At 59.7% G+C, this 57200-nt stretch carries 52 protein-coding genes (2 of these 52 cut by a window edge); 28 read left to right on the top strand and 24 right to left on the bottom strand.

Annotated elements, in window-relative coordinates:
• The 7 genes from algG to yaaA form a co-directional block, all read right to left on the bottom strand.
• Positions 1–776 carry the 5' portion of a mannuronan 5-epimerase AlgG gene (algG, locus tag AC3WN7_RS04685; RefSeq protein ID WP_095965605.1) on the bottom strand. Its footprint begins 802 nt before the window's first position, so only the first 776 of its 1578 coding nucleotides appear in the window; the start codon lies at positions 774–776; the stop codon falls past the left edge of the window.
• A gap of 26 nt (positions 777–802) precedes the next feature.
• Positions 803–2287: an alginate export family protein gene (locus AC3WN7_RS04680; RefSeq protein WP_095965511.1), complete on the bottom strand. Its 1485-nt coding sequence runs from the start codon at positions 2285–2287 to the stop codon at positions 803–805.
• Positions 2284–3795 carry an alginate biosynthesis TPR repeat lipoprotein AlgK gene (algK, locus tag AC3WN7_RS04675; protein ID WP_102673384.1) on the bottom strand — a complete coding sequence of 504 codons (1512 nt, stop codon included), beginning with the start codon at positions 3793–3795 and terminating at the stop codon, positions 2284–2286. The genes AC3WN7_RS04680 and algK overlap by 4 nt, the downstream gene beginning before the upstream one ends.
• 9 nt (positions 3796–3804) lie before the next feature.
• Positions 3805–4974, bottom strand: coding sequence for an alginate biosynthesis protein Alg44 (locus AC3WN7_RS04670; RefSeq protein ID WP_102673383.1), 1170 nt, complete (start codon positions 4972–4974; stop codon positions 3805–3807).
• Between the two features lie 36 nt (positions 4975–5010).
• Complete coding sequence (alg8, locus tag AC3WN7_RS04665) at positions 5011–6492, bottom strand: mannuronan synthase (RefSeq protein WP_102673382.1); 1482 nt, start codon at positions 6490–6492, stop codon at positions 5011–5013.
• Positions 6493–6587: 95 nt separating this feature from the next.
• Positions 6588–7904, bottom strand: a complete 1317-nt coding sequence (locus tag AC3WN7_RS04660; RefSeq protein WP_095965507.1) for a nucleotide sugar dehydrogenase — start codon at positions 7902–7904, stop codon at positions 6588–6590.
• An 809-nt stretch (positions 7905–8713) separates the two neighbouring features.
• Positions 8714–9493, bottom strand: a complete 780-nt coding sequence (gene yaaA / locus AC3WN7_RS04655) for a peroxide stress protein YaaA (RefSeq protein ID WP_095965506.1) — start codon at positions 9491–9493, stop codon at positions 8714–8716.
• A gap of 279 nt (positions 9494–9772) precedes the next feature.
• Here yaaA and AC3WN7_RS04650 point away from each other — a divergent pair, with 279 nt between their 5' ends.
• The 6 genes from AC3WN7_RS04650 (at position 9773) to AC3WN7_RS04625 (ending at position 15115) form a co-directional block, all read left to right on the top strand.
• Complete coding sequence (locus tag AC3WN7_RS04650; RefSeq protein WP_095965505.1) at positions 9773–10897, top strand: polysaccharide deacetylase family protein; 1125 nt, start codon at positions 9773–9775, stop codon at positions 10895–10897.
• A gap of 336 nt (positions 10898–11233) precedes the next feature.
• Entirely contained in the window at positions 11234–12628 is a 1395-nt protein-coding gene (locus AC3WN7_RS04645) for a PhoH family protein (RefSeq protein ID WP_007972659.1), read from the top strand.
• Between the two features lie 233 nt (positions 12629–12861).
• Positions 12862–13335, top strand: coding sequence for a cyclic pyranopterin monophosphate synthase MoaC (moaC, locus tag AC3WN7_RS04640; protein ID WP_007972660.1), 474 nt, complete (start codon positions 12862–12864; stop codon positions 13333–13335).
• Entirely contained in the window at positions 13332–13574 is a 243-nt protein-coding gene (gene moaD, locus AC3WN7_RS04635) for a molybdopterin converting factor subunit 1 (protein WP_075945584.1), read from the top strand. Before moaC ends, moaD begins: the two co-directional genes overlap by 4 nt.
• Positions 13575–13577: 3 nt before the next feature.
• Positions 13578–14030, top strand: coding sequence for a molybdopterin synthase catalytic subunit MoaE (gene moaE / locus AC3WN7_RS04630; protein WP_015096731.1), 453 nt, complete (start codon positions 13578–13580; stop codon positions 14028–14030).
• Between the two features lie 308 nt (positions 14031–14338).
• A complete protein-coding gene (locus AC3WN7_RS04625; RefSeq protein ID WP_095965502.1) occupies positions 14339–15115 on the top strand; it encodes an ABC transporter substrate-binding protein in 777 nt (258 codons plus the stop codon).
• 134 nt (positions 15116–15249) lie between these two features.
• On the opposite strand, the gene AC3WN7_RS04620 is transcribed toward AC3WN7_RS04625, so the two are convergent.
• The 5 genes from AC3WN7_RS04620 to AC3WN7_RS04600 all read right to left on the bottom strand — a co-directional run bounded on the left by AC3WN7_RS04620 (position 15250) and on the right by AC3WN7_RS04600 (position 20581).
• On the bottom strand, positions 15250–15891 hold the full coding sequence (locus AC3WN7_RS04620; RefSeq protein WP_007972668.1) for a helix-turn-helix transcriptional regulator: 642 nt from the start codon (positions 15889–15891) through the stop codon (positions 15250–15252).
• Positions 15892–15982: 91 nt separating this feature from the next.
• Complete coding sequence (locus AC3WN7_RS04615) at positions 15983–17110, bottom strand: NAD(P)/FAD-dependent oxidoreductase (RefSeq protein ID WP_102673381.1); 1128 nt, start codon at positions 17108–17110, stop codon at positions 15983–15985.
• Positions 17111–17256: 146 nt separating this feature from the next.
• Positions 17257–18201 carry an ornithine cyclodeaminase family protein gene (locus AC3WN7_RS04610; RefSeq protein ID WP_102673380.1) on the bottom strand — a complete coding sequence of 315 codons (945 nt, stop codon included), beginning with the start codon at positions 18199–18201 and terminating at the stop codon, positions 17257–17259.
• Positions 18202–18324: 123 nt separating this feature from the next.
• The gene (gene rhlB / locus AC3WN7_RS04605; RefSeq protein ID WP_095965499.1) at positions 18325–19815 is read right to left on the bottom strand and encodes an ATP-dependent RNA helicase RhlB; all 1491 of its coding nucleotides are present in this window, start codon (positions 19813–19815) and stop codon (positions 18325–18327) included.
• Positions 19816–19924: 109 nt separating this feature from the next.
• The gene (locus AC3WN7_RS04600) at positions 19925–20581 is read right to left on the bottom strand and encodes an alpha/beta hydrolase (RefSeq protein WP_102673379.1); all 657 of its coding nucleotides are present in this window, start codon (positions 20579–20581) and stop codon (positions 19925–19927) included.
• Between the two features lie 468 nt (positions 20582–21049).
• Here AC3WN7_RS04600 and AC3WN7_RS04595 point away from each other — a divergent pair, with 468 nt between their 5' ends.
• The 6 genes from AC3WN7_RS04595 (at position 21050) to AC3WN7_RS04570 (ending at position 27460) form a co-directional block, all read left to right on the top strand.
• On the top strand, positions 21050–22081 hold the full coding sequence (locus AC3WN7_RS04595) for an amino acid ABC transporter substrate-binding protein (RefSeq protein WP_007972676.1): 1032 nt from the start codon (positions 21050–21052) through the stop codon (positions 22079–22081).
• A gap of 65 nt (positions 22082–22146) precedes the next feature.
• Positions 22147–23328, top strand: a complete 1182-nt coding sequence (locus tag AC3WN7_RS04590) for an amino acid ABC transporter permease (RefSeq protein ID WP_102673378.1) — start codon at positions 22147–22149, stop codon at positions 23326–23328.
• A gap of 10 nt (positions 23329–23338) precedes the next feature.
• Positions 23339–24436: an amino acid ABC transporter permease gene (locus AC3WN7_RS04585; protein WP_095965496.1), complete on the top strand. Its 1098-nt coding sequence runs from the start codon at positions 23339–23341 to the stop codon at positions 24434–24436.
• Positions 24437–24446: 10 nt separating this feature from the next.
• Positions 24447–25211, top strand: coding sequence for an amino acid ABC transporter ATP-binding protein (locus AC3WN7_RS04580; protein ID WP_007972685.1), 765 nt, complete (start codon positions 24447–24449; stop codon positions 25209–25211).
• Between the two features lie 289 nt (positions 25212–25500).
• Positions 25501–26160, top strand: coding sequence for a FadR/GntR family transcriptional regulator (locus AC3WN7_RS04575; protein ID WP_095965495.1), 660 nt, complete (start codon positions 25501–25503; stop codon positions 26158–26160).
• A complete protein-coding gene (locus AC3WN7_RS04570; protein WP_102673377.1) occupies positions 26150–27460 on the top strand; it encodes a CynX/NimT family MFS transporter in 1311 nt (436 codons plus the stop codon). Before AC3WN7_RS04575 ends, AC3WN7_RS04570 begins: the two co-directional genes overlap by 11 nt.
• A gap of 7 nt (positions 27461–27467) precedes the next feature.
• On the opposite strand, the gene AC3WN7_RS04565 is transcribed toward AC3WN7_RS04570, so the two are convergent.
• From AC3WN7_RS04565 to AC3WN7_RS04545, 5 genes are all read right to left on the bottom strand, one after another.
• Positions 27468–28118 carry a DUF1120 domain-containing protein gene (locus AC3WN7_RS04565; protein WP_102673376.1) on the bottom strand — a complete coding sequence of 217 codons (651 nt, stop codon included), beginning with the start codon at positions 28116–28118 and terminating at the stop codon, positions 27468–27470.
• A gap of 78 nt (positions 28119–28196) precedes the next feature.
• Positions 28197–28805 carry a DUF1120 domain-containing protein gene (locus tag AC3WN7_RS04560; RefSeq protein ID WP_102673375.1) on the bottom strand — a complete coding sequence of 203 codons (609 nt, stop codon included), beginning with the start codon at positions 28803–28805 and terminating at the stop codon, positions 28197–28199.
• Positions 28806–28891: 86 nt separating this feature from the next.
• Entirely contained in the window at positions 28892–30034 is a 1143-nt protein-coding gene (locus tag AC3WN7_RS04555) for a DUF1120 domain-containing protein (protein ID WP_102673374.1), read from the bottom strand.
• A gap of 11 nt (positions 30035–30045) precedes the next feature.
• Positions 30046–32529, bottom strand: coding sequence for a fimbria/pilus outer membrane usher protein (locus AC3WN7_RS04550; RefSeq protein WP_102673373.1), 2484 nt, complete (start codon positions 32527–32529; stop codon positions 30046–30048).
• 92 nt (positions 32530–32621) lie between these two features.
• Positions 32622–33368, bottom strand: a complete 747-nt coding sequence (locus tag AC3WN7_RS04545) for a fimbria/pilus chaperone family protein (RefSeq protein WP_102673372.1) — start codon at positions 33366–33368, stop codon at positions 32622–32624.
• A gap of 474 nt (positions 33369–33842) precedes the next feature.
• On the opposite strand from AC3WN7_RS04545, the gene AC3WN7_RS04540 reads away from it, so the two are divergent.
• The 4 genes from AC3WN7_RS04540 (at position 33843) to AC3WN7_RS04525 (ending at position 36392) form a co-directional block, all read left to right on the top strand.
• Complete coding sequence (locus AC3WN7_RS04540; RefSeq protein WP_095965488.1) at positions 33843–34466, top strand: response regulator; 624 nt, start codon at positions 33843–33845, stop codon at positions 34464–34466.
• A 110-nt stretch (positions 34467–34576) separates the two neighbouring features.
• The gene (locus AC3WN7_RS04535) at positions 34577–35047 is read left to right on the top strand and encodes a nuclear transport factor 2 family protein (RefSeq protein WP_015096714.1); all 471 of its coding nucleotides are present in this window, start codon (positions 34577–34579) and stop codon (positions 35045–35047) included.
• A gap of 40 nt (positions 35048–35087) precedes the next feature.
• Complete coding sequence (locus AC3WN7_RS04530; RefSeq protein WP_015096713.1) at positions 35088–35372, top strand: GIY-YIG nuclease family protein; 285 nt, start codon at positions 35088–35090, stop codon at positions 35370–35372.
• Positions 35373–35456: 84 nt separating this feature from the next.
• A complete protein-coding gene (locus AC3WN7_RS04525; protein WP_102673371.1) occupies positions 35457–36392 on the top strand; it encodes a glutathione S-transferase family protein in 936 nt (311 codons plus the stop codon).
• A gap of 107 nt (positions 36393–36499) precedes the next feature.
• Here the strand turns inward: AC3WN7_RS04525 and AC3WN7_RS04520 are convergent, their stop codons facing one another.
• Together AC3WN7_RS04520 and yejK are read right to left on the bottom strand one after the other, a co-directional pair.
• A complete protein-coding gene (locus AC3WN7_RS04520) occupies positions 36500–36850 on the bottom strand; it encodes a glutaredoxin family protein (RefSeq protein WP_015096711.1) in 351 nt (116 codons plus the stop codon).
• Positions 36850–37854: a nucleoid-associated protein YejK gene (gene yejK, locus AC3WN7_RS04515; protein ID WP_095965486.1), complete on the bottom strand. Its 1005-nt coding sequence runs from the start codon at positions 37852–37854 to the stop codon at positions 36850–36852. The genes AC3WN7_RS04520 and yejK overlap by 1 nt, the downstream gene beginning before the upstream one ends.
• Before the next feature lie 396 nt (positions 37855–38250).
• Here yejK and AC3WN7_RS04510 point away from each other — a divergent pair, with 396 nt between their 5' ends.
• Positions 38251–38532, top strand: a complete 282-nt coding sequence (locus AC3WN7_RS04510) for an HU family DNA-binding protein (RefSeq protein ID WP_007905514.1) — start codon at positions 38251–38253, stop codon at positions 38530–38532.
• Positions 38533–38603: 71 nt separating this feature from the next.
• Here AC3WN7_RS04510 and rlmF read toward each other — a convergent pair whose 3' ends face one another.
• The 5 genes from rlmF to AC3WN7_RS04485 form a co-directional block, all read right to left on the bottom strand.
• Positions 38604–39632, bottom strand: a complete 1029-nt coding sequence (gene rlmF / locus AC3WN7_RS04505; RefSeq protein WP_102673370.1) for a 23S rRNA (adenine(1618)-N(6))-methyltransferase RlmF — start codon at positions 39630–39632, stop codon at positions 38604–38606.
• Between the two features lie 244 nt (positions 39633–39876).
• Positions 39877–42723, bottom strand: coding sequence for a valine--tRNA ligase (locus AC3WN7_RS04500; protein WP_095965484.1), 2847 nt, complete (start codon positions 42721–42723; stop codon positions 39877–39879).
• Positions 42724–42967: 244 nt separating this feature from the next.
• Positions 42968–44284, bottom strand: a complete 1317-nt coding sequence (locus AC3WN7_RS04495) for an MFS transporter (protein ID WP_102673369.1) — start codon at positions 44282–44284, stop codon at positions 42968–42970.
• A 261-nt stretch (positions 44285–44545) separates the two neighbouring features.
• Positions 44546–45778: a transporter associated domain-containing protein gene (locus AC3WN7_RS04490; protein WP_095965482.1), complete on the bottom strand. Its 1233-nt coding sequence runs from the start codon at positions 45776–45778 to the stop codon at positions 44546–44548.
• A gap of 12 nt (positions 45779–45790) precedes the next feature.
• Positions 45791–46603, bottom strand: a complete 813-nt coding sequence (locus tag AC3WN7_RS04485) for a cytochrome C assembly family protein (protein WP_007972717.1) — start codon at positions 46601–46603, stop codon at positions 45791–45793.
• 210 nt (positions 46604–46813) lie between these two features.
• On the opposite strand from AC3WN7_RS04485, the gene ffh reads away from it, so the two are divergent.
• The 11 genes from ffh to AC3WN7_RS04430 form a co-directional block, all read left to right on the top strand.
• On the top strand, positions 46814–48190 hold the full coding sequence (gene ffh / locus AC3WN7_RS04480; RefSeq protein WP_015096705.1) for a signal recognition particle protein: 1377 nt from the start codon (positions 46814–46816) through the stop codon (positions 48188–48190).
• A 408-nt stretch (positions 48191–48598) separates the two neighbouring features.
• Positions 48599–48850: a 30S ribosomal protein S16 gene (gene rpsP, locus AC3WN7_RS04475; RefSeq protein ID WP_007972721.1), complete on the top strand. Its 252-nt coding sequence runs from the start codon at positions 48599–48601 to the stop codon at positions 48848–48850.
• Positions 48851–48855: 5 nt separating this feature from the next.
• Positions 48856–49392, top strand: a complete 537-nt coding sequence (gene rimM / locus AC3WN7_RS04470) for a ribosome maturation factor RimM (protein ID WP_008053499.1) — start codon at positions 48856–48858, stop codon at positions 49390–49392.
• 2 nt (positions 49393–49394) lie between these two features.
• Positions 49395–50147 carry a tRNA (guanosine(37)-N1)-methyltransferase TrmD gene (gene trmD / locus AC3WN7_RS04465; protein WP_007897583.1) on the top strand — a complete coding sequence of 251 codons (753 nt, stop codon included), beginning with the start codon at positions 49395–49397 and terminating at the stop codon, positions 50145–50147.
• Between the two features lie 45 nt (positions 50148–50192).
• On the top strand, positions 50193–50543 hold the full coding sequence (gene rplS / locus AC3WN7_RS04460) for a 50S ribosomal protein L19 (protein ID WP_003175895.1): 351 nt from the start codon (positions 50193–50195) through the stop codon (positions 50541–50543).
• 99 nt (positions 50544–50642) lie between these two features.
• A complete protein-coding gene (xerD, locus tag AC3WN7_RS04455) occupies positions 50643–51539 on the top strand; it encodes a site-specific tyrosine recombinase XerD (RefSeq protein ID WP_102673368.1) in 897 nt (298 codons plus the stop codon).
• A 175-nt stretch (positions 51540–51714) separates the two neighbouring features.
• Positions 51715–52446 carry a bifunctional protein-disulfide isomerase/oxidoreductase DsbC gene (gene dsbC / locus AC3WN7_RS04450; RefSeq protein WP_015096703.1) on the top strand — a complete coding sequence of 244 codons (732 nt, stop codon included), beginning with the start codon at positions 51715–51717 and terminating at the stop codon, positions 52444–52446.
• Between the two features lie 133 nt (positions 52447–52579).
• Complete coding sequence (locus AC3WN7_RS04445; RefSeq protein ID WP_008053502.1) at positions 52580–53884, top strand: homoserine dehydrogenase; 1305 nt, start codon at positions 52580–52582, stop codon at positions 53882–53884.
• A gap of 105 nt (positions 53885–53989) precedes the next feature.
• Positions 53990–55399, top strand: coding sequence for a threonine synthase (thrC, locus tag AC3WN7_RS04440; RefSeq protein ID WP_102673367.1), 1410 nt, complete (start codon positions 53990–53992; stop codon positions 55397–55399).
• A 119-nt stretch (positions 55400–55518) separates the two neighbouring features.
• Entirely contained in the window at positions 55519–56874 is a 1356-nt protein-coding gene (locus tag AC3WN7_RS04435) for a transporter substrate-binding domain-containing protein (protein WP_102673366.1), read from the top strand.
• Positions 56875–57035: 161 nt separating this feature from the next.
• Positions 57036–57200: the 5' portion of a DUF3509 domain-containing protein gene (locus AC3WN7_RS04430; RefSeq protein ID WP_095965478.1), read on the top strand. 123 nt of this gene lie beyond the right edge of the window; 165 of the gene's 288 nt are visible here — the first part of the coding sequence; the start codon lies at positions 57036–57038; its stop codon lies beyond the right edge, outside the window.

Here is a 57200-nt window from a genome sequence, read left to right as displayed (position 1 = left end):
TTGGCCATGTTCGGCGTGTACTGGGAAATACTCACGCCGTAGGACTTACTGTTGGCATAACCGAAACTGGCGATCTTGCTGTTGGCGATGTAGGTCTCGGTGCCGCCCCAGGACAGCAGGAACGGACGGAATTCCTTTGGCGAATTGAACGTCGCCGGGCCGTTGTCCTTTTCCCGCCAGCCAGTGATTTTGGTATCACGCACGAACAACTGACCGTCGTTGACCAGGAACGCACCGCCCTCCTGGGACAGGCGCAGTTCCTGGGTCTGCTTGTCGATTTCGAGGATGCCGTGACGACCGACCACGATTGGCAGCCTGGCGAGGTACACGCCCGGTGACGTTTCGATGACGTACTTCGGCAGTTTCTTCGCCACGTCCTTGAGGTTCATGTAGCCGTCGTCGACGAAGATCGCCTGCGGGATGCCGTGCTGACGCACCACCCATTCGGCCATCTTGTTGTCACCGCCGATGAAGTCCTTCAGTGCGTCTTCCTGCATCATCCGGCGCACGCTGACTTTGCCGACCTTGCTGCGCACGATTTTTTTCGCGATGGCCTCGGCGGTGTAGCCAGAGACGTCCGGAAGCGTCGGCTTGGCCAGTTCCAGCGGCGCGGTCGGCGCGCTGCTGACGGTGTAGGTCTTGGCCTGTTGCAGTTCCTTGGCAACAGTGGCCGGCTTGGCGGGGGCAGCCGGCTCCACAGTCGCGAAGGCTGCCGCACTTGCCAGTAGCATCGCGCCGGCCAGCAAGGTCAAGGAACCTTTCTTGGCACTGTTCATGTCGAGGACTCCCTTCGCGCTCTGCATCAGAATTTCCAGACCACGTCGATGAACGCGCGATGCATGTACGAATCGACTTCCTTGCCATAGGCGTCGCCGGGCTTGAACACACCGCCACGGAAGCGCACCAGGGCCGAAGGCTCATCGATCGCCTGGCTCATCGACGCCGGCAACAGGCCTTGCTTGAAGTACTTGGTGACCACCAGGTCCATTTCCTGACCGAGGTCTTTTTCGCCATCGTTCAGCGGCAGGGAGGTGCTGGACAACACGGCGCCGGTCACGTCGTCGGTGTTGTTCTGCACGGCGTCGATGCCGTCGCTGGTGATCGGTTTGTTGCCGTCGACGCGCCAGAATTTGTGGTAGATCAGGCTGGCGTCGTACTCGTCGTTGAGCATCCACGAACCGAACAGCGTGGCCGATTGCATGTTGTTCATTTCGCCACGGAAGGCTTCGCCGAAACGGTGCACGCGTGAACGTGTACCGGTGTAGTTCGAGCGGTTGCTTTCCAGGCCGTTCTGTTCGTAATCGGCGCTGGCCCGGGCGTAGGCCGCACCGACTTGCCATTGCGGATCGAGGCGCAGGCGCACGCCCAGGTCGGTGGCCCAGCCATCGACATCGCCGCTGCTCTTGGGTTGTGCGGGAGCGGTGCCATCAGCGTTCAGCGGGTTGACCGTGTCGCGGTCGCCACTCATGCCGGTGATGCTGCCCCAGTAGTTGAAGGTATTGGTGTTGCGCCAGTTGTAGGCATCGCTGTTGGCCTGCAAGCCCAGCCAGCTGATGTCGCCATTCTGTTTTTTGTCCAGCGAATCGGAAGGTACACCCGGTTCCGGATAGTCGAGCTTGCCGTCATCGTGAGTGTGGTGACCGCGAATGCCGGCCCAGTGACCCGGTGTCCATTGGTATTCGGCATCGGCGTAGGCGTGCAGGCGATCCTTGTCCTTGGGGGACAGTTCTTTCAGGTCAGTGCGGTACTCGCTGAAGCGCTCGGCGACACCCGCGTTGGCGCGCAACAAGGTGGTGTCGAAGGTCCAGTTCAGGGCTTCGATGTTGGTGTCGCGCCATTGACCGTCGTCGTTGTGCAGACGCTGACGACCGAGTTTCAGGATCTCGCCGGGGTAGGGCGTGAAACCGCTGTAGCCGACCCAGAATTCGCGCATCGCCAGGTAGTTTTTCTTGGTCTGGCGGTCATTGTTGCTGGTGTTCTCGGTGCCTTCGGACTCTTGCAGTGTGTCGGTCTCGATGATGTCGGTGGACGTCACCGCCTGCCCCATGGCGTAAGCGCTCCACGCGCCGCTTTCGCCATACACCCACGGGCGCAGGTCAAGGCCGAGGCCGTTGACGTCGCCGCCGCGCTGGGTGCCGAGGTCACGGTCGTCTTCGGACTGGCCGGTGATTTTCACGTCCAGGCCGAAGTTCTTGGTTTCTTCAGTCATCGCAGCAAGCGTCGGGCAAGACCAGATCAGCGCGAATGTCAGGCCGATGCCGGCCTTCATGAATGGATTCAACTTCATTGGGTTTCCTCGCTGACTTCTTCTTGCAGGGTGTGCAGTTCCGGCGTGTTCGGGCTCAGGGCACCGCGCACGGCCTGTTCTTGTTTCAACAGGCGTTGGGCTTCGGCCAACCGGTCGGGCGGCAATTGCGTTTGGATTGTTTGCGCAAGCTCGGTGGCTTGCGGCGTGTTCTGGGCCAGGGCCAGTTGGCTGAAGACGTAGGCGTTCAGCGGATCAGGCTTGGTGCCCTTGCCTTGGGAAAACAGTTGGGCGATGGCGAAGTCGGCGCTGTTCTGGCCGTTGCGCGCAGCGGTCAACAGATGGTCGAGGGCCTTCTGCGGATAGACCTTGCCCAGGTAGCCACGGCGATAGATCTGGCCGAGGTAGTAATCGGCGGCGACTTCACGGCCGACGGCTTTCTGGAAATGCTCCTCGGCGACCTTGGCGTCGGCCGGCACCAGTTTGCCTTCGAAGTAGAGCTTGCCCAGCAACAGCTCGGCGCGGGGCTGGTCGGCGGCGCGGCCGTTGTCCAGGTACTTCATCATCTGGTCGACGTCGCCCAGTTCGGAGAAGTCGTAGATCAACTGCGCGAGGGTGACCCACGACGCCGGGTAGCCCGGTGCGATCGGTTCGAGCAGCGATTGCGCGGTCTTCTCGTCGGTCTTGCCCAGGGTCGCATCGGCGAGCACACGGGCGACGCTGTCGACGCGCTGCGCCGAAACGCTGCCGCGAGCGTGAGCCGCTTGCATCTGCTTGATCAGCTCGGCCTGTTGCTCTGGCTTGGCCTGTTTCTGGTAGACCGTGGCCAGTTCGACGTAGCAGATGTCGCTGGTGTTGAGCGCGGCCTTGCAGATCTTTTCCACGTCATCCAGATGCTGGTCGTAGGTGCCCTGGGTGCGATAGAGCAGCACTTGCGCCAAGCCGGCTTCCGGCTTGTTCTCGGCACGCCATTGGCTGATCTGCTGCTGGGCATTCACGTTGGGAAAGCTGTGCGGGTATTGCAGGTACAGCATCGCCAGCGGAATCAGCGTGTTGCCTTCGCCCGCGGCGGCCGCTTTTTTCAACAGGGTTTCGGCTTCGTGCTGCTCGGCTTCGGTGGAACCGGGCTTGGCCACCAGCAGGCGACCTAGGCGTGCCTGGGCGCGCGGCGAAACGCTGGCCGCGGCGCGGTAAGTTGCCTCGGCTTGTTTCATCTGCGCCGGGTCGCGACTGTCGACCTGGATATCGGCCAGACCGACCTGCGCTTCGCTGTAGCCCAGGTCTGCCAGTTGCCGGTAGTTTGCCGCAGCGGTGGCGGTATCGCCGCGCTTGAGCGCTTCGTTGGCCAGGCGCTGGTCGGGGAGGCCGGCGCAGCCGGCCAGGCTCACCGCCAATGCCACTGCACACAGAGACCCCATGTGGGAGCGGGCTTGCTCGCGAAAGCGGTGTGTCAGCGAGCATTGATTCTGAATGTTCAACCGCATTCGCGAGCAAGCCCGCTCCCACAGGGGCTGCGGCGTGTTTTGAGTTTTTGTGATGGTCACAGGCATATCCTCGACTTAAAGACCGACAGCCATGGCTTTGTCGATCAGCCAGTTCAGGTTCGGGCCACGGTCGCTGCTGACTTCCACCGGGCGGCCGGCGAGGGCGCTGTCCAGGGTTTCGTCGGGCTGGATCAGCACGCGGATATCCGAAGAGAGGTCGGCGCTTTTCAGGCTGGTGCTGCTGACGATCTTGCCGGTGCGGCTCTTGTCTTCGCCGGCGATCTGGAACCGCACCGAAGTACCCGGGCGTACGTCGCCGAACTGGCGATAGGAGAAGCGCGCTTCAACATTGGCTTCGCCGCCCCGCGGGACCAGTTGGAAGATCACGTCGCCCTTGCTGGCGTACTGACCGTTGGCGACCATTTGCTGGGCCACGGTGCAATCGCAAGGCGAGGTCAGGGTGCCGGTCATCTGCTTGCCGAACAGTTCTTCAACCTTGGCCGGTTGCAGTTGGTCTTCGTCCAGATGGCCCTTGAGCACGTCGAGCATGCTGGTGCTGAAGGTCGCCAGCGGTGCGCCCTTGGCGGCCACGCCGTCGGCTTTCACCAGGCTCTGTACGGTGCCGTCGCGGGGCATGGTGATGTTCACGCCCGGCACGCTGACCAGACCGGCCTGGGCGTGACTGACGAAGTACATGCCATACACCGATTTGAAAACGAAGCCGAAGGCGGCAACACCCACCACAAAGATCCCCAGGCTGAAGGTCACGGCTTTCAGGCGTCCGAACGCGGTCATGCCGTGGCCGCCGTCCTTCATCTTGCGCGCCTTGGTGAAGTTGTCGCGCTGCAGGGTCGCCAGCATTTCACCCACGCTGACGATGTCGCCAGCCAGGTGCGAAGTGATCAGGTGGCGCAGGGTCGAGATGTCCCGTGGTTCCAGGTTCTGGAACTGGCAGCCGGCGCGTCCCGTCTCGCGGTCGAAGGAGCGGACCTGCAACTCGACGTCCATGGCCAGGCCGAGGTTGTCGATGACGAACTGCAGGCGGGCCTTGTACACATCGCCAATTTTCAGCGGCAACTGACCGGCGTTGAACGCCAGGCCACCGGCGGACAGGTCGATCACCCGGGCTTCGACCGGCGTCCGGTCAGGGCCGAAGAAACGCAACTTGGCCGGGATTTTCACGCGGGCGTGTTGACGCTGGGCTTCGGATTCGTGCACTACGTTGGCGTTGACGGCGGTATTCATAAGGGCGATTTCCTGGTTAATTCAATAAGGGGGCGGTCAGACCATCAACAGCAGCACGGCGACAAAAATGCTGCCGGCAGAGAAGGTCATGGTCCGAGACGACCAGGTGTTGAACCAACGTTGAAAGCTGGCGAGATCACGGGTCAGAGAAGTGGGTTGGCGAGTCCAGGACTGTTGGTCGAGTCGGAAGAACACGTAGATCTTCACCAGCGCGCCGACGATCTGGTTGTAATAGAGAATCGCCGGGTAGGCCGGGCCGATCCGGTGTCCGGAGCACGACAGCAACAAGGTCAGGATGAACCGGGTGATGCCGATCCACAGCAGGTACACCAGGATGAACGCGGTGCCGTACTTGAAGCTGGCGATCAGCGCCACGGTCAGGCCCAGCAGCGAGGTCCACATCGACACGCGCTGGTCGAACAGCACCACCGAAGTGAACATGCCGAGGCGTTTGATCCCCAGGCCCAGGGCACGGGAGTTCTGCCGCAGGTTGTTGCCGTACCAGCGGAACATCAGTTTGCGACTGGCCTTGATGAAGCTCTTTTCCGGCGGGTGTTCAACGGTGTTGATCGCCGCGTCGGGCACGTAGAAGGTGTCGTAGCCCAGGCGCATCAGGCTGAACCAGCTCGACTTGTCATCGCCGGTAAGGAACTTGAAACGACCCAGGCGCCAGTGTTGCAGCGAGTCGCTTTCCACGTCGGCGATGAATTCCGGGTTGGTGACCACGGTGGCGCGGAACACCGACATGCGCCCGGTCATGGTCAGCACGCGCTTGGACAGGGCCATCGAGCACATGTTGATGTGGCGCTGGGCGAAACGCAGCTTGTGCCATTCGCTCATGATGTAGCCGCCGCGCACTTCGCAGAATTCGTTGGTGGTCAGGCCGCCGACGTTGCCGAACAACTGGAACCACGGCACGGTCTTGCGCACCACGCCTTCGCCGAGCACGGTGTCGCCATCGATCACTGCGACCACGGCGCGATCGTCCGGCAGGTGCCGGGAGATGGCGCGGAAGCCGTAGGCCAGGCCATCGCGCTTGCCGGTGCCGGGAATGCGCACGAAGTCGAGCTTGACCCGGGCCGGTGGGTTCATCCGGTTCCACAGGCTTTTGACCAGCAGCTCATCGGACATTTCCACGATGGAGCAGACCACGGTGGTCGGCAGGTCGCAGTCGATGGCTTCGCGGATCACCGAGCTGTAGACCTGCGCAGTGGTCAGCGCATCGATACGAAAGCTGGTGACCATCAGAAACACGTGGGACGGGTCAGCCGCTTTGCCCAGCTTGCGCACTTTGCGCCGCAGGTGCGGGTAGACGATGTACAGAAAAATCATGCCGCGCACAAAGTGCGTGGCACCCATCGAGTAGCGCCAGATACCCACGGCGCCAATCAGGAAAATGAAGTCCTTCGACTCGGAGTCGAACGTGGACACGGGCAACGCCATGGCGAGGCCCATCAGTAAACTCAGGTAGAACAGCCAACCGGCGGCCTGGAGTAGACCGTGCTTTAGCCTGTGCATAATCGGAATCCTAAAGTCAGTTGAAAGCTTCAAGCCTCAAGCTGCAAGTGAGGAGCGCTTAACTTGCCGCTTGAAGCTTGTCGCTTATGGCTGCTTTACCAGCAGATCCCTTCGGTGCGACCGTTGACGCTGGTGGCCTTGGACATGAAGCCCACCAGGTCGATCACCTGCTTGCCGTGTGGAACGTCCTGCACCAGGGCACGGAATTTCTCGTCACGGTTGCCGAGGATGATCACGTCGGAGTTGTTGATCACTGCGTCGAAGTCGGCGTTGAGCAAGGACGAGACGTGCGGAATCTTCGACTCGATGTAGTCCTTGTTGGCACCGTGAACGCGGGCGTACTCGACGTTGCTGTCGTAGATGCTCAGGTCGTAGCCCTTGCCGATCAGCATTTCCGCCAGGTCAACCAGCGGGCTTTCGCGCAGGTCGTCGGTACCGGCCTTGAAGCTCAGGCCCAGCAGGGCGACTTTGCGTTTGTCGTGGCTGGAAACGATATCGAAAGCGTTCTGCACCTGGGATTCGTTGCTGCGCATCAGCGAGTTGAGCAATGGCGCTTCCACGTCCAGGGAACCGGCGCGGTAGGTCAGTGCACGCACGTCCTTTGGCAGGCACGAGCCGCCGAAGGCGAAGCCCGGGCGCATGTAGTACTGGGACAGGTTGAGGGTCTTGTCCTGGCAGACCACGTCCATCACTTCGCGACCGTCGACGCCGACTGCCTTGGCGATGTTGCCGATTTCGTTGGCGAAGGTGACCTTGGTGGCGTGCCACACGTTGCAGGTGTACTTGATCATCTCGGCGACTGCGATGTCCTTGCGGATGATCGGTGCGTCGAGTTCTTCGTACAGCGATTGCAGAACGTCACCGGACGCTTTGTCGAACTCGCCAATGACGGTCATTGGCGGCTGGTCGTAGTCGGCGATCGCAGTGCTTTCACGCAGGAACTCAGGGTTCACGGCCACGCCGAAATCAACGCCGGCCTTCTTGCCCGAGCAGTCCTCGAGAATCGGGATGACCACGTTGGCCACTGTGCCCGGCAACACGGTGCTGCGCACGACGATGGTGTGGCGGGTGGTCTTGTCACGCAGGACAAAACCGATTTCGCGGCACACTGCCTCGATGTAGTTCAGTTCCAGGTCGCCGTTTTTCTTGCTCGGCGTGCCCACGCAGATCATCGACAGATCGGTGTCGCGAATCGCCTCGGCGAAGTTGGTGGTGCCACGCAGGCGACCGGTCTGGATGCCCTGGGCCAGAAGTTCGCCCAGGCCTGGTTCAACAATCGGCGATTTGCCGGCATTGATCATATCGATCTTGTCTTTGGCCACATCGACGCCAACGACGTCATGACCCCGTGCAGACAGGCAACCGGCACATACTGCGCCAACGTAACCCAAACCAAATATGCTGATGCGCATCGCAATTACCTCTGTATTGATCAAGCCATTAGAAGGCCGGAGTTAATGGTGTTCAGCGTGTTTTAGTGCACTCGCAAGTGCGCCTTACAGGCGCAGCAATGCCCTGTGCTGGCATATAAGTTACGAGTGTCTAAATAAATGCACTCAAGGGGTGCGCAACTAGGCCTTGTTGTTATGATTTGCCCTGTTATGCAGCCGATCCTCCTTCCGAAGGATGCAGGTGCAACGGCCTTGCACGCTTGATGTCAGGCCGAAAGCCCGTAAATCAAGCGGTTGGGTGCTCGGGTGAGCACGTTTATAGGGGCGCTGCCGTGGCCTTGTAGGGGATAGTCATACCGCGTTATCTCCTGTCCGCTCGCTGTTGTTCAAATCAGTGATTAGTCAGCGCAAGTTAGTATTTCAACTTCGCTACAAGAATCGCTTATCTGCGTAAGTTATCTCGTACAGGTTCGGCGAGAATCGTTACCGGTGGTATGAGCGGCGCGTTTGGACATAGTTCCGGTCCGCTCATCGTGAAATCTGAAATTTCTTGAAATATTGAGAAAGATGGCACTGCTCTCAAATTGATAGCACTTGCCGTTTGGCCCTTTATATATAGGCGGATAATTGGGGCGGATAGTTTTTTGCCACTACTGTTGAAAAAAGTCAGTGCCACTACGCAAAAAAATGATTGAAGTCGAGTGAAACTAAAGTTAGGAAAACGATCGATGGTTTTTTGACGCCAATAGGCTGGCGATCAGGAGGGGAATTGTCGGACGATCAATGGGCAGCGCATGAGGGGGTGTTCGCTCATGCGCCGACCGGCTGCATCACTCTGGTGCGTGATCGCGCAGAAACACCAGGTTGTCCGGTTTGGACTGTTCAGCGCTGTAGCGATAACCTTGAACGTCGAATTGCTTGAGGGTGGCCGGATCGTTGATGCGTTCTTCGATGACGAAGCGGCTCATCAAGCCACGGGCCTTTTTCGCGTAGAAGCTGATGATCTTGTACTGGCCGTTCTTCAGGTCCTTGAACTCGGTATTGATGATGCGTGCGTTCAAGGCGTTGCGTTTGACCGCCGAGAAGTACTCGTTGGACGCCAGGTTGAGCAGCACGTCATCGCCTTGATCGACCAGGGCTTCGTTCAGCCATTCGCTGATGCGTGTACCCCAGAAGGCATACAGGTCCTTGCCCCGGGCGTTGGGCAATTTGGTGCCCATTTCCAGGCGATAGGGTTGCATCAGGTCCAGTGGACGCAGCAGGCCGTACAGGCCGGACAACATGCGCAGATGCTGCTGGGCATAGTCAAAATCGGCTTCGCTGAAGGTTTGTGCATTCAGGCCGGTGTACACATCGCCCTTGAAGGCCAACAGCGCCTGCTTGGCGTTTTCCGGGGTGAACGCGGGCGTCCAGCTGCCGAAACGCGCGGCGTTGAGCCCGCCGATCTTGTCGGAAACGTGCATCAATTCGCTGATCTGTGCCGGGGACAACTCGCGCAATTGCAGGATCAGCTCCTGGGAGTGGTCGAGGTACTGCGGCTGAGTGAAGCGCTGGGTCGCCGGCGGTGTTTCATAATCGAGGGTCTTGGCGGGTGAAATCACCATCAGCATGAGTCGTCTCCTTTAATCGTGGCGGCGATTCTAGGGGGTTGTCGGCGTTGACTCCAGCTATGGCGTCCATAGGTGATGGCCGGTGGTATGCGCTGAACCTGTGGGAGCGGGCTTGCTCGCGAAAGCGGTATGACATTCACCAAAAATGTCGACTGATACACCGCTTTCGTCGGAACGCCGCCCGGAGCAAGCTCGCTCCCACAGTGGTTCAGTGTTGCTGCGGGAGTTGTGCCTGGATCAGCTATAGTGCCGCGCGGGTTTTGTTATGGAGACATCCCATTGCGTATCGCTTTTCTCATCTCGATCTGGCTACTGAGCGTCGCTGCCATCGCGGCACCGGGCGATGTGGCGACGCTTGATCGCAGCACCTGGCCAGAAAAACTCGTCAGTCCAACGCTGTTCGACGTGGCGTCGAGGGCCGAGATCCTCATGTTTTCCAGAGTGCTGTTGGCCAGCGAAGCGCTGGATGAACCCGCCCTGGCCCAGCGCCTGGGCTTGCGTACGATCAACCTGGAGTCGGTCAACCGGGTTCGCGAGCATCTGTGGCAACGGCTGCTGGCCAACTACAACTACGCCCAACAGAGTTGCGACCAGGATGCGTCCTTCTGTTTTCTGGTCGAAGACATGCCCACCCTGCGCGAACAAGCTGCCAAGTTCCAGGTCAGTGCAGACAGCTACTACATCAAGTGGGCCGAACCGAGTCGTGTGTTCCACACCCAGTACCTGGACGAACAATTGCGCAAGGCCGCCCTGTTCCCGCAAACCAGCAGCGAAGTCGATCATTTTGGCGACTATGAGCGCTCCGGTGACGGGATGCACGACCGGCTGTTTCTGCTGACCTTCGACAGTGCTGCCAACGCCGCGCCGGACAACACCGCCTGGGTCACCGAGTACCTGCGCAAGTCGAACATGAGCGGGACGTTCTTCGTCCTCGGCAAGGACATCCAGGCCCGTTTGGCCGAAGCTTCGGTGAGTCACCTGCAAGGGACCTACTCGAGCCAGTGCATCGGCGTACAAGGCTGGGAGTTCCGTTCCCACAGCCACTGGCAGGACTGGCAGGATTCGGTGCGCCGCAGCGCCGAACTGGTCAAAAGCAAGCTGCCGGAGAACTACGTGCCGCTGTTCCGTCCGCCCGATGGCCAGCGCCGATCCGATGCCGAAGGTTTCTTCAAGGCTCAGGGTTTGCAGGTAGCGCTGTGGGACATCGACGCCCAGGACGGCGCCGGCAAACTCAAGGGTAACCCGAGTGCGCAACGGGTGCTGACCCTGATGCTGCTGTGGCGGCACGGGGTGATCAATTTCAATGTGAAGCAGGATGGGGTGAAAACGGCGTTGCCGTGGCTGGTCACGCAAACGGCGCCGGTCGGGATCGGTTGGGAGGATTGCCAGGATGCGTTTCGCTGAATATGACAAAACCCCGTAAATATTGGTTTTTTGCCGATTTTGGAAGGGGATTCGTTGCAGGTGGACTTCCGACTTTAAACGGGTGATGGCAGTCCGCCAAGTGTTATTGGTCACTCTGAAAAATAAACTTCAAAAAAACGTCAAAGTACTTTTTTCTGTCACACGTTTTGGAGTATTACGAAGACAGACCGCCGAAACCTGCAACACAGGTGGCGTCTTCCAAGACCCCGCATGTATGCAGAACACTTGAGTCCCCGCAGGTGTATTCGGCAGTCACTTCGAGGCGCAGCACCGTCAAGGTATTGCGTCGAATGGCTCCCACAAAGGTGACCGAGTATGGATGATCACGGACGTAGCTCTTCTTCCAACCAGCCAATCCTTTATGTACTCGATACCAACGTATTGATTCACGATCCAAACGCGCTGCTCAACTTCGAAGAACACCACGTCGCAATCCCGATGACCGTGCTTGAAGAGCTCGACAAGCTCAAGAGCGGGCATCACAGCGTTGCCGCCGAATGCCGCCAGGCCATCCGTCTGATCGATAAGACCCTGGGCGATGCCTCACCCGAGGATGTCGAGCAGGGTGTGCCGATCCAGCGTGGCAAAAGCGGACCCAAGGGTTTGCTGTCAATTCTGATGAGCAAGCATGCCGAGCCGAACCTGATTCTGCCCGAGCACCTGAATGACAACAAAATCATCAATCAACTGATCGATCTGCACACACGCGACCCGAAAAAGCCCGTGGTGCTGGTCACCAAAGACATCAACATGCGCCTCAAGGCGCGCGCCTGCGGGATCGCGGCCGAGGACTACAGCACCGACCAACTGGTCGATGACGTGTCCTTGCTGCCCAATGGCTACCACAACATGACCGGCTCTTTCTGGGACCGTGTGAGCAAGGTCGAAACCCGTCAAGACCACGGCCGCACCTGGCATCAGGTGCAGTTGATCGACAACCTGCCGGCGGTGCACATCAATGAATTCATCATTGATGAACAGGGCTTTGTCGGCTGGATCAAGGAGATCGAAGAGGACCGCTTGCTGATCCTCGACCTGCACCAGGAACCACTGTTGCACCAAGAGGCCTGGGGCCTGAAACCGCGTGATATCTATCAGAGCCTGGCGCTGTACGCCTTGCTCGATCCGGACATCCACCTGGTCAACCTGTCGGGTGCCGCAGGCTCGGGTAAAACCATCCTGGCGCTGGCCGCTGCGATCGAGCAGACCATGGTCAGCAAACGTTATCGCCGCATCATCGCCACCCGCAGCGTGCAGGGCCTGGACCAGGAAATCGGCTTCCTGCCCGGCACCGAGGCGGAAAAAATGGAGCCGTGGCTGGGCGCCATCACCGACAACCTCGAAGCCTTGCACATGGATGACGAAAGCACCCATGGCAGCGTCGACTACATCCTCAGCAAAGTGCCGTTGCAGTTCAAATCCCTCAACTACATCCGGGGCCGCAGCTTCCAGCAGAGCCTGATCCTGATCGACGAATGCCAGAACCTCACGCCGCACCAGATGAAAACCATCATCACCCGTGCCGGCGCCGGTTCCAAAGTGGTGTGCCTGGGTAACCTGGCACAGATCGACACCCCTTACCTGTCCGCGACCAGCTCCGGGCTGACCTACCTCACTGAACGCTTCAAGGACTTCCCGAACGGGGTGCACATCACCTTGCAAGGGGTACCACGCTCGATTCTGGCCGAATACGCCGAATCGCATTTGTAATTGTCCACCGAAACCGGGCGGCCCTACAGCCGCCCGGTTTTTGTGGAAGTATGAAAAACCTGTGGGAGCGGGCTTGCTCGCGAATGCGGTGGATCAGTCACCCATGCATTGACTGACCTGCCGCTTTCGCGAGCAAGCCCGCTCCCACATTGGTTTGTGGTGGGCCGATAATCGTGCGTGCGAAAAATTGACCCACAGGTTTACAATCGATGCTCCTGATCAGGAGTAAATCCGTGCTGACTCATCTCGATTCCCAAGGTCGCGCCAACATGGTCGACGTCACCGAAAAAGCCGTGACGTTCCGTGAGGCGACGGCCCAAGCGCTGGTGCGCATGCTGCCCGAAACCCTGCAGATGATCGTCAGTGGCGGCCACCCCAAGGGTGATGTGTTTGCCGTGGCGCGCATTGCCGGCATCCAGGCGGCGAAGAAAACCAGCGATCTGATTCCCCTGTGCCATCCGCTGATGCTGACCGGCGTCAAGGTCGAGCTCAGTGCTGAAGGCGACGATTCGGTGCGCATCGTGGCGCGCTGCAAGCTGTCCGGGCAGACCGGCGTCGAGATGGAAGCCCTGACCGCCGCCAGTGTCGCCGCGCTGACCATCTACGACATGTGCAAGGCCGTGGACCGTGGCATGACCATCGAAAGTGTGCGTCTGCTGGAGAAGGTCGGCGGCAAGAGCGGACATTTCCAGGCGGAGCAGCCATGAACGTGACCGTGAAGTTTTTCGCCCGTTATCGTGAAGCGCTGGGGCTGGACTCGGTGAAGGTTGAAGGCAACTTCGCCACTGTCGACGACGTCCGAGCCCTGTTGGCCCAGCGTGACGGTGCCGAGGTATTGAGCGAGCAGAACCTGATGTGCGCGCGCAACGAAGACCTCTGCCAGCTCGACGAGCCGGTCAGCGAGGGCGATGAAGTGGCGTTCTTCCCGACCGTGACCGGAGGCTGAACCATGGCCATTCGCGTGCAGTCCACACCGTTCGATCCGGGCGCCGAGGTCAACGCCATGCACGACGCCAATGTCGGTGTGGGGGCGGTGGTGAGCTTTGTCGGCTACGTGCGCGACTTCAATGACGGCCTGGACGTCGCCGGGATGTTCCTCGAACACTATCCCGGCATGACCGAAAAAGCCTTGGGCAAGATTGCCATTGAGGCTGAACAGCGCTGGCCCTTGCTCAAGCTGGAAGTGCTGCACCGCATCGGCGCCCTGGAGCCGGGCGAGCCGATTGTCTTCGTCGGCGCGGCCAGCGCTCATCGTCAGGCGGCATTCGACGCCTGCGCCTTTGTCATGGACTACCTGAAAACCCGCGCGCCATTCTGGAAGAAGGAAAACACCAGCGACGGGCCGCGTTGGGTGGAAGGGCGTGACAGCGATCATGCGGCGGCGGATCGCTGGAAGCAGTAAGCACTGCGGCGCTCTCAAGTCAGCCTTCGCGAGCAAGCCCGCTCCCACAATGGATCTGATTGAATACAAATTTTGTATACAACACAGAACCCTGTGGGAGCGGGCTTGCCCGCGAAGGGGCCATTCGACTCACCCAATACCTTGCAGAACCACCACCCGACCATCGGCCGGCACGGGCTGCATTTGCCTGATTGACGACTAATACATAAAAGTCCAAGATGGAATTATAAGTACAAAAAAGGTTTCCACCCCCGTTTCAGCTTTTTCTTCTGTCTTGCCAAACCAACAACAACCGCGAGAAAACGAACATGAAGAAGTTCCCCCTCATCACCGGTCTGGCCCTGAGCCTGTTGGCGTGCAGTTCTGTGTTCGCCGCCGAGAAAACCCTGCGCATCGGCATCGAAGCCGCGTATCCACCGTTCGCTTCGAAAACCGACAAAGGCGAGATCGTCGGTTTCGACTATGACATCGGCAACGCCCTGTGCGCGCAGATGAAGGCCAAGTGTGTGTGGGTCGAAGGCGAGTTCGACGGTCTGATTCCTTCCCTGAAGGTGAAGAAAATCGACATGGCGCTGTCGTCCATGACCATCAATGAAGACCGTAAGAAGTCGGTGGACTTCACCCACAAGTACTATTTCACTTCGTCGCGCCTGGTGATGAAGGACGGCGCGGTGGTGGATGACCAGTACGCCAGCCTCAAGGGCAAGACCGTCGGCGTGCAGCGCGCCACCACCACGGACCGTTACGCCACCGAGGTGTTCGAGCCCAAGGGCATCAACGTCAAGCGCTACAGTAACAACGAAGAAATCTACATGGACCTGGCAGCCGGTCGCCTCGACGCGATTTTTGCCGACACCATTCCACTCAATGACTTCCTGTCGATGCCGCGTGGCAAGGGTTACGCCTTTGTCGGGCCGGAGCTGAAAGATCCGAAGTATGTGGGCGAGGGTGCCGGGATTGCCGTGCGCAAGGGCAACACTGAACTGGTCAGCGAGCTGAACACGGCCATTGATGGCATTCGTGCCAGTGGTGAGTACCAGAAGATTTCGGACAAGTACTTCAAGTCGGATATCTACGGCGACTGATAGTCCGCTATCGCGAGCAAGCCCGCTCCCACAATGGATCTCTACCAAACACAGATTTTGTGTTCGATGCAGAACCAGTGTGGGAGCGGGCTTGCTCGCGAAGAGGCCAGATCCAGCTATACAAATTTCAGGGCCTAGCCCTTCAATTCCTTCAAATGCTTGTACACCGTCGCCCGGCCCATGTTCAGCACATTGGCCACGTAGTTCGATGCGCTTTTGCCCTTGAACGCGCCTTCGGCGTGCAACGCCAGCACCAGCTCGCGTTTGTGGTCGCGGGTCAGCAGGTTCAGGCTCAACTGGCGCTCGCGCAGCCAGGCGTGGAGGAAGGTGTTGATCCGCTCCTGCCAGTCATCGCGGAACAGTGCATCCGGTTGCGGGATCAGTTTGGTCGGCGACAGGAACAGGTCCAAAGCGGCCTTGGCATTCTCGAACAGCGAAATATTCAGGTTGATGCACAGCACCGCCAGCGGATGACCTTCGCTGTCGCGCAGTACCGTGCTGAGGCTGCGAATCTTCTGGCCATCCCAATTGAGCTTTTCGTACGGCCCGATGTTTCGTTCGCTGACATCGTCGCTGAGCATGTCTTCCAGCGCCGAGTCGTCGCCGATTTCCCGCTTGGACAGGTTGTTGGCGATGTAGTCGACCTTTTGCGTGCGCAGGTCGTGCAGCACCACTTCGGCGTGGGGGAAAAACAACGTGGCGATGGCGTCGGCGATCGCGTGGAAGTTATCCAGGGACGTGTCGTCCAGGGCCGAGTCTTTTTCGGGGGCGTTCATACAGTGGAACTCCAGGCAGCGTCAGCGCCCCATCAAAGGGGCGCTGAAAGTGTGCCGTAATCGTGGGGGGCACGTCACCTGAGGATCAGGCTCAGCCGAGGCGGGCAGGGGAGAGCATGTCGGCATTCAGGCCAAACCGGCCGAACGACTCGGGCAACGCTGCACCGCGCACCAGTGCCGCGCTGGCCTGGCCCATGGCCGGCGAAGTCTGGATGCCATACCCGCCTTGCGCCGCGACCCAGAACAGCCCTGGCACCTGTGGATCGAAACCGGACAGCAAATCGCCGTCGCTGACGAAGCTGCGCAGGCCGGCCCAGGTGCGGGTCGGGCGGCGAATGGTCAGGGTCGTGGCTTCTTCGATCTGGTAGATGCCCATGGCGATGTCCAGTTCTTCAGGCTGTACGTCATGGGGTTCCACCGGATCGGCGTTGGCCGGCGAACCGAGGAACATCCCGGCGTCGGGTTTCATGTAGAAGGATTCGTCGAGGCTGACCAGCATTGGCCAATGATGGATGTCCACGCCCTCCGGGCCGGCGAAGATGAACGCGGCACGGCGTTTCGGTTGCAGGCCCAGGGGTCTGGCGCCGGCCAGTTCGCCGATCCTGTCGGCCCAGGCGCCGGCGGCGTTGATGATGACCGGGGCGCTGAACGTCTGAGTGCCGGTCTGGACGTGCCATGTACCCTGGTCATCGCGGCTCAGGCTGACGACTTCGGCGTCGGTGTGGACTTCGCCCTGATTGCGGCGGATGCCTCGCAGGTATCCCTGATGCAGGGCGTCGGTGTCGATGTCGGTGGCGGTCGGATCGTAGATCGCGCCGTGGACTTTTTCCCGGCGCAGGATGGGTACCAGCGCGCAGGCCTCGTCGGTGCTGAGCAATTGCATCTCCGGCACCGTGGCTTTCGCGCTCTGGTATTGCCTGTTCAGTTCGTCCGGGTCGCCGGTGAAATCCACGGTCATTTCGCCGCGTGGCGTCAACAGCGGGTGTTCACAGAAGCCGCTGGGCGGATTGTTGAAAAAGTCCCGGCTGGCCAGGGTCAGTGCGCGAACCTGCGGGGTGCCGTAGGCGGCGGTGTACAGGGCAGCCGAACGTCCGGTGGAATGGTAGGCCGGATGGGATTCGCGTTCGAGTACGATCACGCGGCCATGCTGCGACAGCCAGAAACCGGTGGAAGCGCCGGCGATACCGCCGCCGATGATGATGAAATCTGCCTGGCTCATGAACGTCTCCTGTGAGGCGCGATGCTGAAATTGTAGTGATCCCCTGTGGGAGCGGGCTTGCTCGCGAAAGCAGTTTGACAGTCGATATCTCAGGTGAATGTCAGACCCTATTCGCGAGCAAGCCCGCTCCCACAGGTTTCGCGTTGTTAGTGATTCAGCTGGTAGATCGCATTGGCCAGCGCAATGTCTTCCAGGCCCAGCCCGATGGAGCGGAAAAACACATGCCGATCGTAACCGGGGCGCTGGACTTTATCGCTGAGCAGGTCCGGCAGGTCGCCGACAATCGCGCTCTTGTCCCAGCCATGTTGTTCGCCGGCAATCAGCATTTCACCGGCTGCGCCGGGGGTGGTCAGGCGATAGTCGCAGAACACCTGCATGTCATTGAGGCTTTGCGGCGGCACTTCGTGGGCACGCGGCGCGTTGGTACTGATGGAGGTGATCAGCGCCGGTTTGCGCAAGCTCGACGGATCGATCACCGGACCGGCGGATGAGGTGCAGAGCATGATCACGTCGGCGTCCTGCGCGGCAGCTTCGCGACTCTCGACGATGTTCAGGCGTGGTTCGATGTTTTTCAGCAGGCTCACGGTTTGAGCATCATCGCTCAGGTGCGGCGCGTACAGGCTGATGCTCTGCCAGTCGCGCAGGCCTTTCACGTAATGCAGGTGCGCCTGGGCCACTTTGCCGCTGCCGATGATGGCCAGGCGATTGGCAGTCAGCGGCGCGAGGGCATCGACCGCCACGGCGGTGGTCGCGGCGGTGCGTGCGGTGGTCAGTTCACCCGCGTCGCACAGCAACAGCGGCTGGCCGGTGTGCATCGACATCAGCACAGTCCATGCAGTCACCAAGGGTCCCTGCTCACGGACGATGTACGGCGAAGTCTTGATGCCGTACACGCCGTCTTCGGCCAACACACCCAGGTAGTTGATGAAGTCACCGGCGCCCTGGGGAAATTCCACCCGTTGTTGTGCCGGTTGCACGGCTTGCCCGGCCGCCAGGTCACGGAACATTTTGCGCAGGATCTGCGGCACGTCGACCTGCGCCAGCAATTCGCGAGCCTGGTTCTGGTTGATCACTTGGGGCGTATTGGACATGGTCGGCTCCGGGACTGAAAGTAAACTAATTTGTCCATTATGGACTTTTAGTTTTATCTCACAATATCCGGGCGAAAAAAAAGCGCAGTCCGTTTCCGGCTGCGCTTGTCTTTTCAGCGTCCTTTAGTGTGGGCGCTTGCGCTCAACCGCCCGCAACAGATGCGTCGGTGGTGTTTCACAGCTGATCTTGCGCCCCAGTTTTTCCTCGATGGACGGTAACTGGTAGGAATCGTCTTCACCGGCAAAGCTGATGGACACACCGTCGGCGCCAGCACGACCGGTCCGTCCGATGCGGTGCACGTAGTCGTCCGGCACTTCCGGCAGGGTGAAGTTGATCACATGGCTGATGCCGTCGATGTGGATACCGCGACCGGCCACGTCGGTGGCGACCAGGACGCGGATCTTGCCTTCGCGGAAACCTTCCAGGGTCTTGATGCGCTTGTGCTGCGGCACGTCGCCGGACAGTTGCGCAGCGTTGATGCCGTCGCGCACCAGGCGTTCTTCGATGCGTCGCACTTCATCCTTGCGGTTGGCGAACACGATCACCCGTTCCCAGCCATTGTCGTTGACCAGGTTGTAGAGCAGCTTGTACTTGTCGGCAGCGGCCACGGCGTAGATGTGCTGCTCGACGTTTTCGTTGGCCACGTTGGTGACTTCGATTTCGACGATGGCAGGGTCGGTGGTCCATTGCTTGGCCAGGTTCATCACGTCTTCGGTGAAGGTCGCGGAGAACAGCAGCGTCTGGCGCTCGGCCTTCGGCGGCGTCTGGCGAATGATCTGGCGCACTTGCGGGATGAAGCCCATGTCGAGCATGCGGTCGGCTTCGTCCAGCACCATCACTTCGACCATGTCCAGATGCACGTCGCCGCGCTGGTTGAAGTCCAGCAGGCGGCCCGGCGTGGCCACCAGGATGTCGCAGTGGCGGGCTTCGAGGTGCTTGAGCTGCTTGTCGAAGTCCATGCCGCCGACGAAGGTCATGACGTTGAGGCCGGTGTACTTGGTCAGGTCGGCGGCGTCCTTGGCGATCTGTACCACCAGTTCGCGGGTCGGCGCGATGATCAGCGCCCGAGGCTCACCCATGTAGCGCTCTTTCGGCGGCGGGGTTTGCAGCAACTGGGTGATGATCGAGATCAGGAACGCAGCGGTTTTGCCGGTACCGGTCTGGGCGCGGCCGATGGCATCTTTGCCGGCGAGGGTGAAGCCCAGCACCTGTGCCTGGATCGGTGTGCAATACGGGAAGCCCAGGTCCTGGATGGCGTGCATCAGTTCAGGGGCCAGCTTGAAATCGTGGAAGCGGGTTTTGCCTTCCTGGGGCTCGACAACGAAGTCTTCGAGTTTCCATGGGATGACCGGCGCCTTGGGCTTGGGTTCGCGGCGCGGTTTGGCGGGTTTCGGTGTTTCGCTGAGCGGCTGTTCCGGGGCTGCTATCGCCACAGGCTGGGCAGCGGGTGCGGGCTTGGGCTCATGCTTGGGTGCCGTCGTGGTGGCGGCCCGTTCAGGCTGATTACCGTCGGTGCGGTGGCTGGGAGCGTGAGACGGAGCGCTGGGGACTGGCGCGAGTTGCTCAGTCTCGCTTTTACCGAACATTTTCTTGAGTGCTTTGAGCACGGTCATCTCATCAATTGGTTAAGGAATGTACGCCGGCCAGTGTAATGCAAGAATCGGGCGCGGCGTAGTGGGATGGATCAAAGGGGCCTTTAAACAAAGAAAGGAACCTGGAGGGTCAACGCAAGCGCTCGGTGAGCCAGGTGCCGATGTCGCGAATTTCCTCGGGTAACACTTCGTGGGCCATTGGGTATTCCTGCCATGTCACGGTGACACCACGATGCTTCAAGTGCTCGTAGGCGCTGCGTCCCATCGAGTTCTGCACCACATCGTCGTATTGGCCGTGCATCGACAGTACCGGAATGCGCTGCTGGCTGGCGGACAGTTGCAGTTCGTCGCTGAAGGTCGGTGCATAAGTAGAAAGGGCAATGACGCCACCCAGCGGTCCCTGCCACTTCAGAAAAGCGGTGTGGATCACCACGGCACCGCCTTGGGAAAAGCCGGCCAGGAAAATCCGCGAGGCGTCTATTCCGCTGGCCTTCTGCGATTCGATCAGTTCGATGATCCAGTTGGCAGACTCTTCCAGTTGCTCGCGGTTGATCGCGCGCGCGGGGCTCATGGCCAATATGTCGTACCAGCTCGGCATCTCGTATCCGCCGTTGATGGTGACGGCGCGGCTCGGCGCCTGGGGCAAAACAAAGCGGGTGCTCAACAGGGATTCCTGCAGGGCTTCGGCCACTGGCAGGAAGTCGTAGCGATCGGCACCCAGGCCGTGCAGCCAGATAACGCAGGCGTCTGCGGTCTTGACGGGTTCAAGAATCAAGGGGTTGGTCATGGCTGCTCCAAAAGTGTGCGTGCGCTCTCATTGAGTGCGAGGGCTGAGTGCGTGTCTGGTTGATCAGTTACGAAGATGTCGCAAGGTTACAAGTTTTGCTATTGACCTGCAGCTGAACCGCTTCGGCGAGCGGTGTGGTACGGGCTTTGCTATGGCGAACTCTGTATGAAAAATCCTACGCCTGTCGGTAACACTATCAGGCCGAGGTTGTTAGTGGGATTGAAAAGAATCCGGTGATGGATGTTCGCCAAAGGCCGATACGGGGCTTCGCGAACGTGAAAGGGCTACAGCCCGTTCGGCCGACTGGTGAGAGCGAGTTTTCCATGACGTGGATTTTCTCCTACTAGACTCATAGCTAACGTCTTACGTCGGTTGACCCAAAAACAAGCCAACACGGGTCGACTACGCCTCAAAAGGGTGCGACAGGACTCACGCTCCGACACAACAAGAGCAAAACTGGAGGTTTGAATGAAGATGTTGAAATCCACCCTGGCTATCGTGACTGCAGCCGCGGTACTCGGTGTCAGCGGGTTTGCCCAGGCGGGCGCAACCCTGGATGCAGTGATGAAAAAAGGTTTCGTGCAGTGTGGCGTCAGCGACGGTCTGCCAGGCTTCTCGGTTCCGGATTCCACCGGCAAGATCGTCGGTATCGATGCTGACTACTGCCGTGCAGTGGCGGCGGCTGTCTTCGGCGACGCGACCAAGGTCAAGTTCAGCCAGTTGAACGCCAAGGAGCGCTTCACCGCGCTGCAGTCCGGCGAAATCGACATTCTGTCGCGCAACACCACCATGACCAGCTCCCGTGATGCGGGCATGGGCCTGAAATTCCCGGGCTTCATCACTTACTACGACGGCATCGGCTTCCTGGTAAACAACAAGCTGGGCGTGAAAAGCGCTAAAGAGCTGGACGGTGCAACCATCTGCATCCAGGCCGGTACCACGACCGAGCTGAACGTTTCCGACTACTTCCGCGGCAACGGCCTGAAATACACCCCGATCACCTTCGACACCTCCGACGAAAGCGCCAAGTCGCTGGAATCCGGTCGTTGCGACGTACTGACCTCCGACAAATCCCAGCTGTTCGCCCAGCGCAGCAAGCTGGCTTCGCCGAAGGACTACGTGGTTCTGCCGGAAACCATTTCCAAGGAGCCTCTGGGCCCGGTCGTGCGTAATGGCGACGACGAGTGGCTGGCCATCGTGCGCTGGACTGGCTACGCCATGCTCAACGCTGAAGAAGCCGGCATCACTTCGAAGAACGTCGAAGCCGAAGCCAAGGGCACCAAGAACCCTGACGTTGCCCGTCTGCTGGGTACCGACGGTGAATACGGCAAAGACCTGAAAGTGAAGAAAGACTGGGTCGTGCAGATCGTCAAGCAGGTTGGTAACTACGGCGAAGTGTTCGAGAAAAACCTCGGCAAGAGCACTCCGCTGGAAATCGACCGCGGGCTGAACGCTCTGTGGAACGCTGGCGGCATTCAATACGCACCACCAGTGCGCTGATGGTTCTATCACCCGGTGGGCCAACCACCGGGTGATGTTCTGTTCCATTATTTCCGGGGCACTTCATGCAAAATTCAATCAGCGCACCAAAGCAGAGGCTCAGCCTCAGCGATCCACGAGTGCGCGCGTGGGTATTCCAGATCATCACGATTATCGCGGTGGTCTCGCTGGGCTGGTATCTGTTCGATAACACCCAGACCAACCTGCAGCACCGGGGCATTACCTCCGGTTTCGACTTTCTGGAGCGCAGTGCCGGTTTCGGCATCGCTCAACACCTGATCGACTACACCGAAGCGGACACATATGCCCGGGTGTTTGTCATCGGCCTGCTCAACACGCTGCTGGTGACCTTCATCGGCGTGATCCTGGCGACGATCCTGGGTTTCATCGTGGGTGTGGCGCGGCTGTCGAAGAACTGGATCATCGCCAAAGTGGCGACGGTGTACGTGGAAGTCTTCCGTAACATTCCGCCGCTGCTGCAGATCCTGTTCTGGTACTTCGCGGTGTTCCTGACCATGCCTGGGCCGCGTAACAGCCACAACTTCGGCGATACCTTCTTCGTCAGCAGCCGCGGCCTGAACATGCCGGCGGCGTTGATGTCGGACGGTTTCTGGCCGTTTGTGACCAGCGTTGTCGTGGCCATCGTCGCCATCGTGCTGATGAGCCGCTGGGCGACCAAGCGCTTTGAAGCCACCGGTGTGCCGTTCCACAAGTTCTGGGTCGGCCTGGCGTTGTTCCTGGTGATCCCGGCCCTGTGCGCCCTGATTTTCGGCGCGCCGGTGCACTGGGAAATGCCGAAGCTGCAAGGCTTCAATTTCGTCGGCGGCTGGGTACTGATCCCGGAACTGCTGGCCTTGACCCTGGCGCTGACGGTGTACACCGCAGCGTTCATCGCCGAGATCGTGCGTTCGGGCATCAAGTCGGTCAGCCACGGCCAGACCGAAGCGGCGCATTCCCTCGGCCTGCGCAATGGTCCGACCCTGCGCAAGGTGATCATCCCGCAAGCCCTGCGCGTGATCATTCCACCGCTGACCAGCCAATACCTGAACCTGGCGAAGAACTCCTCGCTGGCGGCCGGTATCGGTTATCCGGAAATGGTCTCGCTGTTCGCAGGAACGGTGCTGAACCAGACCGGCCAGGCGATCGAGGTGATTGCGATCACCATGAGCGTGTACCTGGCGATCAGTATCAGCATTTCCCTGCTGATGAACTGGTACAACAAGCGCATTGCGCTGATCGAGCGGTAAGGAAAAGCGCATGAGCACTCATACTTTCAAACCTGACATGCCCCCACCGAGCAGCAGCATCGGTGTGGTGGCGTGGATGCGCGCGAACATGTTCTCCAGCTGGCTCAACACGCTGTTGACCCTGTTTGCGTTCTATCTGATTTACCTGGTTGTCCCGCCGATCCTGCAGTGGGCGATCCTCGATGCCAACTGGGTTGGCACCAGCCAGGCCGACTGCACCAAGGAGGGCGCCTGCTGGGTGTTCATCCAGCAGCGCTTCGGCCAGTTCATGTACGGCTACTACCCGCCGGAACTGCGCTGGCGCGTGGACCTGACGGTGTGGCTGGCGATCGTTGGCGTGGCGCCGTTGTTCATCTCGCGCTTTCACCATAAGGCGGTGTACGGGCTGAGCTTCCTGGTGCTGTACCCGATCATTGCCTGGTGCTTGCTGCACGGCGGCGTCTTCGGTCTGACCCAGGTGGCGACCAGCCAGTGGGGCGGCCTGATGCTGACCCTGGTGATTGCCACCGTCGGCATCGCCGGTGCGCTGCCGCTGGGGATTGTCCTGGCCCTGGGGCGTCGTTCGAACATGCCGGCGATTCGCGTGGTCTGCGTGACCTTCATCGAATTCTGGCGCGGCGTGCCGTTGATCACGGTGCTGTTCATGTCCTCGGTGATGCTGCCGCTGTTCCTGCCTGAAGGCATGAACTTCGACAAGCTGCTGCGGGCCCTGATCGGCGTGATCCTGTTCCAGTCGGCCTACGTGGCCGAGGTGGTGCGCGGTGGTCTGCAAGCGATTCCCAAGGGGCAGTACGAAGCGGCTGCGGCGATGGGGCTGGGCTACTGGCGCAGCATGGGCCTGGTGATTCTGCCGCAAGCCCTGAAGCTGGTGATCCCCGGCATCGTCAACACCTTCATCGCGCTCTTCAAGGACACCAGCCTTGTGATCATCATCGGCCTGTTCGACCTGCTTAACAGCGTCAAGCAAGCCGCCGCCGATCCGAAATGGCTGGGCATGGCCACCGAAGGCTATGTGTTTGCCGCCCTGGTGTTCTGGATTTTCTGTTTTGGTATGTCGCGCTATTCCATGCATCTGGAACGCAAGCTCGACACAGGCCACAAGCGTTAGGAGTTCTTTTATGAGCGAAGCAAATAAAAAGCCTGTGAGCCCTGAAGGCATTATTCAGATGCAGGGCGTGAACAAGTGGTACGGCCAGTTCCACGTGTTGAAAGACATCAACCTCAACGTCAAGCAGGGCGAGCGTATCGTGTTGTGCGGCCCGTCGGGTTCCGGCAAGTCCACCACCATCCGCTGCCTCAACCGTCTGGAAGAACACCAGCAGGGCCGCATCGTGGTCGATGGCGTGGAACTGACCAACGACCTCAAGCAGATTGAAGCGATCCGCCGCGAAGTCGGCATGGTGTTCCAGCATTTCAACCTGTTCCCGCACCTGACCATCCTGCAGAACTGCACGCTGGCGCCGATGTGGGTGCGCAAGATGCCCAAGCGCAAGGCCGAGGAAATTGCCATGCATTACCTGGAACGCGTGCGCATTCCGGAGCAGGCGCATAAGTACCCGGGGCAACTGTCCGGTGGTCAGCAACAGCGTGTGGCGATCGCCCGCGCGCTGTGCATGAAGCCGAAAATCATGCTGTTCGATGAGCCGACGTCGGCACTCGACCCGGAGATGGTGAAAGAGGTACTGGACACCATGATCGGCCTGGCCGAAGACGGCATGACCATGCTCTGCGTGACCCACGAAATGGGCTTCGCCCGCACCGTGGCCAACCGCGTGATCTTCATGGACAAGGGCGAAATCGTCGAACAGGCCGCGCCGAACGACTTCTTCGATCACCCACAGAATGATCGCACCAAGCTGTTCCTGAGCCAGATCCTGCATTGATCGAGCCCCGGCACTGAAATAAACCCGGACTGAGTTCCGGGTTTATTTTTGTCCGCGATTTAACGTCCGAATGCAAAACCCTGTGGGAGCGGGCTTGCTCGCGAAAGCGGAGTGTCAGGCAACATACTCGTTGAATGTTAAGCCGCCTTCGCGAGCAAGCCCGCTCCCACAGGGGGTTGTGCTATCGACTCCATTGATCACGCGCCAATTCTGAACGGTTGCCCTCTTGGAATATGTTGACTACCATGTCAAAAAATTCATCCTATGATTGGATGAGAGGGCGAATTTCATGTCAGAAATCTCTCCGTTGGTAAAACGATCCCTGGTCGATCAGGCCCTGGACCAATTGCGCCAGCGTATCAACCAGGGCATCTGGGTTGTTGGCCAGCGTTTGCCCACCGAGCCCGAGTTGTCGGCGGAACTGGGCATCAGCCGCAACACCGTGCGTGAAGCCATGCGCGTGTTGGCGTTTTCCGGGTTGATCGAAATCCGCCAGGGTGACGGCAGTTACCTGCGGGCGGTGGTCGATCCGCTCGATACCCTGAAGGCGTTGTCCCGTTGCTCCCTTGAGCAGGCCCGGGAAACCCGGCACATCCTCGAAGTCGAGGCCATCGGCCTGGCAGCCATGCGCCGCACCGATGAAGACCTGGTGGCATTGCGCGAGGCGTTGGGTGTCAGCGGCAGTCACTACCACGGCGATCTCGACACCTACATCGCCTGCGATCTGGTGTTTCACCGCCGCCTGGTGGACGCCGCGCACAACCCGACCCTCAGCGAGCTGTATCGCTATTTCTCCAGCATCGTCGGCGCGCAGTTGCGCCAGACCCTGAGCATCGTCCCGCGCCGCCAGGAAGTGTTCGACCTGCATATCGAATTGCTCGAAGCCGTCGAACAACGCGATCCGGAGCGGGCCAAATCCTTGTCGAGGCAGTTGATCAATGAACCTTGAAACCGGGAAGTCGATACCGCGCAGTGAATTATCCACAGCCGCAAAACGTTCGGCAGAGCTGGAAGAGCTGCTGATCGACGCCGAGGCCGATGACGAACAGGTTCAGCAAACTCACCCGGTTCTGCGCCGGCCGTGGCTGTTGCTGCTGGGCCTGATTCTGGTGGCGCTGAACCTGCGCCCGGCGCTGTCGAGCATGGCGCCGATGCTCAGCGACGTCTCGAAGTCCCTTGGCTTGTCGGCATCGCAGGCCGGTTTGCTGACGACGTTGCCGGTGTTGTGTCTTGGCCTGTTTGCGCCGCTGGCTCCGCTGCTGGCCAGACGTTTTGGGGCTGAGCGGGTGGTGTTGAGCATTCTGCTGACACTCGCTGGCGGGATCATCCTGCGCAGTTCGTTCGGTGAGATCGGCCTGTTTGCCGGCAGTGTGCTGGCCGGTGCCAGCATCGGCGTGATCGGTGTGTTGCTGCCTGGCATCGTCAAACGTGATTTCCCGAAACAGGCCGGGACCATGACCGGCGTCTACACCATGGCTCTATGCCTGGGCGCGGCGATGGCGGCGGGTGCGACCGTGCCGCTGAGCGAGCACTTCGACAAGCGCTGGGAGCTGGGCCTCGGTTTCTGGGTTGTTCCGGCATTGGCGGCGGCGCTGTTCTGGCTGCCGCAAGTCGGCCAGAAACACGGCGCGCACAACGTTGCCTACCGCGTTCGAGGCTTGCTGCGCGATCCGCTGGCCTGGCAGGTGACCTTGTACATGGGCCTGCAATCGTCCCTGGCCTACATCGTGTTCGGCTGGTTGCCGTCGATCCTGATCGGTCGCGGTCTGACCCCGACCCAGGCCGGACTGGTGTTGTCGGGTTCGGTGATCGTGCAACTGGTCAGCTCCCTCGCCGCGCCCTGGCTGGCTACACGTGGCAAGGACCAGCGCCTGGCGATCGTGATTGTTATGGCCCTGACCCTCGGTGGTCTGTTCGGTTGCCTGTATGCGCCGATCGAAGGCTTGTGGGGCTGGGCGATCGTGCTGGGGCTGGGGCAGGGTGCCACGTTCAGCCTGGCTTTGACCCTGATCGTGTTGCGTTCGCGGGACTCCCACGTCGCCGCGAACCTCTCGAGCATGGCCCAGGGTTTTGGTTACACCCTGGCGTCCATGGGGCCGTTCGCGGTCGGTATCGTGCATGACTGGACCGGTGGCTGGACGGCGGTGGGCTGGATCTTCGGTGTCATCGGCCTGGGTGCGATCATCGCCGGTCTCGGGGCCGGGAGGGCGCTGTATGTGCAAGTCAGCAGCGAGAGAATTCAACCGTGACAGATGCCTATAAATAGACAACCTCCAGGGTTGCGGAACCGTCGAGTATTGCATCGTCACTCAGGTCCAGCGTTGAGGTGGGGGCAATGACGGCGACGAGGGTGACCCGGCTGCTCAGGTTCTTGATCTCGACAGGACCTGCGGTGCTGCCCGCCAAATCGGTGAAGCCAAGCCAGCTATTGGCGGCAATCGGTATGGGGCTGAAACTGGATGTACTCCACCCCCGCCCGCCAGTGGTGGAGTCGGTTCGATACACTTGCGGCAGAGCGTCCGCTACGGTGCGGGCAGGATCGAAGTGCAACGAGTACAGACCGATCCTGTTGCCGCTGCGGTCGAAATTCAGACCGTAGTAGATCTCACTGTTGACGATGGCCGAGCCTTCGCGGTTATCGCGCATGATCAATGCGAAAGGAGCCGCGGTGTTGCAGCTGATGTCGAGGTCGAGGAACTCGTCACGCAGTTGCGTCCTTGTGTCGACGTTCAGGTCCTTTCGGGAAATTTTTCCGTAGTCGACAAGTCCGTTGTTGGAGAAAATCGGGATGCAGGCGACCGGGGTGATCGTGCCTTTGACCAAGAGTTCATTGGGGGGCACCGCAAGGGCTGCAGTCGCCATGCCCATCAGCAGTCCGGTGGTCAGAGCCATGGGAATACGCTTCATCGATAAATTCCTTTTTCTCGTAGAAGTTTAGGCACTGAACCGTTCATTCAGGCAACGAACGGTTCAGTGCTTTGGCCCTTAGTAGTACGCCACTTCGAACGTTGCGGAGCCGTCAATGGTGACGTCCTGGTCCAGGGTCAGTCCGTTGGCGGGGGCGATATAGGTATCGACCCTAAAATCAAAGGTGACAACTTCTGCATCAATCGGTGAGGTGCCGCCAATAGCGGCAACGGACAAGTAACGTCCCGGTTTGGCAGAGGTTGCTTTCGACCAGTTTGCCTCGTCTATTGAGTCGATTGGGTCCAGCGGTGTTGCACCGTCCTTGACACTCAGAATTTCGGGGTAAAAGTAGCCCAACTTTTCTAAGTTGGTGGTCAGACCAAGGCCAAACCAATCACCAGTTGATGTCTCGCGTCGATTGTCAATTGGATTCAGTGAGAACCTTTGTGGAGCACTACAGGTTACGACCAGTTGAATGTTGTTTTCCCTGACCTTTTTATGGGTGTCTGGATTAAGCTCTTTGGACGAAATCTTGCCTAGTTCGATGACGCCATCATTGGAGAAGACCGGCGTGCAAGCGACTGGAATGATAGTGCCTTTGACCTCCAGGGTATTGTCCACCGCGAAGGCCTGAGGGGCGGTGCTGATTACAGCTGTAGTAGCAAGTGCTGCGAAGTACTTTTTCATGGGTGAAACTTCCTTTCTTTAGTTGTTGGCCTTGAATGTTCCGAGGGGCGTAAGTGCCCCGCGGCTTCAACAAGGCAGGGTGGGTGTTACTGGTAAAAAATCTCGATCGTCCCCGAGCCGTCGAGGTGAACGGCGCTGCTCAGGTCCAGGCTATTGGTGGGGGCAATGACGGCCTCGACCGTCACCGTGGTGGTGAGGTTCTGGATTAAGGCCGGGCCTGCGGTGCTGCTGGCCCTGTCCGTAAAGCCCAGGTAGCTTCTCTGGGCGAACGGAATCGGGTTCGAACTGGAGGTTCTCCAGGCCGCGCCCTGGGTGGTGGAGTAGGTTTGATACAGGCGTGCGAAGCTGTCGGCGCTGGCGTTAGCGGGATCGACATTGAGTGAGTACAGGCCGATCTTGTTGCTGCGGTGATCCAGACCCAGTCCGTAGTAAATCTCGCTGTTGTCCGTTGCCGAGCCCGGGCGGTTGTCATGCATGACCAGGGCAAATTCCATCGGGGCGTCGCAGTCGACCCGCAGGGTCAAATCCTTGGGCGGCAGTCGGGTGCTTTTGTCAGGGTTCAGATCGTTTTTCGTGAGCCGACCGAAATCCACCAGGCCGCCATTGGACAGTTCCACTTTGCACGCGGTGGGGGCGAAACGGGCGCGCAGGGTTATCTCCCTTGAGAGGCCTGTCGCGACCGCGTCGAACAGGCCGGTGGTTTCCCAGACTACGGCGTCACGTACCTGCAACGCCTTGTCCGACGCCCAGGCTGTCAGCTCCAGTTGCGCCGAAAGATTTTGCCCTTGCGCCGCCACACCGCCCCGAACCGGAACGATGGCCTGCTGCGGTTGCCAAAGCAGACTCGAAGTGGTTGCTTCAGGTGCTTGGCCGATGGCAGAAATCAGGCCCAGGTCCACCGGTTGCCCATCGAGCACGGCGTCACTCATGCGCACGGCATAGCTGCCGTGCTCGGCAAAGCGAAAGCGCTCGGCGGTCGCGGCCATGGCACGGTAGAACAGGGTCATGTCAGTGGGTTGGGGGCAGCTCAGGTTCAGGCTCAGGCGGCGCTCGCCCAGGGTTCGCTCTGCGGAGCCATTGGCGCGTATAGCCCGATTCGTCAAACCGTAATCGAGTACCGGCTGACTCAGGGTGAGCTTGCATTCATCGGCGAGGGCCCAGGCGTGCGGCGCCAGTCCGCTTAACATCAACGTGCCGAGTGTTAACAGCAGAGGGTGGGACAGCTTCATGGGGGAGATCCTCAAAGTGTGCGGCACCGGGCGTCGGCGGTCTCGTAATACACCTGGGTATTGGCCTTGGCCGGCAGTTCGAAACGCAGCGCGCAGCGCTCCAGCCCTGGTGCGGTTATCCACAGGTCGCGGGTGGTCAGTGCGTTGGGCAGAAACACCAATCCACCTTCTTGAGCGAGCGTGATGAACTCACCGTCTGCGCTGCTTACCGTCGCGCCACGGGGCAGGGGGGTACCGTCGTCCGTGGTGACTTTGAGCAGGGCACGGCGGGTCAAGGTGACGCCGAACTCGACCTTGTCGACGGCCCCGCGTCCGGCGGAAACCACGGCCAGTCCGTTGTTGATATCGAGGTTGCGCGGCAGCGAGCGGGTGTCGACTTCTACCGGGCTGCGCCCATAGGCGCTCACTTGAGGCACAACGGCCTGACCTTTCCAGTCGGTCCAGACCGGACCGCTTGGGGTCGAGACTTTGATGGCGCTTTCGTCGCCAACCGAAAGCAGCGCGAAGGTGTCCCGTACGGCGTATGGCGATAACGTCAGGCCGTCGCCGTGCAGAACGGCACCGCCACGCGCGCCCATCTGGTAGCTGGAGCGTTCGGCATCGGAGCGGGTGTAGTTCAAGTCCAGTTGGCTGTAGCGCGGCAGCAGGGAAACCCCCGCGGAGGACTGCACTTGTTTGTCTCGTGTGTCGTGCTCGACACCGACCCGGTAGCTCAACTGGTCGTTGATCTGCTCGTTCAAGCCGACACCGCTGCGGTATTCGCCAGCGGAACTGCGTACCCAAGTGCGCGCCCGGCGACGTTCACCCAGTGGAATGCTGAGGCTCAGGTAAACACTGTCGTCGCTACGTTGGGTGCCGCTGACTTGCCATTGCGCGGTGGCCGACACCGACACGTCGCCAATCCGGGTGCCCCAGGACGCCAGGGCGCGGCTGCTGTTTTGCCCATCGAATGTCGTTGAGCGGCTGAAGCCACTGCTGAACGCTCCAAACCCGGGAGTTGACCAGGTCAGTGACAAGCTTTGCTGATCGCGGTAACGCGACTGGCTACGTTCCGATCGAGTGTCAAACACCGCCTCCGACAGTTCGCGATAACCAAAGGTCCGGTGCGAAGTTGCGGCATTGATCGACCACTGTTCACCCAAGCGTTGCGAAACATTCAGATCGGCCTGAAGCCCCCTGTCGGCTTGATGGGTGCTGGTGTCGGCCGCTTGCAAGGTGGTCTGGATCTGTGTGCCGGGCCCTGGCAGCAGGCTCAGGCCAGCGCCCGCGGCGCGGTAATCGGCGGTGCCGGTAGCACCGGTGCTGAGCAGGACATTCGGGTTGAGTGCTCCACTCCAGCCACCGCTGATCACCCAGGGGTTACCGCTCCGGGCATCGCCGAGACTGCGTACCTGGCCGGTGGCCAACGAAAAACCGGGGGCCGGCAGGCCAACGCCGAGCATGGCAACGGGGACCGTGAAGCGTTGCTCGCTGCCATCCGCTTCCTTGACGGTGACTTCAACATCGGAGCGACTGTCGAGCCGACGTACGTTACTCAGGGAAAACGGTCCGGCCGGTACCACGGTCGAGTGGATCAGCGAACCGTTCTGGCGTATTTCGACCTGGGCCTGGCTGCGGGCAATCCCTTCGATGGGATTGCCTTGGCCTTCGACCTGGAGCGCCTGCTCCGTCATGAGCTGGACGCCGGTGATCTGCGCGCCGGCCAGTACCGGGTTGTAGAGATTGACCTGACCCGCTTGAAGCACTGTTTCGTGGCTGGCAAAGGTGCGCTGGGCGTAAGCCGCCAGGTGAGTGGTGCGCGACACATCGTTCTGCCAGCTCTGTACCTGACGGCTGCGTACAATCCAGTCGCTGGCATTGAAGCCGACTTCGGTGTTGGCTGAGAGGTAGCGGTTCGATCGATTGCCGTATTGGCTGTGGAGGCTGTTGATGTCGTAATTGAGTAACCCGGCGATACCACCGGTTTGATAACCGGAGATATCCCGGACCACCGGACGTATCGCCTGGGTGGGCACTATCAATGAAAGGCCGAGATTGGCCGGATCCTGTTCGATTCGGGCCTGCGGCCAGGTGGCGAGTACATCGAAACAGCCTTTGTCGTTGGCTGGAATCGATGGCTCGCTCAGGTTTGCCGCATCAAGCAGGGAACGGTCAAAGCACAAGTCGCCCTCCCGGTTGAACGTGACGTCGACCCGGCCGCGACGCTGGCCATTGACCGTGAGGGTGATCGGATGTCGGCCAGCGGTGAAGCTAGGGGCGGCCAATAGTTGGGTTGCGAGACTGGGGTCGATACCACGTTGACTCAGCGTTTTCTGGTCGAACGAAGTCAGCAACGAAGCAGCATCGAGGTCGTCGGCATTGGCTTCGAGCCCTATCAGCATGTTGCCAAGCAGCAACACCATGCCGGTCCGGACTCGCGACAGATGAGGGGGAGGGCTGGCCGGCCGAATCGCAGGCATGGCTTCGCCATCACGGTATTTCAATACGGCGTTCATGAGATTCACTTGGGTTATGCCAGGGTGTCGGCTTGATCCGCTTCGGATTCCGTCACGCTGAAATGTCGACGCCTGCTTTTTCCTGCACGGCGCTATCGATGATGTCCGCCCTGGAAGGCGAGCGGCGCGTCATAGGGAGGCACGGCAAAGCCATAGACCGTCGCTGGATAGATTCGAACCTGGGTGGCAGCTTTTGCAGGGACCGAAACGCTGATCTGCTCACCGGGCAGTACGTAGGTTCGCGGTAGCATCGCGGCGCTTCCGGAAGGCAGCAGTTGTACTTCCTGAGCCAGGCGTACGACATAAGGTGTTTCGTTGCGTACGGTCAGTTGCCCCTCTTGTAGCGACCATTTCAGGTCGGTCCATGGTGTGCGGTTGGGCGCCAGGCCAGCGGGGTGGAGAATGATCGGCAGGTTCTGGCGTACCGTCATACCCACACGGGCATGCCCGGCTTCGGAAACCGGTCTGCCTTGGGGGATACCTTCAAAAATCACCCGTTTCAAACGCTGGGTGAGCAGGGGCTTTTCCGATTGCAGGATGAAGCGCACCAACTGTGTCCTGGAGGCTTCAACGCGTGCCAAGGGTGGCGTCACGAACACCAGGGGTTCGGTGTCTTCGGGAATGTTTTCGATGGTGACGTGTAGCAATGCCAGGCTGGCGTCGGTATTGGTCACGGATACGGCGGTTTCCCCGTTGGCTTCATTGACGATGATCACGGAGGTATCAGGCACCATGCCGTCGGCGTGGACCTGTACGGTCCATATCAGCGCGCACGCACCGATACCCGTGTGGGTCAGGCGGCGCAACTGCTTCAAAAATATTGCCTTGATGTCGCTCATTGAATTTCCCGGATAAAAGACTGTTGGCATGGCTCGCAATACAGGTAACGCAGGGATTCCGTGAACAAGCAGGCAGTGCTCAGGGGCGTAGGCGTCTTCTTCATGTAATGGGTCGTCAGGCAAAGAGTGAGCGCAGTTCCGGGCAGAGGGGCCGGACTGCTTGGCAGGCGACAACTTAGCGAGCAAGGGGGCGTTGGAGGAATGCAACTAATACGAAAAGAGAGCGGGCGTGTATGAAAGAGTGTTGCGTACTACGCAGCGTTTTTCTGATGAGGAATCTTTTTAAGTGTGGTCCTCCTGCGTAGTCTTCAGCGCGCTGCAATGTAGGAACCATCTATTTGTTAGATGGGCAAAAAGTTAGCCCATTGAATACATTGGGCACGCGGCGTCAGAGTTTTTTTCGAGGCGTTGTGGGCGGTGCAGGAAGGACGCTACTTTCCGCGCTTTTGCGCCACCCGCAGGAGGTTTCCCACAATGCGAGTCATTATTGCTGACGACCATTCAGTCGTTCGTGTCGGGCTGCGCATACTCGTCAACGCCAGTCGACGATGCGTGATCGTCGGCGAGGCCGACGGTGTCGACAACTTGATGTATCTGCTTTCAAGTACCTCCTGCGAACTGCTGATCACCGACTTCTCCATGCCGGGAGGGCAGCAGGCCGATGGCTTGAAAATGTTGAGTACGATTCAGCGCCATTACCCGGCCTTGCCGATCATTCTGGTGACGATGTTTACCAGTGTGGTGACGGCGAGGGCTGCACTGGCGCAAGGGGTGATGGCCATCGTTGCCAAAACCGCATCGGCGACGGAGTTGCCCCTGGCAATCAATGCGGTGCAGGAAGGGCGTCATTACCTCAGCAAGTCCCTGCGCACGCTGTTGGCCAACACCCGCGATCAGTTTCACGAATCATCCTTGTCAGCCAAGGAGTACGAAGTGGTCCGAATGCTTGCCAGTGGCATGACCGTCAGCGAAATCGCCGTTCACTTCAATCGCAGCGTGTCGACCATCAGTAAACAAAAGAAAATGGCCATGCACCGGTTAGGTGTTTGCACGGACGTTGATCTTTTTTCCTACGCCCGGGACAGCGGAATGATGTGAATAGTCATCGCGTTATTTTCGTCGTGAATGCCGATAGTGTTCGATGCATTTGCAGACTATCGTGCAGGCACTCTTTCGAAGTCACTATGCAAACCCAGGGGAACCCGCAGATGAGTGAAGCCCATAGCGCCTTGATCACCCGTTTCTACCAGGCGTTCCAGCGCCTGGATGCCGAAGCCATGGCTGCCTGCTACACCGATGATGTGGTGTTCAGTGACCCGGCGTTCGGTGAGCTTCGCGGTCGCGATGCCGGTGACATGTGGCGCATGCTGACTACTCGGGCCAAGGATTTTTCCCTGACCTTCGATCATGTTCACGCCGACGGGCGCACCGGTGGCGCCCATTGGGTGGCGACCTACCTGTTCAGCCAGACCGGCAACACCGTGGTCAACGACATCCAGGCGCGCTTCGTCTTTCGTGACGGCAGGATTTGCGAGCATCACGACAGCTTTGATCTCTGGACCTGGTCACGACAGGCATTGGGTTTCAAAGGTCTGCTGCTGGGCTGGACGCCACTGGTGCGCAACGCCGTTCGCGCTCAGGCATTGAAGGGGCTGAAGGCATTTCAGGCCGGTCGCTGATAAGATCGCGGCTCGTTTCCTTTCAAGTCTTGAGCGTGCCGTGACCACCCCAAGCGAGTCTCCCGTCAGCAAGCCCTGGTTCGTCTACCTCGTTCGCGCGGCCAATGGTTCGCTGTATTGCGGGGTCAGCGATGATCCCGTGCGCCGCTTCGCCAAGCATCAAAGTGGCAAGGGGGCACGGTTCTTTCTGTCCAGCCCGGCCATGGCGCTGGTCTATACCGAACTTTGTCGCGACAAAAGCGAAGCGCTGCGCCAGGAACGGCTGATCAAGAAACTGCGCAAAAGCGCCAAGGAATGTCTGGTCGCGTCTTATCAATCTGGTTGATCGGCTCCCATCAGGCACATCTGTAGGCTGCCAACCGATTGCGCGCTAAGCTGCGGATTCCTAATTTGTGCGGCGGAGCCGAGCATGTCCGAGTTGATTCTGCATCATTACCCGACGTCCCTCTTTGCCGAAAAGGCCCGCTTGTTGCTGGGCTTCAAGGGGTTGTCATGGCGCTCGGTGAAGATCTCGCCAGTGATGCCAAAACCGGACCTGACGGCGTTGACCGGTGGCTACCGCAAGACGCCGGTGTTGCAGGTCGGTGCAGATATTTATTGCGATACGGCATTGATTGCCCGGCGACTGGAACAGGAAAAAGCCTTGCCGGCGTTCTTTCCGCAAGGTCAGGAAATGATCACCGCGTCGTTTGCAGCCTGGGCCGACTCTGTTGTGTTCCAGCACGCGGTCAGCCTGGTGTTCCAGCCGGAATCGATAGCGGTGCGCTTTGGCAATTTATCGCCGGAGGCGATCAAGGCGTTTCTGGCCGACCGCGCCGGTTTGTTCAGTGGTGGTAGCGCGACAAAATTGTCTACTGAACAGGCCAGGCATCAGTGGCCAACGATCATGTCGCGGCTGGAGCTGCAGTTGCAGCGTGAAGAGGGTGATTTCCTGTTCGGTGAGCCGTCGATTGCCGACTTTGCCCTGGCCCATTGCCTCTGGTTCCTCAAGGCCACACCGGTGACGGCTCCGCTGGTCGAAGCTTACCCGGCAGTCAATGCGTGGCTCTCTCGGGTATTGGGCTTTGGTCATGGCGCCTCCAGCGAGATGACGTCCGAAGAGGCACTGGAGGTGGCGCGCAGGTCCACGCCAGCGGCATTGCCGGATGAGCGGTTCGTCGATCCCAACGGATTCACGGCGGGTCAGCAGGTGGTCATCGCGGCCACGGACTATGGCGTTGATCCGGTCGTGGGAGAGCTGCTGTTTGCCGGCAGCGAAGAGTTGATTGTGCGGCGCAAGGACGAACGTGGCGGCGTGGTGCATGTGCACTTCCCGCGGTTTGGTTTCCGTATCGAAGCCATCTGACCTTTGTAGGAGCGAGCTTGCTCGCGAAGATCGTGAACGATAACGCGTAAAACCGGATGCCCAGCGGCGCCCATGGTTTTTTCGCGAGCAAGCTCGCTCCTACAGGGTTATTTCAACGCGGCCAGAATCGCATCCGGGTCATACCCGCGAATCAGCGTCCCGTTCACATCGATGATCGGAATCCCTCCGCCACCCAGGGCCTCGTAATCCTTGCGCGCGACGGCATCCTTCTCGATATCGAATTCCTTGTACGGAATGCCTTTCTGATCGAGAAACCGCCGGGTCAGTTTGCAGTAACCACACCATTCGGTGGCGTAGAGCACGACGTTGGCCTTGGTCTGCGTCTGCTCTGACACCACTTGCGAAGGGTTGAAGACCCGCTCGATCTTGCCCCAGTTCTGGTAAGCCACAACCACCAGCAGGATCAGCAGGAATTTTTTCAGGACGCCGCCGAGCATCAGTTGCGACGCTTCAGCTGATCGGTGAGCGAAGTGGGCAGGCCCTTGATGATCAACGTGCCGGCTTCTTCGTCGTACTCGATCTTTGAGCCCAGCAGGTGTGCTTCGAAACTGATCGACAAGCCTTCGGCGCGGCCAGTGAATCGACGGAACTGGTTCAGGGTGCGTTTATCGGCCGGGATTTCCGGCGACAGGCCGTAGTCCTTGTTGCGAATGTGGTCGTAGAAGGCCTTCGGGCGTTCCTCGTCGATCAGTCCCGACAATTCCTCCAGGCCCATCGGCTCACCGAGCTTGGCCTGGCTGCTGGCGTAATCCACCAGGGTCTTGGTCTTCTCGCGGGCGTCGTCTTCCGGCAGGTCTTCGCTTTCAACGAAATCACTGAAGGCCTTGAGCAGGGTGCGGGTTTCACCCGGACCGTCGACGCCTTCCTGACAGCCGATGAAGTCGCGGAAATACTCCGAAACCTTTTTGCCGTTCTTGCCTTTGATGAACGAAATGTACTGCTTGGATTGTTTATTGTTCTGCCACTCGGAAATGTTGATCCGCGCCGCCAGGTGCAATTGGCCCAGGTCCAGGTGACGGGACGGGGTCACGTCCAGTTCATCGGTCACGGCCACGCCTTCGCTGTGGTGCAGCAGGGCGATGGCCAGGTAGTCGGTCATGCCTTGCTGATAGTGTGCGAACAGCACATGGCCGCCGACGGACAGGTTCGATTCTTCCATCAGTTTTTGCAGGTGCTCGACCGCCACGCGGCTGAACGCCGTGAAATCCTGGCCGCCCTCGAAGTACTCCTTCAGCCAGCCGCTGAACGGAAATGCACCGGATTCCGGATGGAACAAGCCCCAGGCTTTACCCTGTTTGGCGTTATAGCTTTCGTTGAGGTCGGCGAGCATGTTCTCGATGGCCGCGGACTCAGCCAGTTCGGAGTCACGGGCATGGAGAACTGCAGGTGTGCCGTCGGGTTTTTTGTCGATCAGGTGGACGATGCAATGACGGATCGGCATGGGCTTCTCGGCTGAATGAGGAGAGGAGGGCGTGCTCCCCCGAAAAAGCGCTCAGTGTACCGCAACCACTGGTTTTGGCGCGGCGCGAAGGGCAATTGGCAGGCGACCGACGGTTCTTATGCGTTTTTTTCCTGTTTTAGCGCAATAAAGCTGACCAAATGGGTAGCTAGAGGCGGATATTTCCACGTCTGTGTGCTAGCTTTGCCCGGTCTTGCGCGAAGTCACTGCGTTAAGCGTGCAGTCAGCATTTGTCAGGTCGAACCAAACCCTGATTTCGGTATCTATAACCCCGATCCCGAGGTTATTTGGCCGAGGGTGCCAGATCCAGAAGATCGGGCTCGATGGCTGACATTGCACTCTGCAATCCATATGAATTTGATAGGGAAGGAACACTAAATGGCTCTTACTAAAGACCAACTGATCGCCGACATCGCTGAAGCTATCGACGCGCCGAAAACCACCGCGCGTAACGCTCTGGACCAACTGGGCCAAATCGTTGCCGATCAGCTGGAAAACGGCGGCGAAATCACTCTGCCAGGTATCGGCAAGCTGAAAGTGACTGAGCGTCCTGCCCGCACTGGCCGTAACCCTTCGACTGGCGCAGCCATCGAAATCGCTGCCAAGAAAGTGATCAAGCTGGTTGTTGCCAAAGGCCTGACCGACGCTGTTAACAAGTAAGACTTGTTAAGAAAAACCGTGCGCCGGAGCGATCCGGGCACGGTTTTTTTGTGGGCGCGATAAAGCACTCGCTACGCTTGAGCGTTGCTCCATCGTGCCTGGCGCCAGGCCTGTTGCTGCGCTTTGGTCTGGAAGGTCCAGGCGACGAAGCGGCTCTGCTTCTGCCCTTGGGACATTTCCACTACCTGGCTTTCCAGGGCGCCGGCCTTTTTCAGGGCGGTCTGGATCGCCGGCAGGTTGGATGCCTTTGACACCAATGTACTGAACCACAGCACCTGTTGGGCGACCTGCACGCTTTCGCTGACCAGTTGGGTCACGAAGCGTACTTCCCCGCCTTCGCACCACAACTCGGCCGACTGGCCGCCAAAGTTCAACACCGGCAGCTTGCGTTTCGGATCGGCTTTGCCCAGGGCTCGCCATTTGCGCGTACTGCCCCGCGTAGCCTCGTCCAGCGAGGCGTGGAATGGCGGGTTGCACATGGTCAGGTCGAAGCGCTCTGCGCTCTCCAGCAGGCCTGTGAGGATCTGCTTGGGGTTGCTCTGCTGGCGTACCTGGATCGCCTTGTTCAGGCCGTTGGATTGAACGATGGCCTTCGCCGCGGCGATGGCGGTCGCATCGATATCGGAACCGAGGAACTGCCAGCGATAGTCGCTGTAACCGATCAGCGGATACACGCAGTTGGCGCCCATGCCGATGTCCAGCACCTTCACGGCGGCGCCACGGGGGATCACGCCGTCATTGCCACTGGCCAGCAGGTCGGCGAGGAAGTGCACGTAATCGGCACGGCCTGGCACCGGCGGGCACAGGTAGTCGGCGGGAATGTCCCAGTGAGCGATGCCATAGAACGACTTGAGCAGCGCCCGGTTGAACGCCCGCACGGCTTCCGGGCTGGCGAAGTCGATGCTTTCCTTGCCGTACGGATTGATGATCACGAACTTCTTCAGTTCCGGCGCGCTTTTGATCAGCGCCGGAAAGTCGTAGCGACCCTGATGGCGATTGCGCGGGTGCAGGCTGGCCTTCTCACGCGGCGCCGCGGCTTTGGCCGCAGGCGCGGATTCAGGCTTTTTGCGCGCAGGTTTTGGTGTGCGGGGGGCGGTCATGGCGGTGGTCGATTCGGGTATGGCTAAAAGTGGCGGGCATTGTCCCACATCTGAGAGTCACACTAATCAAATGTGGGAGCGGGCTTGCTCGCGAAAGCGGACTTTCACTCAATATTTATATCGAATGTTACGGCCTCTTCGCGAGCAAGCCCGCTCCCACAGGAGATCTTCATTAGATGTAAGAAAGTGGCACGCACAAAAAAGGGAGGCCACTTGGGCCTCCCTTTTTCATTGCGATCCGCCGTTACAGGCTGGCAATCCGCGCATGCTGCTCGGCCAGCTTGCCGAGGGCCTGTTCAGCCTCGGCCAGTTTGGCGCGTTCTTTCTCGATGACTTCGGCTGGCGCCTTGTCAACGAAACCGGCGTTGGACAGCTTGCCGCCGACACGTTGCACTTCACCTTGCAGACGCTGGATTTCCTTGTCCAGACGCGCCAGCTCCGCACCTTTGTCGATCAGGCCGGCCATTGGCACCAGCACTTCCATCTCGCCGACCAGTGCGGTGGCGGACAGTGGTGCTTCTTCGCCGGCAGCCAACACAGTAATCGATTCGAGGCGCGCCAGCTTCTTCAGCAGGGCTTCGTTCTCGGTCAGGCGGCGCTGGTCCTCGGCGCTGACGTTCTTCAGGAACAGCGGCAGCGGTTTGCCCGGGCCGATGTTCATTTCGCCACGGATATTACGGGTGCCGAGCATCAGGCCCTTGAGCCATTCGATGTCGTCTTCGGCCGCCTGATCGATGCGTGTTTCGTTGGCCACTGGCCAAGGTTGCAGCATGATCGTCTTGCCTTCGATGCCGGCCAGCGGTGCGATGCGCTGCCAGATTTCTTCGGTGATGAACGGCATGAACGGGTGCGCCAGGCGCAGGGCCACTTCCAGTACGCGCACCAGGGTGCGACGGGTGCCGCGCTGGCGTTCAACCGGAGCGTTTTCGTCCCACAGCACAGGCTTGGACAGTTCCAGGTACCAGTCGCAGTACTGGTTCCAGATGAACTCGTACAGCGCTTGTGCCGCCAGGTCGAAACGGAACTGGTCGAGTTGGCGGGTCACTTCGGCTTCGGTGCGTTGCAGCTGCGAAATGATCCAGCGGTCAGCCAGGGACAGCTCATAGGCTTCGCCGTTCTGGCCGCAGTCTTCGCCCTTGTCCAGCACGTAGCGCGCCGCGTTCCAGATCTTGTTGCAGAAGTTGCGATAGCCCTCGACGCGGCCCATGTCGAACTTGATGTCACGGCCGGTGGACGCCAGCGAGCAGAAGGTGAAGCGCAGGGCGTCGGTGCCGTAGCTGGCGATGCCTTCGGCGAACTCGTCGCGGGTCTGCTTCTCGATCTTCTTCGCCAGTTTCGGCTGCATCATGCCGGAGGTGCGCTTCTGCACCAGGGCTTCGAGCTCGATACCGTCGATGATGTCCAGCGGGTCCAGGACGTTGCCCTTGGACTTGGACATTTTCTGGCCCTGGCCGTCACGCACCAAGCCGTGAACGTACACGGTCTTGAACGGAACCTGCGGCGTGCCGTCTTCGTTTTTCACCAGATGCATGGTGAGCATGATCATCCGGGCAACCCAGAAGAAAATGATGTCGAAGCCAGTCACCAGGACGTCGGTGGAGTGGAATTTCTTCAGGAATTCGGTTTTTTCCGGCCAGCCGAGGGTGGAGAAGGTCCACAGGCCCGAGCTGAACCAGGTGTCGAGAACGTCGTTGTCCTGTTGCAGCGCAACGTCCGGGCCGAGGTTGTGCTTTGCGCGCACTTCGGCTTCGTCGCGACCGACGTAGACCTTGCCCGACTCGTCGTACCAGGCCGGAATGCGGTGGCCCCACCAGAGTTGACGGCTGATGCACCAGTCCTGGATGTCGCGCATCCACGAGAAATACATGTTTTCGTACTGTTTCGGCACGAACTGGATGCGGCCGTCTTCAACGGCGGCGATCGCAGGTTCGGCCAAAGGCTTGGTGGACACGTACCACTGGTCGGTCAGCCACGGTTCGATGACGGTGCCGGAACGGTCGCCTTTCGGCACTTTCAGGGCGTGATCGTCAACGCTGACCAACAGGCCGGCAGCGTCGAACGCGGCCACGATCTGCTTGCGCGCTTCGAAGCGGTCGAGACCGGCGTATTCGGCCGGGATCTTGCCGTCGATGGTTTCGTTCAGCGTGCCGTCGAGGTTGAATACCTGGCAGGCCGGCAGAACGGTGGCGTTCTTGTCGAAGATGTTCAGCAGCGGCAGGTTGTGACGCTTGCCGACTTCGTAGTCGTTGAAGTCGTGGGCCGGGGTGATTTTCACACAGCCGGTGCCGAATTCAGGGTCGCAGTAATCGTCGGCGATGATCGGGATGCGGCGGCCAACCAGCGGCAACTCGACAAATTTGCCGATCAGGGCTTTGTAGCGTTCATCGTTCGGGTTCACCGCGACGGCGGAGTCGCCGAGCATGGTTTCCGGGCGAGTGGTCGCGACGATCAGGAAATCATTGCCTTCAGCAGTCTTGGCGCCGTCGGCCAGCGGGTACTTCAGGTTCCACAGGAAACCTTTTTCGTCGTGGTTTTCCACTTCGAGGTCGGAAATCGCCGTGTGCAGCTTGGTGTCCCAGTTGACCAGTCGCTTGCCGCGGTAGATCAGGCCGTCTTCGTGCAAACGAACGAACGCTTCTTTAACGGCTTCCGAGAGGCCGTCGTCCATGGTGAAGCGCTCGCGGCTCCAGTCGACGGACGAACCGAGGCGACGGATCTGGCGGCTGATGTTGCCACCGGACTCATCCTTCCATTCCCAGACTTTCTCGAGGAATTTTTCGCGGCCCAGGTCGTGGCGGCTCTGGCCCTTGGCTTCGAGCTGACGCTCGACCAGCATCTGTGTGGCGATACCGGCGTGGTCGGTACCCGGCTGCCACAGGGTGTTGCGACCCTGCATACGGCGGAAACGGATCAGGGCGTCCATGATCGCGTTGTTGAAGCCGTGACCCATGTGCAGGCTGCCGGTGACATTCGGCGGCGGGATCATGATGGTGTAGGACTCGCCCGCGCCTTGCGGGGCGAAGTAATTCTCTGACTCCCAGGTGTTGTACCAGGAAGTTTCAATGGCGTGCGGCTGGTAGGTCTTATCCATGCGCGGCGGGACCCTATTGGCATTTATTCAGGAAAAGCCGGGAAGTATAGCGGGGATGAGCCGATGCGCGTAGAGCGAGGTGACAATGGGTGGGGGAAAAGTTGTGGTGGGTGTTTTGTCTGTGAGGGCCCCTTCGTCGGAACGCCGCCCGGACCAAACCCGCTCACACAGGTTGTATGTCGTACAGCTATCTTGTGATCGACACCAACCCTGTGGGAGCGGGCTTGCCCGCGAAAGCAATTTGTCAGGCGACCTGATTCAAATCGTTATGCCGCGTTTCCTTCAGGCACAGCACCGCAATCAAACTCAGCACCGCCGCCCCGGACACATAGCCGCCGACGTAGCTCAGACCGCCCATCGCCACCAGTTTCTGGGCGAAGAAGGGCGCCGCGGAGGCGCCCACGATACCGCCCAGGTTGTAGGCCGCCGAGGCACCGGTGTAGCGCACGTGGGTGGGGAACAGTTCCGGCAGCAGCGCGCCCATGGGCGCAAATGTCACGCCCATCAGAAACAGTTCGATGCACAGGAACAACGCCACACTCCAGGTCGAGCCTTGGGTCAGCAGCGGTTCCATGAGGAAGCCGGACAGGATCGCCAGCACGCCACCAATGATCAGCACCGGCTTGCGCCCGTAACGGTCGCTGGCCCAGGCCGACAGCGGGGTGGCGGCCGCCATGAACAGCACCGCGAAGCACAACAGGCCGAGGAAGGTTTCGCGGCTGTAGCCGAGCGTTGCAACACCGTAGCTCAGGGAAAACACCGTGGAGATGTAAAACAGCGCGTAGCACACCACCATCGCGCCGGCGCCCAGCAAGACGGGCGCCCAGTATTGGCCGAACAGCTCGAACAGCGGGATCTTCACCCGTTCCTGGCGCGCCATGGCGTTGGCGAATACCGGGGTCTCATGCAGCTTGAGTCGCACGTACAGGCCGACCATCACCAGCGCGGCGCTGAGCAGGAACGGAATACGCCAGCCCCATGAGCGGAACTGTTCATCGTCCAGCACCACGGCCAGGGTCAGGAACAGGCCGTTGGCCGCCAGGAAGCCAATGGATGGACCCAGCTGTGGGAACATGCCGAACCAGGCGCGCTTGCCTTTTGGCGCGTTCTCCGTGGCCAGCAATGCCGCGCCACCCCATTCGCCGCCCAGCCCCAGGCCCTGGCCGAAGCGAAGGATGCACAGCAGGATCGGTGCCCAGGCGCCAATGCTGTCGTATCCCGGCAGCACGCCGATCAGTGTGGTGCACACGCCCATCAACAGCAACGAGGCGACCAGGGTCGACTTGCGGCCGATACGGTCGCCAAAGTGGCCGAAAAGGGCCGAACCCAAGGGGCGGGCGAGGAAGGCGATGCCGAACGTGAGAAACGCTGACAGCATCTGGGCGGTGCCGGATGTCTGCGGAAAGAACACCGGGCCAATCACCAGCGCCGCGGCGGTGGCATAGACATAGAAATCGTAGAACTCGATGGCGGTACCGATGAAGCTTGCAGTGGCCACGCGGGTGGCGGAGTTCGTCGGTTGTGCAGGTGTGGAGTCGCTGTAAGTCGTGCTGGTCGTCATGCGGTGATCCCTGACAGTCATGTGCCCCAGTGGAGCGAATTATTATGGTCGAGAACCCAGGGATGTGGGTGGAGGCACGGTCGCTGTTCAAGGTAGGAACAGTCGTCGGTTCGTTGCGGGCTTTGCGGGTGGACAGGCCGGAAGCTGCGAGGTGCGGGGTAAGCACGGGGCCGGCGAGGCTTGGGTAAGCGTTTCGATTATAGGAAGGTGGCTAACTATCGAACAAGTGGCTTGAGTGGCCATGGGGATTTGTGTCGGGTTTTAGATAACCACAGGCATCGAGCTGGTCTGCCAGATCAGCACCCGCGTGACACGGTTGTCCTCGGTCTCGAGAATTTCCAGGCGATACCGGCCGATCTTCAGGCACACCGCACTATCGGGAATAGTCTCCAGGGCCTCGGTCACCAGGCCGTTCAGGGTTTTCGGGCCATCGCTGGGCAGGTGCCAGCCGAGGCTCTTGTTCAGCTCGCGAATGGACGCGGCTCCGTCGATCACCAGGCGTCCGTCGGCTTGCGGATGAATGTGCGGGTTGTCCAGGCTGTGTTGGCTTTCGAACTCGCCGACGATCTCTTCGAGAATGTCTTCCAGGGTGACGATGCCCAGCACTTCGCCGTATTCATCGACCACCATGCCCAGGCGTCGCTGCTGTTTGTGGAAGTTGAGCAGTTGCAGTTGCAGCGGGGTGCTTTCCGGCACGAAGTACGGCTCGTGACTGGCTGCCAGCAAGGCTTCCCTGGTCAGGCTCGCATCGGGCAGCAAGTGCAGGATGTGCCGGGTGTTGAGGACGGCTTCGACCTGGTTGATATCACTGTGGAACACCGGCAGGCGCGTGCGCTTGTTGTGGCGCAATTGTTCGATGATTTCCTCGATGGAGTCATCGAGATTGATGCCGTCCACGTCGCTGCGCGGTACCAGGATGTCATTGACGGTGATGTTGTCCAGCGCGTGGATGCCAGGCAGCGGGTGAGGGCGGCTTACGGTTTCGGAGGGTGCATGCCGCTCCGTCAGCGTTTCGTCCTCACTTTGTTGCACCACTTTGGCTTTACGGACGAATGGGCGCGTCAGCAAGCGGCTGATGCTGGTGAGCAGCCATGCCGCGGGATAGATGATTTTCAACGGTAGCCGCAGCAGGTTGTTGCCTTGGGCCAGGATCGCATCCGGATAGCGAGCGGCGAGGGTGCGTGGCAAGTAGTCGGAAAACACCAGCAACATGGCGCCCGCCCCGAGGCAGGCGACCCACGGGCCGTTCTCGGCCCAGGTGAAAATGGCCAGCAAGGTGCTGATGACCACCACGAGTGCACGGCACAGTGTGTTGCAAAAAATCAGGCTGGCCAGGGGGAAGCTGAGTTTCGCCACCGGTTTGTCGCTGGAACGCGTTGCGGTGCGCTGGGCCAGCAAGTGCTGGTGCGCCGCTTCGATGGCGGTAAACAGCCCCGACCATAAAACCAGCAGGGTCACTACCGCGAGCATCGGCCCTATGGGCAAGTCGTCCATTAATGCCGCCCGTCAGATATGCAGGATGTATTCACGAACCAGCTTGCTGCCGAAATACGCCAGCATCAGCAGGCAAAAACCGGCCAGGGTCCAGCGAATGGCTTTGTGCCCGCGCCAGCCGAGGCGATTGCGCCCCCACAGCAGCACGCTGAAAACGACCCAGGCCAGGCAGGCCAGCAGGGTCTTGTGCACCAGATGCTGGGCGAACAGGTTCTCGACGAACAGCCAGCCGGAAATCAGCGACAGCGACAACAGCGTCCAGCCGGCCCAGAGAAAACCGAACAGCAGGCTTTCCATGGTTTGCAGCGGCGGGAAGTTCTTGATCAGCCCGGAGGGGTGCTTGTGCTTGAGCTGGTGGTCCTGGACCAGCAGCAGCAAGGACTGGAACACCGCGATGGTGAACATGCCATAGGCCAGAATCGAAAGCAGGATGTGGGCGAGGATGCCCGGCTCCTCATCGATGACCTGTACCGTGCCGGCGGGGGCAAAGTGCGCCAGCATCACGGTCAGGGCCCCAAGCGGGAACAGCAGGACCAGCAGGTTCTCTACCGGAATCCGCGAGCAGGCCAGCAGGGTCAGTGCGATGACTGCTACGGCAATCAGGCTGGCGGCACTGAAGAAGTCCAGGGCCAGGCCGGTCGGGGTCAGCAGGTGGGTGAGCAGGCTGACGCTGTGGGCCAGGACGGCGAGCACGCCGAGCATGACCAGCAGGCGTTTGTTGACCTTGGCGCCGGACGCCAGGCGAGTGCCCTGGTAAATGGTCGCAGCGGCATACAAGCAGGCGGCGGCGAGGGTCGTTAGCAAGCTGGGTGACAAGGGGAGCATAAATCCTGTTAGGCAAGCCCGAAAGTCGCTGAGTTTGGCATAGAACCCCTGCCACACGAAAGACCGCGCAACCCGACGGCGAGGTGTCCGCCGGCCACAGTCTTCGCTATAATCCGCGACCTGCCCACGCCGCAGGCTCGCCGAGCACACGTTTAGTCCGGTCCGGGCCGCCATTATCCCGGTCTACACAGGGCCTGAAAGGATCGCGCAATGTTTGAAAACTTAACCGACCGTCTCTCGCAGACGCTGCGCCATGTCACCGGCAAGGCCAAGCTGACTGAAGACAACATCAAAGACACCCTGCGTGAAGTGCGCATGGCGTTGCTCGAAGCCGACGTCGCCCTGCCGGTGGTCAAGGACTTCGTCAATTCGGTCAAGGAACGCGCCGTAGGCACCGAGGTGTCGCGCAGCCTGACGCCGGGCCAGGCCTTCGTGAAGATCGTCCAGGCCGAACTCGAAAGCCTGATGGGCGCGGCCAACGAAGACTTGAACCTGAGCGCAGTGCCGCCAGCGGTCATCCTCATGGCCGGTTTGCAGGGCGCCGGTAAGACCACCACCGCCGGCAAGCTCGCGCGCTTCCTTAAAGAGCGCAAGAAGAAGTCGGTCATGGTCGTGTCCGCCGACGTTTACCGTCCGGCGGCGATCAAGCAGCTGGAAACCCTGGCCAACGACATCGGCGTGACCTTCTTCCCGTCGGACCTGAGCCAGAAGCCGGTCGACATCGCCAATGCGGCTATTAAGGAAGCAAAACTCAAATTCATCGACGTGGTCATCGTCGATACCGCCGGTCGTCTGCACATCGATGAAGAGATGATGGGCGAGATCAAGGCGCTGCATGCCGCGATCAACCCGATCGAAACCCTGTTCGTGGTCGATGCCATGACCGGCCAGGACGCCGCCAACACGGCCAAGGCCTTCGGCGATGCATTGCCGCTGACCGGCGTGATCCTGACCAAGGTCGACGGCGACGCCCGTGGCGGTGCCGCGCTGTCGGTGCGCGCCATCACCGGCAAGCCGATCAAGTTCATCGGTATGGGCGAGAAGAGCGAGGCGCTCGATCCGTTCCACCCTGAGCGTATCGCCTCGCGCATCCTCGGCATGGGCGACGTGCTCAGCCTGATCGAGCAGGCGGAAGCGACCCTCGACAAGGACAAGGCCGACAAGCTTGCTAAAAAGCTGAAGAAGGGCAAGGGCTTCGACCTCGAAGACTTCCGCGATCAGCTGCAACAGATGAAGAACATGGGCGGCCTCGGCGGGCTCATGGACAAGCTGCCGAACATGGGTGGCGTGAACCTGGCGCAAATGGGCAACGCCCAGGGTGCGGCAGAGAAGCAATTCAAGCAGATGGAAGCCATCATCAACTCCATGACCCCGGCCGAGCGCCGCGATCCCGAGATGATCAGCGGTTCGCGCAAGCGCCGGATCGCCATGGGTTCCGGCACCCAGGTTCAGGACATCGGGCGCTTGATCAAGCAGCACAAGCAGATGCAGAAGATGATGAAGAAGTTCTCCGCGAAAGGCGGAATGGCCAAGATGATGCGCGGCATGGGCGGTATGTTGCCCGGCGGCGGCATGCCAAAAATATAGTGTCCTTTCACGCCAATACTGATCACTTTTGGCGGCGTCTGGTGCCCTCATGCGGCGTTGCCGCTCCTCGCCATAGCGGGCTATGACTCGTCGCAGCGCCTTGCCTGAGGGCACCAGTCACTCGCCAAAATGTGAGCGTATTGGCGAGAAAGGACACACGAATTCGCGCCGGTCGTCGCACCGGCGCTAACCCACACGGACGTGGGATACACAGCAAACCCGCACTTGGCGGGAGCTGACCGGCCGTTTTCAACGACGGCTCTATAGCAAATCTGCATGGCGGCCGATAGACCGCCGGAAAAAGTCATTTGCAAAAGTCCGGATATTCCTTAGAATATGCGGCCTTTCGGGCACCCATGCCCGCTGTGCCTTTAGATTTGCAGCACCGACTACAGGAACGATGTTCACATGCTAACAATCCGTCTTGCCCTTGGCGGCTCCAAAAAGCGCCCGTTTTACCACTTGACCGTAACCGACAGCCGCAACCCGCGCGACGGTTCGCACAAGGAACAGGTTGGCTACTTCAACCCTGTTGCCCGTGGTCAGGAAGTTCGTCTGTCCGTGAACCAAGAGCGCGTAGCCTACTGGCTGAGCGTTGGTGCACAACCTTCTGAGCGCGTTGCTCAGTTGTTGAAGGAATCTGCTAAGGCTGCGGCCTGAGCAATATGAACGCGACGCCAGCCATTGCTGATGATTTGATCGTTATCGGCAAGATTTATTCTGTTCACGGCGTTCGCGGCGAAGTGAAGGTGTACTCCTTTACTGATCCGATTAAGAACCTGCTGGATTACAAAACCTGGACGCTCAAGCGTGACGGCAATGTAAAGCAGGTAGAGCTGGTCAGCGGACGCGGGAATGACAAGTTCCTGGTCGCAAAGCTCAAGGGTCTCGATGATCGCGAAGAAGCTCGTCTTCTGGCCGGTTATGAGATCTGCGTGCCGCGCAACCTGTTCCCTGAACTCACCGACGGCGAGTACTACTGGTACCAGCTGGAAGGTCTCAAGGTCATCGACACCCTCGGACAATTGTTCGGGAAGATCGATCACCTGCTGGAGACCGGCTCGAACGATGTCATGGTGGTCAAGCCTTGCGCTGGCAGCCTGGATGATCGCGAACGCCTGTTGCCCTATACCGAGCAATGCGTGTTGGCCGTCGACCTGGCCGCAGGCGAGATGAAGGTGGATTGGGACGCGGATTTCTAAGCGTGGCTAACTTGCGCGTAGAAGTGATCAGTCTGTTTCCCGAGATGTTCTCTGCCATCAGCGAGTACGGCATCACCAGTCGTGCGGTGAAACAGGGGCTCTTGCAGCTCACCTGTTGGAATCCGCGAGACTACACGACGGATCGACATCACACTGTGGACGATCGCCCGTTTGGCGGTGGTCCGGGCATGGTGATGAAGATCAAGCCCCTGGAAGATGCTCTGGTTCAGGCCAAGGCAGCAGCCGGGGAGGCGGCGAAGGTAATTTACCTGTCGCCCCAAGGCCGCCAGCTGACTCAGTCGGCGGTACGCGAGTTGGCGAATCTGGATGCATTGATCCTGATTGCCGGCCGCTATGAAGGCATTGACGAGCGTTTTATTGATGCTCATGTCGATGAAGAGTGGTCGATTGGCGACTATGTACTGTCTGGCGGCGAGCTGCCGGCGATGGTCCTGATCGATGCGGTTACACGACTGCTGCCTGGAGCTTTAGGGCATGCGGACTCCGCCGAGGAAGATTCCTTTACGGATGGTTTGCTGGATTGCCCGCACTACACCCGACCGGAGGTGTATGCGGATCAGCGTGTTCCCGACGTATTGCTAAGTGGCAATCACGCGCACATCCGGCGTTGGCGTTTACAGCAGTCCCTTGGTCGGACCTTTGAACGACGCGCCGATCTTCTGGAAAGCCGCTCGCTTTCTGGAGAAGAGAAGAAGCTGCTCGAGGAATACATCCGCGAGCGGGACGATAGTTAACAACGTATCGATGGTAGATCCGACGATTTACCTTAGGAGCACAGCATGACTAACAAAATCATCCTTGCACTCGAAGCAGAGCAGATGACCAAAGAGATCCCTACCTTTGCCCCGGGCGACACCATTGTCGTTCAGGTGAAAGTGAAGGAAGGCGACCGTTCGCGTCTGCAAGCGTTCGAAGGCGTAGTTATCGCCAAGCGTAACCGCGGCGTAAACAGTGCATTCACCGTTCGTAAAATCTCCAACGGTGTTGGCGTAGAGCGTACTTTCCAGACCTACTCCCCGCAAATCGACAGCATGGCTGTCAAGCGTCGCGGTGACGTACGTAAAGCCAAGCTGTACTACCTGCGCGACCTGTCGGGTAAAGCAGCTCGCATCAAGGAAAAACTGGCTTAAGTCCAGCTTCCGATGCAAAAAAAAGCAGCCTGCGGGCTGCTTTTTTGTTGCCTGCGATTTATCTTCGTTGACCGTGTTGCCGGTCTTGCCTGAGCCTTTATGCCCGCCATTGATCATCCCCTGATAGACCAGTTCCTCGACGCCCTCTGGCTGGAGAAAGGCCTTTCCGACAACACCCGCGATGCCTATCGCAGTGACCTGGCTCTGTTCAATGGCTGGCTGCAGGAAAAAGGCCTGGAGCCGATCAACGCCGGACGCGAATTGATCCTCGATCACCTGGCCTGGCGCCTGGAGCAAAACTATAAGCCCCGTTCAACGGCAAGGTTTCTCTCTGGCGTGCGTGGCTTCTATCGCTATCTGCTGCGGGAAAAGCTGATTGCCGTCGATCCGACCCTGCGCATCGATATGCCGCAACTGGGTAGGCCATTGCCCAAATCCTTGTCGGAAGCCGACGTAGACGCGCTGTTGGCTGCACCGGACCTCAGCGAAGCCATCGGTCAGCGTGACCGGGCGATGCTCGAAGTGCTTTATGCCTGTGGTCTGCGGGTGACAGAGCTGATCAGTCTGACCCTGGAGCAGGTCAACCTGCGCCAGGGGGTGCTGCGCGTGATGGGCAAGGGCAGCAAGGAGCGGTTGGTGCCGATGGGCGAGGAGGCGATTGTCTGGGTCGAGCGTTACATGTGTGATGCCCGCAGCGAACTGCTTGGCGGACGTCCCAGCGATGTGTTGTTTCCCAGCCAGCGTGGCGAGCAGATGACGCGCCAGACCTTCTGGCACCGGATCAAGCATCAGGCCAAGGTCGCCGGGATTGGCAAGTCGCTGTCGCCGCACACCTTGCGCCATGCCTTCGCCACACATCTGCTCAACCATGGCGCCGATTTACGGGTGGTGCAGATGCTCCTTGGCCACAGCGATCTGTCGACCACCCAGATTTACACACACGTTGCCCGCGCCCGCTTGCAAGACCTTCACGCCAAGCATCATCCCCGAGGCTGAACACAGTCCTGTGCAGGAGCTTCATGCGTCGTGGTCAAAATGTCTTGCGTCAGGCGCATTCGGTCATGCGAACCTTATGTGATAGGCTTGACCGGTTTGCACGATGGGCGGTTATGACCCGGTGTTTCGGCACGGGCGTTCTGATCGTCCCATATGTTCGCCTTCAGGAGTTCTCATGCGTCTGACCCAGATTTTCGCCGCCGCAGCCATTGCGTTGGTCAGCACCTTTGCCGTCGCCGATGACGCGGCCGACAAAGCCATTCGTAAAAGCCTGGAAAACCTCCAGCTCGAAGTGCCGGTAGAGACTATCACCGCCAGCCCGATGCCCGGCCTGTACGAAGTCAAGCTCAAGGGCAGCCGTGTGCTGTACGCCAGCGCCGACGGCCAGTACGTGGTGCAGGGCTACCTGTTCGATCTCAAGGACGGCAAGCCGGTCAACCTGACCGAGAAGACCGAGCGCCTGGGCATCTCCAAGCTGATCAACGATATTCCGGTTGCAGAAACCGTGGTGTACCCGGCCATTGGCGAAACCAAGTCGCACATCACCGTATTCACCGATACCACCTGCCCGTACTGCCACAAACTCCACGCCGAAGTGCCGGAGCTGAACAAGCGCGGCATCGAAGTGCGTTATGTCGCATTCCCTCGCCAGGGCCTGGGCTCGCCGGGTGATGAGCAACTGCAAGCCGTGTGGTGCTCGAAAGACAAGAAAGCGGCCATGGACAAAATGGTCGACGGCAAGGAAATCAAGGCCGCCAAGTGCGATAACCCGGTTTCCAAACAGTACGCACTCGGCCAGTCGATCGGCGTGAACGGCACACCGGCCATCGTTTTGGCCGACGGGCAGGTCATTCCGGGCTACCAGCCTGCGCCACAAGTCGCCAAACTGGCGCTGGGCGCGAAGTAAATTCGCATCGTCACGGGCAGCCATTGACGATCATGGTCCGGCAGCGACATCGCCGGGCCATTAATAGAGAGCCGCGAGCATGCGGCTGTTTTCACGGCCGGCCTTGAGTCGGCCGTTTTATGGGGAGTTCACAGTGAAACCGGTCAAAGTAGGCATCTGTGGGTTAGGGACCGTCGGTGGCGGTACCTTCAACGTACTTCAGCGCAACGCCGAGGAAATTGCTCGTCGTGCCGGGCGTGGGATCGAAGTGGCACAAATTGCCATTCGCACGCCAAAGCCTCAGTTCCAAACGACCGGTATTGCGATTACCAACGATGTCTTCGAAGTGGCCACGAACCCTGAGATCGACATCGTTATAGAGCTGATGGGCGGCTACACCGTTGCCCGCGAGCTGGTACTCAAGGCCATCGAGAATGGCAAGCATGTGGTCACCGCGAACAAGGCGCTTATTGCTGTTCACGGTAATGAAATTTTCGCCAAGGCACGCGAGAAAGGCGTGATCGTTGCGTTCGAAGCGGCGGTGGCTGGTGGCATCCCGGTGATCAAGGCAATCCGCGAAGGTTTGTCCGCCAACCGTATCAACTGGGTGGCCGGCATCATCAACGGCACCGGCAACTTCATCCTGACGGAAATGCGCGAGAAGGGTCGTACCTTCGAGGACGTATTGGCCGAAGCCCAGGCTCTGGGTTACGCCGAAGCCGATCCGACCTTCGACGTTGAAGGGATCGACGCTGCTCACAAGCTGACGATCCTCGCCTCCATCGCGTTCGGCATCCCGCTGCAATTCGACAAGGCTTACACCGAAGGGATCACCAAGCTGACCACCGCTGACGTGAACTACGCCGAAGCGCTGGGTTACCGCATCAAGCACCTGGGCGTGGCGCGCAGCACTGCGGCCGGTATCGAACTGCGCGTGCACCCGACGCTGATCCCGGCCGATCGCCTGATCGCCAACGTCAACGGCGTGATGAACGCGGTGATGGTCAATGGTGACGCCGCCGGTTCGACCCTGTTCTACGGCGCTGGCGCCGGCATGGAGCCGACTGCTTCGTCGGTGATCGCCGACCTGGTGGACGTGGTCCGTGCCATGACGTCCGATCCGGAGAACCGCGTGCCGCACCTGGCGTTCCAGCCGGATTCGCTGTCGGCTCACCCGATCCTGCCGATCGAAGCCTGTGAAAGCGCCTATTACCTGCGCATTCAGGCCAAGGATCATCCGGGCGTATTGGCTCAGGTCGCGAGCATCCTGTCGGAGCGCGGCATCAACATCGAGTCGATCATGCAGAAGGAAGCCGAGGAGCACGACGGCCTGGTGCCGATGATCCTGCTGACCCACCGCGTGCTGGAACAGCACATCAACGACGCCATCGCTGCTTTGGAAGCCTTGGCGGGTGTGGTCGGTCCGGTTGTTCGGATCCGTGTCGAACATTTGAATTAACACAGCGGCAAGCGTCAGGCTGCAAGCGGCAAGTCAAAAGCATTCCGGCTTTTACTTGTAGCTTGTAGCTTGTAGCTTGCAGCTCCAAACCGAAGGTTTGCCCCTATGCGCTACATCAGTACCCGCGGCCAGGCACCGGCCCTGAATTTCGAAGACGTCCTGCTGGCAGGCCTTGCCACCGACGGCGGTCTGTACGTCCCGGAAAACCTGCCACGTTTCACCCAGGAGGAAATCGCTTCCTGGGCCGGTCTGCCATATCACGAGCTGGCCTTCCGCGTCATGCGCCCGTTTGTCACCGGCAGCATTCCAGACGCTGATTTCAAGAAAATCCTTGAAGAAACCTACGGCGTGTTCGCCCATAGCGCCGTTGCACCGCTGCGTCAGCTGAACGGTAACGAATGGGTGCTGGAGCTGTTCCACGGCCCGACCCTGGCGTTCAAGGACTTCGCCCTGCAACTGCTGGGTCGTTTGCTTGACTACGTGCTGGAAAAGCGCGGCGAGCGCGTGGTGATCGTCGGCGCTACCTCCGGTGACACCGGTTCGGCCGCCATCGAAGGCTGCAAGCACTGCGAAAACGTCGACATCTTCATCCTGCACCCGCACAACCGCGTGTCCGAGGTGCAACGTCGGCAGATGACCACCATCTTCGGTGAGAACATCCACAACATTGCCATCGAAGGCAACTTCGATGACTGCCAGGAAATGGTCAAGGCCAGCTTTGCCGACCAGGGCTTCCTCAAGGGCACTCGCCTGGTCGCCGTGAACTCGATCAACTGGGCGCGGATCATGGCCCAGATCGTTTACTACTTCCACGCAGCCCTGCAGTTGGGCGGCCCGGCGCGTTCGGTGGCGTTCTCGGTGCCGACCGGCAACTTCGGCGACATCTTCGCCGGTTACCTGGCACGCAACATGGGCCTGCCGATCAACCAGTTGATCGTCGCCACCAACCGCAACGACATCCTGCACCGCTTCATGAGCGGCAACCAGTACGTCAAGGAAACCCTGCACGCCACGCTGTCGCCGTCCATGGACATCATGGTGTCGTCGAACTTCGAACGCCTGCTGTTCGATCTGCATGGCCGCAACGGTGCGGCCATCGCCGGACTGATGGATACATTCAAACAGGGCGGTGGTTTCAGCGTCGAGCAAGAGCGCTGGACCGAAGCCCGCAAGTTGTTCGACTCGTTGGCCGTGGATGACGCGCAAACCTGCGAAACGATCGCCGAAGTCTACGAGCAGACCGGTGAAGTGCTCGACCCGCACACTGCCATCGGGGTGAAAGCTGCACGCGAATGTCGTCGTAGCCTGGACACTCCAATGGTGATCCTGGGTACCGCCCACCCGGTCAAATTCCCGGACGCCGTGGAAAAAGCCGGTGTAGGAAAAGCTCTCGAACTGCCTGTACATCTTTCTGATTTGTTTGAGCGAGACGAACGTTGCACCGTATTGCCAAATGACCTGAAGGCCGTGCAGGCCTTTGTCAGCCAGCATGGCAACCGTGGCAAGCCGCTGTAACCGGTCAGTGCTGTAACATTTTGAAGCCCGTCTCCTGACGGGCTTTTTCATTTCTGCATGCACACTTGTCGTGTTCTCGCCGCGAAGGGACAGGCGAGTGGATCACCAAGGACATGGGAATGCGGTTTACAAGTGTGTTCAAGTCAGTCGCGCGCTGGCTGGTTTTATTCGGCATCGTGGGAGTTACCGAATGGGGAGGGGCAAGCCCTGCATCGATTCAGGAGCGTGGGAAGACGGTTGCACGTTCAGCGGTCGTGCTGGATGACCAGGAGCTGCAGTGGATAGCCAGCCATCCACGGATCGTGGTCACGGCACTGGAATACCCGTTGTACTTCTTCAAGGATGAGCAGGGTCAATGGACGGGCATGAACAGTGACATGCTCAAGCGCATCAGTGACATGACGGGGTTGCAGTTTGTTTACGAAGAGTCTTTTTCCGTTGATCAGATGCTGGCTCGTCTGGAAAGCGGCGCGGCGGATTTGAGCACCATGCTGTCAATGAATGACGAACGCCGGACGTTTCTCGATTTCAGCCATGCTTACGGTGGTGCAGGATGGGTCTTTGTCGGATTGGCCGGGGCACCGCCGGTGCAGTCGCTGGAGGATCTGGCGAAGCGGGTGCTGGTGCTGCCGACCCGGCATGCACTGGAAGCGATGATCCGTCGCGATTTTCCGTCCATCGAATTGCGTTCGGTCAAGACCTACGCCGAGGCCCGTGCCTGGGTTGAAAGCGGAGAAGCCTATGCCACCATCGAGAGCGAAATCGGCGCCCAGCTTTTTCCGTCGGGCCGACTGCAGATCGGATCTGTGGTGCCGTACAAATGGGATGCGGATTATCTGGCCGTGCGCAAGGGGCAGCCGCAGTTGCTGAGCATCCTCAACAAGGCGCTTGAGGCCTTTCCTGCTCAGGAGCTGCACGATCTTCGCCGCAAGTGGTTCGGTGGCGCTACCACGGCACAGGCGCCTGGCCTCTGGCAGCGGCTTGACCAGTGGGTCTGCTGGGGCATGTTTGTGCTCAGCCTGTTCGGCCTGTTGTCCCTGCTCTGGAACCGGCGGTTGGCGGTGGTCGTCAGGCAGCGGGTCGAGGCCCAAAGGAACCTGCACGATCAGCTCACATTCCAGCATGCCCTGATGGATGCCATGCCTGACCCGATGTTTGTCCGTGACCTGCAAGGGCGTTTGATCATGTGCAACAAAAGTTATGAGGACGCCTTGTCGACACGTTTTGACCGGATGCAGGGACGGCAGTTGATCGAGGTCGATGTCATGCCCAGACAAACCGCGGAACTGCTGCATGCCGAGTTCATGGCGCAGTTGAGTACGCGCAGGGCACGTTTCTTCGAGCGTCAATTGCTGTTCAAGGAGGGGGTCAGGGACATCTACCAGTGGACAGTGCCGTTTTACACGGCGGATGGCCAGATGAAAGGCTTGTTGGGAGGCTGGGCCGACATCGCCCGGCGCACCCGACAAACGTGATGGCCGGGTTTTTTCTCTGTCATGTTCGCCGTGCATGCTCTCTTGACTGCACGGCAGGTTCGCCTGCGGTCAGTCTCCAGAACTTTCTTCTCGGGCAAGTGGTCATCTGTTGCAGGCATGCCCCAGGCACGTTGTTTTCGGACTATTGAGTGGTGATCGGGATGGAAAGTATCAGTCTGTTGCTCGGTGAAGCGTTGAGCCCGTATCAGGTCACATTGACCCCGTCAGGCATTCGTGGCGAATGTCGGGTGACCCTGAAAAATGCTATCGGCGCGACCGTGGTCGAGCGCGAGTTCAATCAGGCCCAGTTGAATGACAAGCGCCTG

This window comes from Pseudomonas sp. FW305-70 (assembly GCF_058783925.1).
This window is presented reverse-complemented; position numbering and strand designations above follow the sequence as displayed.

What these genes read in the sequence shown, in the direction of transcription:
- AC3WN7_RS04535 (WP_015096714.1), top strand. Translation starts at nt 34,577, where the DNA reads ATGAGTGAAGCCCATAGCGCCTTGATCACCCGTTTCTACCAGGCGTTC.
- AC3WN7_RS04545 (WP_102673372.1), bottom strand. Translation starts at nt 33,368, where the DNA reads ATGAGCGACATCAAGGCAATATTTTTGAAGCAGTTGCGCCGCCTGACC.
- AC3WN7_RS04595 (WP_007972676.1), top strand. Translation starts at nt 21,050, where the DNA reads ATGAAGATGTTGAAATCCACCCTGGCTATCGTGACTGCAGCCGCGGTA.
- AC3WN7_RS04575 (WP_095965495.1), top strand. Translation starts at nt 25,501, where the DNA reads ATGTCAGAAATCTCTCCGTTGGTAAAACGATCCCTGGTCGATCAGGCC.
- algK (WP_102673384.1), bottom strand. Translation starts at nt 3,795, where the DNA reads ATGCCTGTGACCATCACAAAAACTCAAAACACGCCGCAGCCCCTGTGG.
- AC3WN7_RS04520 (WP_015096711.1), bottom strand. Translation starts at nt 36,850, where the DNA reads ATGCTCGGCGGCGTCCTGAAAAAATTCCTGCTGATCCTGCTGGTGGTT.
- AC3WN7_RS04625 (WP_095965502.1), top strand. Translation starts at nt 14,339, where the DNA reads ATGAAGAAGTTCCCCCTCATCACCGGTCTGGCCCTGAGCCTGTTGGCG.
- rplS (WP_003175895.1), top strand. Translation starts at nt 50,193, where the DNA reads ATGACTAACAAAATCATCCTTGCACTCGAAGCAGAGCAGATGACCAAA.
- yaaA (WP_095965506.1), bottom strand. Translation starts at nt 9,493, where the DNA reads ATGCTGATGGTGATTTCACCCGCCAAGACCCTCGATTATGAAACACCG.
- ffh (WP_015096705.1), top strand. Translation starts at nt 46,814, where the DNA reads ATGTTTGAAAACTTAACCGACCGTCTCTCGCAGACGCTGCGCCATGTC.
- dsbC (WP_015096703.1), top strand. Translation starts at nt 51,715, where the DNA reads ATGCGTCTGACCCAGATTTTCGCCGCCGCAGCCATTGCGTTGGTCAGC.
- AC3WN7_RS04600 (WP_102673379.1), bottom strand. Translation starts at nt 20,581, where the DNA reads ATGACCAACCCCTTGATTCTTGAACCCGTCAAGACCGCAGACGCCTGC.
- AC3WN7_RS04500 (WP_095965484.1), bottom strand. Translation starts at nt 42,723, where the DNA reads ATGGATAAGACCTACCAGCCGCACGCCATTGAAACTTCCTGGTACAAC.
- moaD (WP_075945584.1), top strand. Translation starts at nt 13,332, where the DNA reads ATGAACGTGACCGTGAAGTTTTTCGCCCGTTATCGTGAAGCGCTGGGG.
- AC3WN7_RS04555 (WP_102673374.1), bottom strand. Translation starts at nt 30,034, where the DNA reads ATGAAGCTGTCCCACCCTCTGCTGTTAACACTCGGCACGTTGATGTTA.
- AC3WN7_RS04540 (WP_095965488.1), top strand. Translation starts at nt 33,843, where the DNA reads ATGCGAGTCATTATTGCTGACGACCATTCAGTCGTTCGTGTCGGGCTG.
- moaE (WP_015096731.1), top strand. Translation starts at nt 13,578, where the DNA reads ATGGCCATTCGCGTGCAGTCCACACCGTTCGATCCGGGCGCCGAGGTC.
- AC3WN7_RS04495 (WP_102673369.1), bottom strand. Translation starts at nt 44,284, where the DNA reads ATGACGACCAGCACGACTTACAGCGACTCCACACCTGCACAACCGACG.
- AC3WN7_RS04610 (WP_102673380.1), bottom strand. Translation starts at nt 18,201, where the DNA reads ATGTCCAATACGCCCCAAGTGATCAACCAGAACCAGGCTCGCGAATTG.
- AC3WN7_RS04620 (WP_007972668.1), bottom strand. Translation starts at nt 15,891, where the DNA reads ATGAACGCCCCCGAAAAAGACTCGGCCCTGGACGACACGTCCCTGGAT.
- AC3WN7_RS04560 (WP_102673375.1), bottom strand. Translation starts at nt 28,805, where the DNA reads ATGAAAAAGTACTTCGCAGCACTTGCTACTACAGCTGTAATCAGCACC.
- xerD (WP_102673368.1), top strand. Translation starts at nt 50,643, where the DNA reads ATGCCCGCCATTGATCATCCCCTGATAGACCAGTTCCTCGACGCCCTC.
- AC3WN7_RS04585 (WP_095965496.1), top strand. Translation starts at nt 23,339, where the DNA reads ATGAGCACTCATACTTTCAAACCTGACATGCCCCCACCGAGCAGCAGC.
- AC3WN7_RS04590 (WP_102673378.1), top strand. Translation starts at nt 22,147, where the DNA reads ATGCAAAATTCAATCAGCGCACCAAAGCAGAGGCTCAGCCTCAGCGAT.
- AC3WN7_RS04525 (WP_102673371.1), top strand. Translation starts at nt 35,457, where the DNA reads ATGTCCGAGTTGATTCTGCATCATTACCCGACGTCCCTCTTTGCCGAA.
- rimM (WP_008053499.1), top strand. Translation starts at nt 48,856, where the DNA reads ATGAACGCGACGCCAGCCATTGCTGATGATTTGATCGTTATCGGCAAG.
- AC3WN7_RS04680 (WP_095965511.1), bottom strand. Translation starts at nt 2,287, where the DNA reads ATGAAGTTGAATCCATTCATGAAGGCCGGCATCGGCCTGACATTCGCG.
- AC3WN7_RS04565 (WP_102673376.1), bottom strand. Translation starts at nt 28,118, where the DNA reads ATGAAGCGTATTCCCATGGCTCTGACCACCGGACTGCTGATGGGCATG.
- AC3WN7_RS04550 (WP_102673373.1), bottom strand. Translation starts at nt 32,529, where the DNA reads ATGAACGCCGTATTGAAATACCGTGATGGCGAAGCCATGCCTGCGATT.
- rpsP (WP_007972721.1), top strand. Translation starts at nt 48,599, where the DNA reads ATGCTAACAATCCGTCTTGCCCTTGGCGGCTCCAAAAAGCGCCCGTTT.
- rhlB (WP_095965499.1), bottom strand. Translation starts at nt 19,815, where the DNA reads ATGACCGTGCTCAAAGCACTCAAGAAAATGTTCGGTAAAAGCGAGACT.
- AC3WN7_RS04645 (WP_007972659.1), top strand. Translation starts at nt 11,234, where the DNA reads ATGGATGATCACGGACGTAGCTCTTCTTCCAACCAGCCAATCCTTTAT.
- thrC (WP_102673367.1), top strand. Translation starts at nt 53,990, where the DNA reads ATGCGCTACATCAGTACCCGCGGCCAGGCACCGGCCCTGAATTTCGAA.
- AC3WN7_RS04485 (WP_007972717.1), bottom strand. Translation starts at nt 46,603, where the DNA reads ATGCTCCCCTTGTCACCCAGCTTGCTAACGACCCTCGCCGCCGCCTGC.
- AC3WN7_RS04660 (WP_095965507.1), bottom strand. Translation starts at nt 7,904, where the DNA reads ATGCGCATCAGCATATTTGGTTTGGGTTACGTTGGCGCAGTATGTGCC.
- AC3WN7_RS04435 (WP_102673366.1), top strand. Translation starts at nt 55,519, where the DNA reads ATGCGGTTTACAAGTGTGTTCAAGTCAGTCGCGCGCTGGCTGGTTTTA.
- alg8 (WP_102673382.1), bottom strand. Translation starts at nt 6,492, where the DNA reads ATGCACAGGCTAAAGCACGGTCTACTCCAGGCCGCCGGTTGGCTGTTC.
- AC3WN7_RS04510 (WP_007905514.1), top strand. Translation starts at nt 38,251, where the DNA reads ATGGCTCTTACTAAAGACCAACTGATCGCCGACATCGCTGAAGCTATC.
- AC3WN7_RS04490 (WP_095965482.1), bottom strand. Translation starts at nt 45,778, where the DNA reads ATGGACGACTTGCCCATAGGGCCGATGCTCGCGGTAGTGACCCTGCTG.
- AC3WN7_RS04570 (WP_102673377.1), top strand. Translation starts at nt 26,150, where the DNA reads ATGAACCTTGAAACCGGGAAGTCGATACCGCGCAGTGAATTATCCACA.
- AC3WN7_RS04615 (WP_102673381.1), bottom strand. Translation starts at nt 17,110, where the DNA reads ATGAGCCAGGCAGATTTCATCATCATCGGCGGCGGTATCGCCGGCGCT.
- AC3WN7_RS04580 (WP_007972685.1), top strand. Translation starts at nt 24,447, where the DNA reads ATGAGCGAAGCAAATAAAAAGCCTGTGAGCCCTGAAGGCATTATTCAG.
- AC3WN7_RS04670 (WP_102673383.1), bottom strand. Translation starts at nt 4,974, where the DNA reads ATGAATACCGCCGTCAACGCCAACGTAGTGCACGAATCCGAAGCCCAG.
- rlmF (WP_102673370.1), bottom strand. Translation starts at nt 39,632, where the DNA reads ATGACCGCCCCCCGCACACCAAAACCTGCGCGCAAAAAGCCTGAATCC.
- yejK (WP_095965486.1), bottom strand. Translation starts at nt 37,854, where the DNA reads ATGCCGATCCGTCATTGCATCGTCCACCTGATCGACAAAAAACCCGAC.